51 protein-coding genes are annotated in these 44228 nt (G+C 73.7%); 26 read left to right on the top strand and 25 right to left on the bottom strand.

What is annotated here, in order from left to right; all coding sequences use genetic code 11:
* Positions 1-185: 185 nt before the first annotated feature.
* From ABD086_RS24110 to ABD086_RS24100, 3 genes are all read right to left on the bottom strand, one after another.
* On the bottom strand, positions 186-1520 hold the full coding sequence (locus ABD086_RS24110) for a HAMP domain-containing sensor histidine kinase (protein ID WP_343911028.1): 1335 nt from the start codon (positions 1518-1520) through the stop codon (positions 186-188).
* Positions 1517-2206 (bottom strand): response regulator transcription factor, encoded by a 690-nt coding sequence (locus ABD086_RS24105; protein ID WP_343911027.1) that lies wholly within the window; start codon positions 2204-2206, stop codon positions 1517-1519. Before ABD086_RS24105 ends, ABD086_RS24110 begins: the two co-directional genes overlap by 4 nt.
* Before the next feature lie 84 nt (positions 2207-2290).
* Positions 2291-3196, bottom strand: coding sequence for an alkaline phosphatase family protein (locus ABD086_RS24100; protein WP_343911026.1), 906 nt, complete (start codon positions 3194-3196; stop codon positions 2291-2293).
* A 166-nt stretch (positions 3197-3362) separates the two neighbouring features.
* Between ABD086_RS24100 and ABD086_RS24095 the strand changes: the two genes are divergently transcribed.
* The 4 genes from ABD086_RS24095 (at position 3363) to ABD086_RS24080 (ending at position 6744) form a co-directional block, all read left to right on the top strand.
* A complete protein-coding gene (locus ABD086_RS24095; protein ID WP_343911024.1) occupies positions 3363-4028 on the top strand; it encodes a response regulator transcription factor in 666 nt (221 codons plus the stop codon).
* 71 nt (positions 4029-4099) lie between these two features.
* Entirely contained in the window at positions 4100-5356 is a 1257-nt protein-coding gene (locus ABD086_RS24090; RefSeq protein WP_343911022.1) for a sensor histidine kinase, read from the top strand.
* A gap of 66 nt (positions 5357-5422) precedes the next feature.
* On the top strand, positions 5423-6154 hold the full coding sequence (locus ABD086_RS24085; protein WP_343911020.1) for a hypothetical protein: 732 nt from the start codon (positions 5423-5425) through the stop codon (positions 6152-6154).
* An 8-nt stretch (positions 6155-6162) separates the two neighbouring features.
* On the top strand, positions 6163-6744 hold the full coding sequence (locus tag ABD086_RS24080) for a class I SAM-dependent methyltransferase (protein ID WP_343911018.1): 582 nt from the start codon (positions 6163-6165) through the stop codon (positions 6742-6744).
* On the opposite strand, the gene ABD086_RS24075 is transcribed toward ABD086_RS24080, so the two are convergent.
* On the bottom strand, positions 6734-6973 hold the full coding sequence (locus ABD086_RS24075) for a hypothetical protein (protein WP_343911016.1): 240 nt from the start codon (positions 6971-6973) through the stop codon (positions 6734-6736). The two genes, ABD086_RS24080 and ABD086_RS24075, sit on opposite strands and share 11 nt — an antisense overlap.
* A 12-nt stretch (positions 6974-6985) precedes the next feature.
* Complete coding sequence (gene mca / locus ABD086_RS24070; protein WP_343911030.1) at positions 6986-7837, bottom strand: mycothiol conjugate amidase Mca; 852 nt, start codon at positions 7835-7837, stop codon at positions 6986-6988.
* A 66-nt stretch (positions 7838-7903) separates the two neighbouring features.
* On the opposite strand from mca, the gene ABD086_RS24065 reads away from it, so the two are divergent.
* Positions 7904-8305: a DUF4307 domain-containing protein gene (locus tag ABD086_RS24065; RefSeq protein ID WP_343911015.1), complete on the top strand. Its 402-nt coding sequence runs from the start codon at positions 7904-7906 to the stop codon at positions 8303-8305.
* A gap of 166 nt (positions 8306-8471) precedes the next feature.
* Complete coding sequence (gene greA / locus ABD086_RS24060) at positions 8472-8975, top strand: transcription elongation factor GreA (protein WP_343911013.1); 504 nt, start codon at positions 8472-8474, stop codon at positions 8973-8975.
* 120 nt (positions 8976-9095) lie between these two features.
* On the opposite strand, the gene ilvA is transcribed toward greA, so the two are convergent.
* The 4 genes from ilvA to ABD086_RS24040 are packed head-to-tail and all read right to left on the bottom strand — an operon-like array spanning position 9096 to position 14119.
* Positions 9096-10310 (bottom strand): threonine ammonia-lyase, encoded by a 1215-nt coding sequence (ilvA, locus tag ABD086_RS24055; protein WP_343911011.1) that lies wholly within the window; start codon positions 10308-10310, stop codon positions 9096-9098.
* Positions 10303-11634 (bottom strand): AI-2E family transporter, encoded by a 1332-nt coding sequence (locus tag ABD086_RS24050; RefSeq protein ID WP_343911009.1) that lies wholly within the window; start codon positions 11632-11634, stop codon positions 10303-10305. Before ABD086_RS24050 ends, ilvA begins: the two co-directional genes overlap by 8 nt.
* Before the next feature lie 9 nt (positions 11635-11643).
* Positions 11644-12933, bottom strand: a complete 1290-nt coding sequence (locus ABD086_RS24045; protein WP_343911007.1) for a glutamate mutase L — start codon at positions 12931-12933, stop codon at positions 11644-11646.
* A 22-nt stretch (positions 12934-12955) separates the two neighbouring features.
* The gene (locus ABD086_RS24040; protein ID WP_343911005.1) at positions 12956-14119 is read right to left on the bottom strand and encodes a cystathionine gamma-synthase; all 1164 of its coding nucleotides are present in this window, start codon (positions 14117-14119) and stop codon (positions 12956-12958) included.
* A gap of 120 nt (positions 14120-14239) precedes the next feature.
* Here ABD086_RS24040 and ABD086_RS24035 point away from each other — a divergent pair, with 120 nt between their 5' ends.
* Both ABD086_RS24035 and msrA read left to right on the top strand, forming a co-directional pair.
* On the top strand, positions 14240-14473 hold the full coding sequence (locus ABD086_RS24035; RefSeq protein WP_343911003.1) for a hypothetical protein: 234 nt from the start codon (positions 14240-14242) through the stop codon (positions 14471-14473).
* 67 nt (positions 14474-14540) lie between these two features.
* Positions 14541-15191 (top strand): peptide-methionine (S)-S-oxide reductase MsrA, encoded by a 651-nt coding sequence (gene msrA, locus ABD086_RS24030; RefSeq protein ID WP_343911001.1) that lies wholly within the window; start codon positions 14541-14543, stop codon positions 15189-15191.
* A 102-nt stretch (positions 15192-15293) separates the two neighbouring features.
* Here msrA and ABD086_RS24025 read toward each other — a convergent pair whose 3' ends face one another.
* On the bottom strand, positions 15294-17249 hold the full coding sequence (locus tag ABD086_RS24025; RefSeq protein WP_425571700.1) for an APC family permease: 1956 nt from the start codon (positions 17247-17249) through the stop codon (positions 15294-15296).
* A 123-nt stretch (positions 17250-17372) separates the two neighbouring features.
* Between ABD086_RS24025 and ABD086_RS24020 the strand changes: the two genes are divergently transcribed.
* The 4 genes from ABD086_RS24020 to ABD086_RS24005 all read left to right on the top strand — a co-directional run bounded on the left by ABD086_RS24020 (position 17373) and on the right by ABD086_RS24005 (position 19873).
* Positions 17373-17699 (top strand): hypothetical protein, encoded by a 327-nt coding sequence (locus ABD086_RS24020; protein WP_343910998.1) that lies wholly within the window; start codon positions 17373-17375, stop codon positions 17697-17699.
* Entirely contained in the window at positions 17696-18805 is a 1110-nt protein-coding gene (locus ABD086_RS24015; protein ID WP_343910996.1) for a sensor histidine kinase, read from the top strand. Before ABD086_RS24020 ends, ABD086_RS24015 begins: the two co-directional genes overlap by 4 nt.
* Entirely contained in the window at positions 18802-19482 is a 681-nt protein-coding gene (locus tag ABD086_RS24010; RefSeq protein ID WP_343910994.1) for a response regulator, read from the top strand. Before ABD086_RS24015 ends, ABD086_RS24010 begins: the two co-directional genes overlap by 4 nt.
* 91 nt (positions 19483-19573) lie before the next feature.
* Entirely contained in the window at positions 19574-19873 is a 300-nt protein-coding gene (locus ABD086_RS24005; protein ID WP_343910992.1) for a S49 family peptidase domain-containing protein, read from the top strand.
* 62 nt (positions 19874-19935) lie between these two features.
* Here ABD086_RS24005 and ABD086_RS24000 read toward each other — a convergent pair whose 3' ends face one another.
* A complete protein-coding gene (locus tag ABD086_RS24000) occupies positions 19936-20826 on the bottom strand; it encodes an NmrA family NAD(P)-binding protein (RefSeq protein ID WP_343910990.1) in 891 nt (296 codons plus the stop codon).
* A gap of 192 nt (positions 20827-21018) precedes the next feature.
* On the opposite strand from ABD086_RS24000, the gene ABD086_RS23995 reads away from it, so the two are divergent.
* A complete protein-coding gene (locus ABD086_RS23995; RefSeq protein WP_343910988.1) occupies positions 21019-21378 on the top strand; it encodes a YciI family protein in 360 nt (119 codons plus the stop codon).
* Positions 21379-21381: 3 nt separating this feature from the next.
* Here ABD086_RS23995 and ABD086_RS23990 read toward each other — a convergent pair whose 3' ends face one another.
* Entirely contained in the window at positions 21382-22041 is a 660-nt protein-coding gene (locus tag ABD086_RS23990) for a Type 1 glutamine amidotransferase-like domain-containing protein (protein ID WP_343910986.1), read from the bottom strand.
* A gap of 189 nt (positions 22042-22230) precedes the next feature.
* On the opposite strand from ABD086_RS23990, the gene ABD086_RS23985 reads away from it, so the two are divergent.
* The 4 genes from ABD086_RS23985 (at position 22231) to ABD086_RS23970 (ending at position 25699) form a co-directional block, all read left to right on the top strand.
* Positions 22231-22722: a PT domain-containing protein gene (locus ABD086_RS23985; protein ID WP_343910984.1), complete on the top strand. Its 492-nt coding sequence runs from the start codon at positions 22231-22233 to the stop codon at positions 22720-22722.
* A gap of 33 nt (positions 22723-22755) precedes the next feature.
* On the top strand, positions 22756-24108 hold the full coding sequence (locus ABD086_RS23980; protein WP_343910982.1) for an ABC1 kinase family protein: 1353 nt from the start codon (positions 22756-22758) through the stop codon (positions 24106-24108).
* Positions 24109-24159: 51 nt separating this feature from the next.
* A complete protein-coding gene (locus ABD086_RS23975; protein WP_343910980.1) occupies positions 24160-24546 on the top strand; it encodes a VOC family protein in 387 nt (128 codons plus the stop codon).
* Between the two features lie 82 nt (positions 24547-24628).
* A complete protein-coding gene (locus ABD086_RS23970) occupies positions 24629-25699 on the top strand; it encodes an alkene reductase (RefSeq protein WP_343910978.1) in 1071 nt (356 codons plus the stop codon).
* A 94-nt stretch (positions 25700-25793) separates the two neighbouring features.
* On the opposite strand, the gene ABD086_RS23965 is transcribed toward ABD086_RS23970, so the two are convergent.
* The 5 genes from ABD086_RS23965 to ABD086_RS23945 are packed head-to-tail and all read right to left on the bottom strand — an operon-like array spanning position 25794 to position 28809.
* Positions 25794-26306 carry a DinB family protein gene (locus tag ABD086_RS23965; RefSeq protein ID WP_343910976.1) on the bottom strand — a complete coding sequence of 171 codons (513 nt, stop codon included), beginning with the start codon at positions 26304-26306 and terminating at the stop codon, positions 25794-25796.
* Entirely contained in the window at positions 26303-27040 is a 738-nt protein-coding gene (locus ABD086_RS23960; RefSeq protein WP_343910975.1) for a VOC family protein, read from the bottom strand. Before ABD086_RS23960 ends, ABD086_RS23965 begins: the two co-directional genes overlap by 4 nt.
* Positions 27037-27351, bottom strand: a complete 315-nt coding sequence (locus tag ABD086_RS23955) for a pyridoxamine 5'-phosphate oxidase (protein WP_343910974.1) — start codon at positions 27349-27351, stop codon at positions 27037-27039. The genes ABD086_RS23960 and ABD086_RS23955 overlap by 4 nt, the downstream gene beginning before the upstream one ends.
* A gap of 52 nt (positions 27352-27403) precedes the next feature.
* The gene (locus ABD086_RS23950; RefSeq protein ID WP_343910972.1) at positions 27404-28030 is read right to left on the bottom strand and encodes a YigZ family protein; all 627 of its coding nucleotides are present in this window, start codon (positions 28028-28030) and stop codon (positions 27404-27406) included.
* A complete protein-coding gene (locus ABD086_RS23945) occupies positions 28027-28809 on the bottom strand; it encodes a sulfite exporter TauE/SafE family protein (protein WP_343910970.1) in 783 nt (260 codons plus the stop codon). The genes ABD086_RS23950 and ABD086_RS23945 overlap by 4 nt, the downstream gene beginning before the upstream one ends.
* Positions 28810-28913: 104 nt before the next feature.
* Between ABD086_RS23945 and ABD086_RS23940 the strand changes: the two genes are divergently transcribed.
* The 4 genes from ABD086_RS23940 (at position 28914) to malQ (ending at position 32941) form a co-directional block, all read left to right on the top strand.
* The gene (locus tag ABD086_RS23940) at positions 28914-29582 is read left to right on the top strand and encodes a hypothetical protein (protein ID WP_343910968.1); all 669 of its coding nucleotides are present in this window, start codon (positions 28914-28916) and stop codon (positions 29580-29582) included.
* Positions 29583-29604: 22 nt separating this feature from the next.
* Positions 29605-30453 carry a cobalamin-binding protein gene (locus ABD086_RS23935; RefSeq protein WP_343910966.1) on the top strand — a complete coding sequence of 283 codons (849 nt, stop codon included), beginning with the start codon at positions 29605-29607 and terminating at the stop codon, positions 30451-30453.
* Between the two features lie 86 nt (positions 30454-30539).
* Positions 30540-30935 (top strand): DUF2695 domain-containing protein, encoded by a 396-nt coding sequence (locus tag ABD086_RS23930; RefSeq protein WP_343910964.1) that lies wholly within the window; start codon positions 30540-30542, stop codon positions 30933-30935.
* 140 nt (positions 30936-31075) lie between these two features.
* Positions 31076-32941: a 4-alpha-glucanotransferase gene (gene malQ, locus ABD086_RS23925; protein WP_343910962.1), complete on the top strand. Its 1866-nt coding sequence runs from the start codon at positions 31076-31078 to the stop codon at positions 32939-32941.
* Here malQ and ABD086_RS23920 read toward each other — a convergent pair.
* From ABD086_RS23920 to ABD086_RS23905, 4 genes are read right to left on the bottom strand one after another with little or no spacing between them, the layout of a single operon-like run.
* Positions 32896-34908, bottom strand: a complete 2013-nt coding sequence (locus ABD086_RS23920; protein ID WP_343910959.1) for a vWA domain-containing protein — start codon at positions 34906-34908, stop codon at positions 32896-32898. The two genes, malQ and ABD086_RS23920, sit on opposite strands and share 46 nt — an antisense overlap.
* Positions 34905-35363: a GNAT family N-acetyltransferase gene (locus tag ABD086_RS23915; RefSeq protein WP_343910957.1), complete on the bottom strand. Its 459-nt coding sequence runs from the start codon at positions 35361-35363 to the stop codon at positions 34905-34907. Before ABD086_RS23915 ends, ABD086_RS23920 begins: the two co-directional genes overlap by 4 nt.
* The gene (locus ABD086_RS23910; RefSeq protein WP_343910955.1) at positions 35360-35746 is read right to left on the bottom strand and encodes an OsmC family protein; all 387 of its coding nucleotides are present in this window, start codon (positions 35744-35746) and stop codon (positions 35360-35362) included. The genes ABD086_RS23915 and ABD086_RS23910 overlap by 4 nt, the downstream gene beginning before the upstream one ends.
* Positions 35739-37136, bottom strand: coding sequence for a magnesium chelatase ATPase subunit I (locus tag ABD086_RS23905; RefSeq protein ID WP_425571699.1), 1398 nt, complete (start codon positions 37134-37136; stop codon positions 35739-35741). The genes ABD086_RS23910 and ABD086_RS23905 overlap by 8 nt, the downstream gene beginning before the upstream one ends.
* A gap of 175 nt (positions 37137-37311) precedes the next feature.
* Between ABD086_RS23905 and ABD086_RS23900 the strand changes: the two genes are divergently transcribed.
* Positions 37312-37701: a YchJ family protein gene (locus ABD086_RS23900; RefSeq protein ID WP_343910951.1), complete on the top strand. Its 390-nt coding sequence runs from the start codon at positions 37312-37314 to the stop codon at positions 37699-37701.
* A complete protein-coding gene (locus tag ABD086_RS23895) occupies positions 37698-38840 on the top strand; it encodes an SGNH/GDSL hydrolase family protein (RefSeq protein ID WP_343910949.1) in 1143 nt (380 codons plus the stop codon). Before ABD086_RS23900 ends, ABD086_RS23895 begins: the two co-directional genes overlap by 4 nt.
* On the opposite strand, the gene ABD086_RS23890 is transcribed toward ABD086_RS23895, so the two are convergent.
* Together ABD086_RS23890 and ABD086_RS23885 are read right to left on the bottom strand one after the other, a co-directional pair.
* Positions 38837-39718, bottom strand: a complete 882-nt coding sequence (locus tag ABD086_RS23890; RefSeq protein ID WP_343910947.1) for a universal stress protein — start codon at positions 39716-39718, stop codon at positions 38837-38839. The genes ABD086_RS23895 and ABD086_RS23890 overlap by 4 nt on opposite strands.
* Positions 39715-40443, bottom strand: a complete 729-nt coding sequence (locus ABD086_RS23885; protein WP_343910945.1) for a universal stress protein — start codon at positions 40441-40443, stop codon at positions 39715-39717. Before ABD086_RS23885 ends, ABD086_RS23890 begins: the two co-directional genes overlap by 4 nt.
* 107 nt (positions 40444-40550) lie before the next feature.
* Between ABD086_RS23885 and ABD086_RS23880 the strand changes: the two genes are divergently transcribed.
* Positions 40551-40991, top strand: coding sequence for a pyridoxamine 5'-phosphate oxidase family protein (locus tag ABD086_RS23880; protein WP_343910943.1), 441 nt, complete (start codon positions 40551-40553; stop codon positions 40989-40991).
* A 10-nt stretch (positions 40992-41001) separates the two neighbouring features.
* The gene (locus tag ABD086_RS23875) at positions 41002-42549 is read left to right on the top strand and encodes a GAF domain-containing sensor histidine kinase (protein WP_343910941.1); all 1548 of its coding nucleotides are present in this window, start codon (positions 41002-41004) and stop codon (positions 42547-42549) included.
* A gap of 100 nt (positions 42550-42649) precedes the next feature.
* Here the strand turns inward: ABD086_RS23875 and ABD086_RS23870 are convergent, their stop codons facing one another.
* Positions 42650-43279: a response regulator gene (locus tag ABD086_RS23870; RefSeq protein ID WP_343910939.1), complete on the bottom strand. Its 630-nt coding sequence runs from the start codon at positions 43277-43279 to the stop codon at positions 42650-42652.
* A gap of 50 nt (positions 43280-43329) precedes the next feature.
* On the opposite strand from ABD086_RS23870, the gene ABD086_RS23865 reads away from it, so the two are divergent.
* The gene (locus ABD086_RS23865; RefSeq protein ID WP_343910936.1) at positions 43330-43464 is read left to right on the top strand and encodes a hypothetical protein; all 135 of its coding nucleotides are present in this window, start codon (positions 43330-43332) and stop codon (positions 43462-43464) included.
* On the opposite strand, the gene ABD086_RS23860 is transcribed toward ABD086_RS23865, so the two are convergent.
* Positions 43439-44228: ATP-binding cassette domain-containing protein (locus ABD086_RS23860; RefSeq protein ID WP_343910933.1), on the bottom strand; the 790-nt coding region annotated here is incomplete at its 5' end. The two genes, ABD086_RS23865 and ABD086_RS23860, sit on opposite strands and share 26 nt — an antisense overlap.

Raw genomic sequence — 44228 nt, 5'->3', positions numbered from 1 at the left:
GTCGGGGGGCGGCTCGTCGTTCTTCGGTGGCGGCGGGAGCGGCGGCTTCGGTGGGGGCGGCGGCTTCGGTGGTGGCGGGGGCCGTGGCTTCGGTGGCGGCGGTGGCTCGCGCGGCTTCGGCGGCGGTGGCGGCGGGCGCGGGGGCTCCGGAGGCGGGGGCTCGCGGGGCTTCTGACCCCCTCCGGTCAGCCCGGTCCCGGCGGCAGCACCAGGCGCAGGGTCGCGCCGTGGTCGGCCGGCACCAGGTCGACCCGGCCGCCGTTGCGCTCGGTCAGCGCCCGGGCGATCGAGAGCCCGAGGCCGCTGCCCGGCCGCGACCGGTCCGGCTCGGCTCGGTAGAACCGGTCGAAGATCCGCTCCCGGTGCTCGTCCGGCACCCCGGGGCCGTCGTCGCTGACCAGCAGCTCCGCCCACGCGCCGCTCGGGCCGACGGCGAGCGAGACCCTCGACCGGGCGTGGGCGACGGCGTTGTCGAGCAGGTTGCGCACCGCGCGGCGCACGTCGTCGGCGTTGGCGTACGCCGGGGCGGCGGAGACCGCGGAGGTGTCGATCTCCACGGCGGCGACCGTCCGTGCCCGCGCGGCCTCCTCGAGCACCAGACCGTCGAGGTCGATCAGCGACGGCACGGTCCGGGTGGCGGCGTCCGTCGACGCGAGGACCACGAGGTCGGCGACCAGCCGCTCGAGGGTGGCGGTCGCGCCCAGCACGTCGGCCCGCAGGACCTCCGCGTGGACGGTGGCGGGAGCGGCGAGCGCCACCTCCAGCGCCACCCGCTGCGCGGCCAGCGGGCTCTGCAGGTCGTGGGAGACGTCGGCGACGAAGTCGCGCTGCCGCCGGGCGGCGACGTCGAGCCGCTCGAGCATGGCGTTCATCGTGGCCGCCAGCCGCCCCACCTCGTCGTCGACACCGTCGCCGGCCACCCGGCGGTGCAGGTTCTGCTCCGAGATCCGGTCGACCTCCGCGCGGATCCGGTCGAGGCGGCCGATGGTCCGCCCGAGCAGGAGCCACAGCACCCCGCCGAGCAGGAGCACCACCACCGGGACGCCGACCCACAGCGCGTGCCGCAGCGCGGCCGACGCCTCGGACACGGCCTCGAGGCTGTTCCCCACGTACACGGTGACCGGCCCGTCCGGGCTCGGCCCGGCGGCGTACCAGACGCGGTAGGTCTCGTTCTCGCGGTCGTCGGGCGCGTCGAACGTGCTCGTCGCGGGACGCGCCCCCGCCCGGAGGTCCGCGATCGGCGGGTCGCCGGCGATGTTCGGGGAGGCGGCGACGACCGTGTCGCCGGCGACGACCTGGGCGACCCCGTTGTCGTCGACGTTGCGCAGCGTCGCCGGCAGGTCACCGGTGCGCGCCAGCGCGAGCAGGTCCTCCACGCGCGACCGGGAGAGCCGGTCGGACCCGTCCGTGAGCCGGTTCTCCAGGGTCGAGACGAGCAGCACCGAGCCGACCGTCAGCAGCACCGCGGCGGTGAGGGTGCCCAGCAGCGTCGCGCGGGTGCGCAGGCTCGGCCGCCTCATGCCCCCGGCTCCCCCCGGTCGTCGACGACCCGGTAGCCGACCAGCCGCACGGTCTGCAGCGACGCCCGGCCGAACGGCTCGTCGATGCGCTGCCGCAGCTGGCGCACGTACACCTCGACGATGTTCGGGTGCCCGTCGTAGGCGAAGTCCCAGACGTGCTCGAGGATCGTCGCCTTGGACTGGACCTGGTCGGGGTGCCGCATCAGGAACTCCAGGAGCGAGAACTGCCGCGGCGTCAGGGCGACGGCCGTGTCCCCGCGCCAGACCCGGTGGCCGGCGGGATCGAGCCGGAGGTCCCCGACCTCCAGGACGGTCGGCCGCTCCCGGCTCCCCCGGCGCAGCAGGGCCCGCAGCCGGGCGGTGAGCACCATGAACGAGAACGGCTTGGCCAGGAAGTCGTCGGCGCCGGCGTCGAGGGCGCGCGCCTCCTGCTCGGGACCGCTGCGGGCGGTCAGCATCAGGATCGGCGTCCAGTCGCCGCCGTCGCGGCGCCGGGCGCACAGGACGTCGCCGGCGAGGCCGGGCAGCATCACGTCCACGACCATGGCGTCGTAGGCGTTCTCCGCCGCGAACCACTCGCCGTCGGTCCCGGTCAGGGCGACGTCGACGGCGTACCCCTCGGACTCGAGCCCGCGGCGCAGGGCGGCCGCGAGCTGCTTGTCGTCCTCGACCACCAGAATCCGCACGCCGTCACCCTCGCAGTCCCGCGCTGAGCGTCCGCTGAACGTGACCTGACGGTACGCCGGGGGCAGGCGACCGGCGCCCGGGCCTCAGCGCAGGCCGAACGCCCGGAGCAGGGAGCGCGACGTCGCGGCGTGCCGCAGCGGCGCGGTCCCCGCGACCTCGGCGTAGGCGCGCGACAGCGAGTAGTGCGTCAGGCTGCGCCGGACCACCACGTGGTGCACGCGGGGGTGGGCGACCACCGTGAGGACGCGGTTCCCGTGGTCGCCGTCGTCCTCGTCCGCGGTCACGACGACCGCCAGGTGACCGGACGCGAAGTCGGGCCCGCGGAGCACCCGCCCCACCTGGCGGCGCAGCCAGATGTCCGCGGTCGCGAGGGAGCAGTCGTGGCCGTCGTGGCAGGCGTCGGGCACCACCAGCCCGACCCGGGGCAGGCTCCCCGAGCCGACGTCGCCCCGCAGCCTGCTGAGCGGGACGTCGTGCCGACGGCACAGCCGGCGCTCGGACCGGAAGTAGGTCCACGGGTTGTGCCGGACGAGGTACCGGCCGCCGTTGTCCAGCTGGCACCGCGAGGTCATCCCCTCGGCGTACGTCGTCGCGGTCCGGCCCGCCCGGATCGCGCTCCCGAAGACGCTCGCCGCCCGGATCGGGTGCGCGGACGGCGGATCGTCGTCGGTGACGCCGAACGTGTCCCCGCCGGCGATGCCGAGGTAGTTCGGCAGCGACGGATGGGTCAGCCCGTGGTACCGGCGGGCGTAGCCGTAGCGGCCCGCGAGCCGGTTCAGCCACGGCATCTCGCTCCGCATCTGCTGCAGCGAGTGGTTCTCGACCATGAAGACCAGCAGCTTCGTCACGTGCGGGCGGCCGGCCCGCGCGACGGCCGACGCGTCGGCGCCCGGCAGGGCTGCCGATCCGGAGCCGGCGAGCGCGGCGACCAGGAGGGCCGCGACGACGCCGACGACCGCGGCGCGGAGGGCACGGGATATCGGGATCACCTCTCGGGTTGCTGGAACGGGCTCACCGCCGGTACCCCGACCGCACCCGTTCGTGCAGCGTCATCCGGCACGGTAACAACCGATCCGCCGCCGCGCCGCGGCCGCCGGACGCCGTTCATGTTCCTTGCAGGTTCGTCGGGCATCCTCGAGACGACGGGAGGACACGATGGCGCGCATCGGAGTGTGTGAGGACGACCCGGCGATCCGGCGGGTGGTGCTGGCGGCGCTGGACCACGCCGGCCACGTCGGCGTCGCGGCGCACGACGGTCGCGAGGCGCTGGCGCTGTTCGCCGCGGACGACTCGCTGGCCGCGATCATCCTCGACATCGGGCTGCCCGACGCCGACGGACGCGACGTCTGCATGGCCCTGCGGTCGGCCGGCCAGCCGGCCCCCGTCCTCTTCCTGACCGCCCTCGGCGCGGTGCACGACCGGCTCGCGGGGTTCAGCGCCGGAGCCGACGACTACCTGCCCAAGCCGTTCGACGTGAAGGAGCTGGTCGCCCGCATCGAGGCGCTGGCCAGGCGCGGCCGGGTCGTCACCGCCGACTCACCCGGCGACCTGGTGCTCGACCCGGCCCGGCACGCCCTGGTCTGCGGGGACCGCCAGGTCCTGCTGACCCCGACCGAGTTCCGGATGCTCGCCGCCGTCACCTCCCGTCCCGGCGAGGTCGTCCGGCGCCGCGCGCTCGTCGCCGCGGCCTGGCCGGACGGGGCCGCGGTCAGCGAGAACACCATCGACTCCTACGTACGCCGGCTCCGGGTCAAGCTCGACGAGGTCGGCTCGCCGGTCCGCCTCCACACCGTCCGAGGCGTCGGGCTCACGCTGCGGTGACCCGGCTCCCGCTCCGTCGCCTGCGACCGTCCTCCTTCCGAGGCCGGATCGTCGCCTCGACGGTCGCCCTGATGGCGGCGGTGATGGTCGGCGTCGGTATCGGCATCCAGATGCTCCTCTCCTACACCGCCCAGCGCGACATCGACCGCGTGCTCGCGGAGCGCGCCGACGCCGTCATCGCCGTGGCCGACGCCCGGTCCACGCCGGGTGGCACCGGGCTCGACGTGCCGGCGGACGCGATCGAGCCCGGCGTCCGCGTGTACGACGACCACGGCCATCCGGTCGCGGGCTCCATCGAGCAGGAGGCCCGCGACGCGGCGGACGACCTGGCGACCGCCCCCGCGCCGACCACCGTCGAGGTGGGCGAGCGGATCCGGCTCCTCGCCGAGCCGTTCACGACCGCGCACGGCCAGCGCGGCGTCGTCGTCGTCAGCCAGGACACGTCGCCCTACGAGCGCGCCGAGGCCGACGCCCTGGCCGCCACGATCGCCATCGGGCTGCTGGTCGTCGGCCTCGCCGCGGTCATCGCCCGCCGGGTCACCACGCAGGCGCTCGCCCCGGTCACCCAGATGGCCGAGCGAGCCGCGGAGTGGAGCGAGCACGACCTCGCCCACCGCTTCGACCTCGGCCCGGCGCACGACGAGCTCGGCCAGCTCGGCGAGACGCTCGACCGGCTGCTCGACCGGGTCGCGATGGCGATCCGGTCCGAGCAGCGGCTCACCTCCGAGCTCGCCCACGAGCTCCGCACGCCGCTGACCGCCGTCCAGGGCTCGGCCGACCTCGCGCTCCTGCGCGGCGGCGCCGACGACGCGACCCGCGCCGACCTGGTCGAGATCTCCCGGGCCGCCCGGGCCATGGCCGAGGTGATCACCACCCTCGTCGACGTCGCCCGCGACCCGTCCGCGGCCGCCGCCTCGGCGACCTGCCGGGCCAGGGACGTCGTCGACGCGCTCCGGCAGTCGGTGCCGGCCGGGCTCGACCTCGTCGAGGACATCGGCGGCTCGAGCGCCCGGATCGCCGGACCGCGCACCCTGGTGCTGCGTGCCGTCGCGCCCGTGCTCGACAACGCGATCGCCCACGCGGGTTCGACCATCCGGATCCGCGCCACGGACCTCCCGCACGCCGTCGAGATCAGCATCGACGACGACGGGCCCGGCATCGACGCCCGGATGCGCGAGCGCGTCTTCGACGTCGGCGCGTCCGGCAGCGGCGGCACCGGCCTGGGGCTGGGCATCGCGCAGCGGGTCGCCCGGTCGCTCGGCGGCGAGATCGTCGTCGGGACGCCCGCAGCGGGCGCGAGCTTCGCCGTCCGGCTCCCCCGCGCCTGACCGCAGTCCCGCGCGGCGGCGGCCGCGTTCAGGGCAGGTTCAGCGGGCCCGGCGCAGGCTCGACCCATGAGCACGCACCGAACCGGACAGGCACTCCTCGCCACCACGCTCGTCGCGGGCCTGCTCGCGGCCGTGCCCGCGGCCGCGAGCGGCGGCGGCGCCGGCCCCGACCCGGCGAGCTTCCGCGACCCGCACGCCAACCCGTGGTTCCCCCTCCGCCCCGGCACCGGATGGCGGATCCGGGGCACCGAGGACGGCCACCGCTACACCCAACGCACGACCGTCACCCACCGGCACCGGATGGTCGGCGGGATCCGGGCCACCGTCGTGCTCGACGTGATCCGCCGCGCCGACGGCAGCGTCGCCGAGCGGACCCACGACTGGTACGCCGCCGACCACGCCGGCCGGGTCTGGTACCTCGGCGAGCGGACCGCGACGTACCGCCGCGACGGCAGCGTCATCGACCGCGAGGGCTCCTGGGAGGCCGGCCGGGACGGGGCGGTCCCCGGCATCATCATGCCGGCGCACCCGCACCCCGCCGCGGCGTACCGCCAGGAGTACCGCCGCGGCGACGCCGAGGACCAGGCGTGGGTCGTGCAGCGCGGGGCCCACGTGCGGACGCCGGGCGTGACCTCGCGGCACGCGGTCCGCACCTTCGAGTGGTCCCGGCTGGAGCCGCACGTGCTGTCGACCAAGCTCTACGTCCGCGGCTACGGCCAGGTGCTCGAGCGGGACGTCGCCGGAGGCGACGAGCGGTTCGAGCTGGTGCGGCTGCATCGGCCCGGAACGCGTGGTTGACTCGGCCCGTGGACGCGCAGGCCTGGGACGAGAGGTACGCCGCGAACGACCTGGTGTGGTCGGCGGAGCCGAACGTGTTCGTGGCCGCGGAGCTGGCCGACGCCGAGCCGGGCCGGGCCCTCGACCTGGCCGCCGGCGAGGGCCGCAACGCGATCTGGCTGGCCCGACGGGGCTGGACCGTGACCGCCGCGGACTTCTCGCAGATCGCCCTGGACAAGGGGCGTCAGCTGGCCGGCGACACCGGCGTCCGCTGGGTGTGCGCCGACGCGACCCGGTGGGACGAGCCCGCGGCGTACGACCTCGTGGTGGTGGCCTACCTCCAGCTGGCGGCGCCGGAGCGCCGGGCGGCCCTGCGGGCGGCGTACGCGTCGCTGGTCGAGGGCGGCACGCTGCTCGTCGTCGCCCACGACTCCTCGAACCTCGCCGAGGGCACCGGCGGGCCGCAGGACCCGGCCGTGCTGATGACGGCCGATGACGTGCTCGGCGACCTCGAGGGGTTGGCGTTCGACGTCGTCCGCGCGGAGCGGGTCGCGCGCCGGGTCGGCGACCTGACCGCCTGGGACTGCCTGGTCCGGCTGGTCAGGCGGTAGGAGCGCTCGGCGGCTGCTGGTCGCCGGGCTTCTTCCGGTCGGACGGGTCGTAGAGCCCGGCCTCCTCCGCGGCCTCGGCCTTGCGGAGCTGCTTGACCAGGCTGAACCCGAGGAACGCCACCGCCAGGATCAGGCCGATGAAGATCGCGAACGCGAGCCACCCGGCCTTGACGTCCTCGTCCTTCGGCACGTCGTCGACGAAGGAGATCACGAGCGGGAGGAACTGCATGGGAGCAGTCTCTCAGAGGGGGTCGGTGATGCCCGCGAAGAGGTCGTCCTCCGGGGTGGGGCTGGTGACCTTGCTCTCGACGAGCTCGAAGTCCTCGGTCGGCCAGACCTTCTCCTGGATCTCCCGCGGGACCGCGAACCAGAACCCGTCCGGGTCGATCTGGGTGGCGTGCGCGAGCAGCGCCTGGTCGCGCACGCCGAAGTACTCCGCGCACGGCACCCGGGTGGTGATCCGGGCGTCCCACTCCGGCTCCTCCTTCCACTCCTTGAGCCGCTCGGCCCACGGCGACTCGAGCCCGTGCTCGAGCATCGCGTCGTGGATCGCCTGAATCCGCGGCCGGTTGAAGGAGTGGTGGTAGTAGAGCTTGAGCACCTGCCAGGCCTCGCCGAGCTCGGGGCGCCACGCCGGGTCGGCGGCGGCCTCGAACGCGAACACGCTGATCTCGTGGCACTTGATGTGGTCCGGGTGTGGGTAGCCCCCGCGCTCGTCGTACGTCGTCATCACGTGCGGGCGGAACGAGCGGATCAGCTTCACCAGCGGCGCGGCCGCCTCCTCGAGCGGGACCAGCGCGAAGCAGCCCTCGGGCAGCGGCGGCTTCGGGTCGCCCTCCGGCCAGCCGGAGTCGACCCAGCCCAGCCAGTCCTGCCGGATGCCGAGGATGTCGCGGGCCCGCTCCATCTCCTGGCGCCGGATCTCGGTGATGTTCTCGAGCACGTCGGGGCGGTCCATCTTCGGGTTCAGGATGGAGCCGCGCTCGCCGCCGGTGCAGGTCGCCACGTGCACGTCGACGCCCTGCGCGACGTACATGGCCGTGCTCGCCGCACCCTTGCTGGACTCGTCGTCGGGGTGGGCGTGCACGTGCATCAGCCGGAGTCCGGCGCGGGAGGGGTGCTGCGTCACCCGGCAATCCTAGATGGGACGATTTCACGCGTGAGCGCTCCCACCGACCTGACCGACCGGTACGGCGCGCCGTCCGCCGGCCGGCGGTGGGCGCTGCTGGCGGTCGTGGTCATCGTGGTCGCCGCGTTCCTCGGCTGGCTGGGCTGGACGATCTGGTCGCAGTCCACGCCCCGGGTGACCTCGAGCCTGATCGGCTTCCGGGTGCAGGACGAGCACACCGCCACCGCCGACGTGCAGGTGAAGCTCGCCGACGACGGCGTCGAGGCGACCTGCACGCTGCGGGCGTACGCCGGCGACCACACGGTCGTGGGCGAGCTGGTGTTCACCCCCGGGGAGAGCGGGCGCACCGAGCAGACGGTGCGCACCGAGCGGGAGGCGACGTCGGTCGAGCTGATCGGCTGCACCGCCCCCGGCCAGAATCGCCCCCGCTGACCGCTCTGTTGTTAGACTCGAAGTTCTGACTGTCCCGCAGGGCTGTCGTGGTGGACCGGCCCCGCGCACTCGTCGCACGGCCGTTTCGTCACACGCCGGGCGGGGCACCACCCGACGATCGGCGGAGCCGCTTCCGTCGTACCTCGAAGCAACACAGGAGTACCCGATGACGCAGTCGACCGAGCAGGGCACGATCTGGCTCACCCAGGACGCCTACGACAAGCTCCAGGCGGAGCTGGAGCACCTCAAGGGCCCCGCGCGCCAGGAGGTCATCGCCCGGATCGCCGCTGCCCGGGACGAGGGCGACCTCAAGGAGAACGGCGGCTACCACGCCGCCCGCGAGGAGCAGGGCAAGCTCGAGGGCCGGATCCGCCAGCTCGAGGACATGCTCCGCCGCGCCGAGGTCGGCGAGACCCCGGCCGACGACGGCGTCGTCGAGCCCGGCATGAAGGTGACCTACAAGTTCGTCGGCGACGCCGACGACGAGGCCGAGACCTTCCTGCTCGGCGCCCGCGAGATCGAGCCCGACGGCCTGACGGTCTACTCCCCCGAGTCGCCGCTCGGCTCCGCCATCAACGGCCGCAGCAAGGGCGACACCGTCACCTACCTGGCGCCGAACGGCAAGGAGCTCCAGGTCGTGATCCTCGACGCGGTGCCCTTCACCGGCTGACCCCTGCGCCGCGCCCGCACCGGCTGTAACGCGGTGTTAGGAGCACTGTGATCCCGTTGCAGCGGGCTCCTAGTGCTCCCAACACCGCGTTACATGCGTTTCGCCGCGGCGGCGGGACAGCTATTCGTAGACCCGGTAGCCGCGCTCGCGCAGCCGGGCGAGCACCTGCTGGGTGTGCGGCTCGCCGCGCGTCTCCAGCTGCAGGTGCACCTCGACCTCGTGCAGGTGCAGCGACGGGGAGATCCGCTCGTGCACCACCTCGAGCACGTTCGCGCCGACCGCGGAGATGTCGACGAGCAGCTGGGCGAGCCCGCCCGGGAGGTCCGGGATGCACACCCGCAGGTTGAGGTAGCGCCCGGCCGCGGCCATGCCGTGCTGGATCACCTTGCCGAGCAGCAGCGGGTCGATGTTGCCGCCGGAGAGCACGGCGACCGCCGGCGTCTCGAACGCGTCCGGCCGCTCGAGGATCGCGGCGACGGCGGCCGCGCCCGCGGGCTCGACGACCATCTTGGCGCGCTCGAGCACCGCCAGCACCGCCCGGGAGAGCAACTCCTCGGAGACCGTCACGATCTCGTCGACGTGGTCGCGGACGGCGGCGAACGGGACGGCGCCGGGCAGCCCCACGGCGATGCCGTCGGCCATCGTGTTCATCGTCTCGAGGGCGACCGGGTGGCCCGCGGCGAGGGAGGCCGGGTACGCCGCCGCCTCCGCCGCCTGCACGCCCACCACGCGGACGTCGGGGCGCAGCGACTTCACCGCGATCGCGATGCCGCCGAGCAGCCCACCGCCGCCGAGCGAGACGAGCACGGTCTTCACCTCGGGGGCCTGCTCGAGGATCTCGAGTCCGCAGGTGCCCTGGCCGGCGACGATGTCGGGGTGGTCGAACGGGTGGATCAGCACCGCGCCGGTGCGCTCGGCGAAGTCCCGGGCCGCGGCCAGCGCGTCCTCGAGGTACCGGCCGTGGAAGGTCACGTCGGCGCCGTACCCCCGGGTCGCCTTCTCCTTGGGGATCGGCGCGCCCTCGGGCATGAAGATGGTGGCCTTGATGCCGAGCATCTGGGCCGCCAGCGCGACGCCCTGGGCGTGGTTGCCGGCGGACGCGGCGACGACGCCGTGCGCCCGCTCCTCCGGTGACAGCCGGGAGATGCGGACGTAGGCGCCGCGCGCCTTGAAGGAGCCGGTGCGCTGGAGGTTCTCGCACTTGAGGGAGACCGGGCCGCCGGCCAGCTGGGACAGCCACCGCGACTCCTCCATCGGCGTCTCGATCGCGACGCCGCGCAGCAGCTCGCGGGCGGCGCGGATGTCGTCCAGCCCGACGGTCGGTACCTCACTCATCGGTGCCCTCCTCGGGGGCGTCCACGGTCGCCCCCGTCTCCTCATAGTCCTCCTCCAGCTGCTCGACCGGGTCGTCGCCCGGGTCCGTGTTGGCGGCGAGGTGCTGCACGACGGCGTTCAGCGCCGCGGCGAGGGGGACGGCGACCAGCGCGCCGGCGATCCCGGCGACGATCACGCCGCACCCGATCGCGATGATCACGCCGAGCGGGTGCAGCGACACCCAGCGGCCCATGAGGAACGGCTGGAGGACGTGGCCTTCGAGCTGCTGGACACCGATCACGACCGCCAGCATCAGCAGCGCGGTGAACGGCCCCTGGGCGACCAGCGCCACCAGGATCGCGACGGTGCCGGCGATGGTCGCGCCGACCATCGGCACGAACGCGCCGAGGAAGACCAGCACGCCGATCGCGAGCACGAACGGCACCCCGAGGACCGCGGCGCCGATCATGATGCCGATCGCGTCGACCGCCGCGACGATCACGGTCGCCCGGACGAACTGGGTGAGCGAGATCCACGCGACCCGGCCCGAGCTGTCCACGTGCGGGCGGGCGCCGCGCGGGGCGAGCCGGACCGCCCACGCCCAGATCCGCTCGCCGTCGGCGAGGAAGAAGTAGGTCGAGAACAGCACGATGAAGAACCCGGCGAGGACGTGCCCCAGGGCGGTGCCGACCTCGGTGAGGTTGCCGAGGTCGACGTGCTTGCCGGTGTTCTTCAGGCCGTCCTGGGCGCGCTGGATGTAGTCGTTGATCTGGGAGTCGCTGGCGTGCAGCGGCCCGGTCTTGAGCCAGTCCTTGATCTCCCCGAGGCCGGCGGACGCCTGGTCGGCGAGGTCCTGCGCACCGGTCGCGACCTGCTGGCCGGCGAACGTGAGCAGTGCCCCGATGAACGCGAGCACGACGACCACGACCAGCAGCGCCGAGAGCCCCCGCGGCAGGCCGAGCCGGTGCAGCCCGTCGACGAGCGGGATCACCAGTGCGGAGATCAGCAGCGCGATCGCGACCGGGATCGCGACCACGGCGAAGAACGCGACCAGCCACAGGATGAGGTACGCCGCCGCGGCGATGACGAGGAACCGCCACGCCCAGGACGCCGCGAGGTCGACGCCCCACGGGACGTGCCGCTCCGCGGAGCTGGTGCGGTCGATCACGATCGGCACCGGCGCCGGTCCGCGCTCGTCGCGCCGCGTGGCCCACTGCTGCGCGAGCCGCGCCGCGATGCCCTCGGCGGCGTCGTCCCCGCCGGACCGCTGGCGCAGGTGGATGATCGGGAGCCGGCGCCGGTTCCCCGGGGTGCGCTCGGCGGGGTCGTCAGCGTCGTTGCTCACCGCGACAGGCTATCCGGCGGTGGGGGCGGCGAGCGTCATCGCCAGGCGGTAGGCCGCCTCGGGGTGCTCGTCGGCGAGCAGCCCGGCCGCCGCCAGCACGTAGTCGGCGTCCACGACCACCCGCGGGCTGCGCGGCAGCTGCCAGCCGCCGGCGACCTCGCCGGTGCTGCCGGCGAGCACCCGGTCGGCGACGCCGGGGCGGCCGTTGCGCAGCACGCCCCCGGAGCCGACCAGCAGGTCGACCTCGCGCAGGTCCTTCCCGGTGCGCTCGACCACCCGGCCGTCCGGGCCGACCACGACCTTGGCGCGGCCGGCGTGCCGGCGCAGCGCCGTACCGACGGCGGCGCGGGCGATCGCCTCGTCGGCGTCCCGCTCCTCGTCGGTGTCGGGGAGGAAGCCCGGGTCGTCGTGCCGCCGCTGCGCGGCGCCGGCGAGCTCGGGCAGGTCGGCGACCGTGGTGACCGCGGACCAGCGCATGCCGAGGTCGCCCTCCACCGTCCGGGTGACCCGGGTGGTGGCGACCACCTCGCGGCCCACCGAGTCGGGGTCGAGGTCGACGACGGAGTGCACGTCGGTCGTCGCGCCGCCGACGTCCACCACGACGACGTCGCCGGCGCCGCGGGCCAGCAGCTCGACGCCGGTGAGCACCACGTCGGGGGTGGCGCCGCGGACCATCGCGGTGAAATCGGCCCGCGTGCTCAGGTGCTTGCCGCCGATCACGTGCGCGAGGAACATCTCGCGGATCGCCGCCCGCGCCGACTCGGGGGCGAGCACGCCGATCCGTGGCACGACGTTGTCGGCGAGCACGTGCGGGTTGTCCGCCAGGATCGCGGCCACGTCGGCCTGCGCCTCGACGTTGCCGGCCACCACCACCGGTCCGGTCCAGGCGTGGGCGAGCTGCTCCGCGGCCTCGAGGAGCACCTCGCGGTTGCCGCCGTCGGTGCCGCCGGTCAGGAGGACGACGTCCGGGTCGTTCAGGTCGGCGAGACCGCCGTCGGCCATCGCGACGACGCGCACGACCTTGCCGCCGCTGGACAGCGCCACCCGGCGGCCGGCCTCGGCGGTCACGAGCTCCTCGTTGCCGACCACGGCGATCCGCAGCCCCCCACCGGCGCTGGAGCAGGCCAGCACCTCGGCGGTCGCCGCCCGGGGGTTCTGCGCGACGAGGGCGGCGAGGCACGCGTCGTACCCGTCGAGGACGTCGCTCTCGATCGTGGTGCGGTGCGAGGCGGAGGCCACGATGCAGCCCTCCGCGAGGTCGACCAGGACCGCCTTGGTGAACGTGGAGCCGAAGTCCACGCACACCGCCGCTCCCGCGCGGTCAGTCAAGCGCGCGCTCGAGGTCGGCGACCAGGTCGTCGGCGGTCTCGATGCCCACGCTGAGGCGGACCAGGTCGGCCGGCACCTCGAGGTCGGTGCCGGCGACGCTCGCGTGGGTCATCCGGCCCGGGTGCTCGATGAGCGACTCGACGCCGCCGAGGGACTCCCCGAGCGTGAACACCTCGGTCCGTTCGCAGACCTGCAGCGCGTGGGACTCGCCGCCGGTGACGCGGAACGACACCATGCCGCCGAACCGCTTCATCTGCCGCTGTGCGATCTCGTGGCCGGGGTGGGTCTCCAGCCCCGGGTAGATCACGTCGCCGACCTTTGGGTGGCTGGTGAGGAAGTCGACGACCCGCTCGGCGTTGTCGCAGTGCCGGTCCATGCGGACCGCGAGCGTCTTCAGGCCGCGCAGCGTCAGCCACGAGTCGAACGGCCCCGCGACCGCGCCGATCGCGTTCTGGTGGAAGGCGACCTGCTCGGCGAGGTCGAGGTCGCGCACGACGAGGGCGCCGCCGACGACGTCGGAGTGGCCACCGCAGTACTTGGTGGTGCTGTGCACGACCACGTCCGCGCCGAGGGCCAGCGGCTGCTGGAGGTACGGCGAGGCGAAGGTGTTGTCGACGACCAGCAGGGCGCCCGCGTCGTGGGCCACCGTGGCCAGGGCGGCGATGTCGCCGATGTTCAGCAGCGGGTTGGTGGGCGTCTCGACCCAGACCAGCTTGGTCTGCCCGGGACGGATCGCGGCCGCCACCGCCTCCACGTCCGAGACCGGCGCCGGGCTGTGCTCCAGGCCCCAGGCCTGCTCCACCTTGTCGAACAGCCGGAACGTGCCGCCGTACGCGTCGTCGGGGATCACCACGTGGTCGCCGGGCCGGCAGGTGCTGCGCACCAGCGTGTCCTCGGCGGCCAGCCCGGACGCGAACGCGAAGCCCCGCTCCCCCTCCTCCAGCGCCGCGATGTTGCCCTCCAGCGCGGTGCGGGTCGGGTTGGCGCTCCGGCTGTACTCGTAGCCGCCGCGCAGCCCGCCCACGCCGTCCTGCTTGTAGGTGCTGGTCGCGTAGATCGGCGGGATGACCGCCCCCGTCGCCGCGTCCGGCTCGTACCCCGCGTGGATCGCACGCGTCTCGAAGCCGGACTTGTGGCGGTGCTGCTGCTCGCTCATGTCGTCGAGGCTAGCGGGGGGCGGGTTTCACCGGTCAGCCGGTGAAACCCGACCGACACGCCGGGGCACAGCGGCGTGTCGGTCGGGTTTCGGCGGACAAGTCTGGGGAACGCCCCTGGTATGGCCGACCGCTCGTGCACCGCCTGCCGCTCCGTCGCGGTCGAGCCCGGGTTCTTCGAGGACCGGGGCGAGGGGTCGCTGGGGTACGTCCGCTGGATCGCGGGACCCCTCCAGCGCGGCATCTTCGGCGGCGCCAAGCGGACGGGCAAGCAGCGGCACGCGGTCGGCGCGTACCGCTGCACGGTGTGCGGGCACCTCGAGCTGTACGTCGAGGACGCCGACGCCCAGACCTGAGCGGGAACGCCACGGGCACGACCGTTGTTACACACTGTGCCTGATCACTCCGACCGAAGGAGAGCCCGTGTTCCTCACCCGCAAGGCCCAGATGGTCGCCCCGGAGCAGACCCTGCCCGGCCGCACCGAGCCGCAGTTCGCGCTCGCCGAGAAGCACCTCGTGCTCGGCACGCCGCTCGTGACCGACGAGGTGCCGGAGGGCTACGAGGTCGCGCTGTTCGGCCTGGGCTGCTTCTGGGGTGCCGAGGAGATCTACTGGCAGGTGCCGGGCGTCTGGTCGACCTCGGTCGGGTACGCCGGCGGCACCACGCCGAACCCGACGTACGAGGAGGTCTGCAGCGGCGCCACGAACCACACCGAGGCGGTGCGGATCGTGTTCGACCCGAAGCAGGTCGCGTACGCCGACCTCGTCAAGACGTTCTTCGAGGTCCACGACCCGACCCAGGGCTACCGGCAGGGCAACGACGTCGGCACCCAGTACCGCTCGGCGATCTACTTCACGACGCCCGAGCAGGAGCGGGTCGCCCGCGAGCTGACGAAGGTCTACGGCGACGAACTGAAGCGGCGCCGGCTCGGCGACATCACCACCGAGATCCGGCCGGCGAGCGACACGCCGTACTACTACGCCGAGGACCACCACCAGCAGTACCTGGCGAAGAACCCCTTCGGCTACCGCTGCCACGCGAACACCGGCGTGAGGTTCCCCGAGACCGCCTGACCTGCACCGATGGGCCCTGCGTCGCCGACGCAGGGCCCGTCGCCGCTTCCGGGGCCCGACGGTCGACGGTCGCCTGCTCAGCGGACAGCTGGGTTCGGTTGCTCACCCGGCGTGGACGTGGGGGCGACGGGTACGGTCGGGCTCGGCCCGGCGGACGACCTCCCGCGTGACGGGGGCGACCTCGCCGACGCCGAACAGCAGGAACCTCAGGAGGTGGACGGCCGGGTTGCCCTCGGTCCACTCGAAGTAGATGTGCGGGCGCACGCCGGTGCGGTCTCGGATGTCGAGCAGGAGCGATGCGAGGGTGTTGGGCACCGACGAGCCGGTCGCCGTGAGCACGCGGTACGTGTCCTGCATGACCTCGCCGTGGACCTCGATCCGGCTCTCGAAGTCGGAGTAGTCGCCGATCTCGACCTCGACGAGGATGATGTCGCCGGCGTTGGGCAGGTCGTGGTCCTCGACGATCTGGCGGACCTTGTCTCGGTACTCGGCCACGTCGCGGGCGTCGGGCTCGTTGGCCACCAAGCGGATGGATCGGCGGGCACAGTCGCGCAGGAAGGACTCCGCGCGCGGGTCGTACGTGATCTCGGTGGCGCGGAGCTCGAAGGCTCGCAGGGCGCGCGACACCAGCGACACGGCGATGATGGCGGCGATGAAGCAGGCGCCGATCTTGACGCCGTCCGGACGCTCGCGGACGTTGTCCAGGGTCGTGTAGGTGAGGACGGCCCCGATCGCGGCGTAGGCCACGGTCAGCTTCCGCTGCCCCGCCCGCCGGGCCGCGAGCGTCACGGCGACGGCGGCGGACGTCATCAGGACCAGAACGCCGGTGGCGTACGCGCCACCTTGCGCGTCGACGTCGGCATCGAAGATCCAGGTGATGAGGAATGCCGTGCCGGTGAGTACCAGGACCAGCGGGCGCACCGCCCCGGCCCACTCCGGTGACATCCCGTAGCGCGGCAGGTACCGCGGGATCAGGTTCAGCATCCCCGCCATGGCGGACGCGCCGGCGAACCAGAGGATCAAGATGGTGGAGGTGTCGTAGACGGTGCCGAATCCGTTGCCGAGGTAGAGGTGCGCCAGGTAGGCCAGGGCGCGGCCGTTCGCGGAGCCACCGGGCTCGAACTGTTCCTGGGGAATGAGGAGCGTGGTGACCAAGCTGGAGCCGATGAGATAGACGCTCATCACGCAGGCGGCCGTGGTGAGGAGCCGCTTGGTGTTGCGGATCCGGCCGGCGGGGCGTCGCGCGTCGTCGTCGGGGTCGCCCTCGACGTGGCTCATCACCGCCACGCCGGTCTCGAACCCGGACATGCCCAGGGCGAGCTTGGGGAAGAGGGTCAGCGATACCGCGACCATCAGTGCGACGTTGCCGTGCTCCGCGGTGAGGGCCGTCGTCCAGTCGGTGATCCGGTGCGCGTCCTGTGCGACATGAGCGGCCGCGACGGCGATGACCACGACGTTCAGGCCCAGGTAGGCCACGACGAGGGCGACGGCGACGCCGATCGCCTCGGTGAAGCCCTTGAGGAAGACCACTCCGAGCAGCCCGACGAGCCCCATCGTGATCCACAGCTGCTGCCCGTGCAGGACGTCGGGGACGTGCGGGTTCTCGACGACGTGGGCGCTGGCGTCGGCCGCCGACAGGGTGATCGTGATGATGAAGTCGGTCAGGGCGAACCCGAGGAGCACGAGCACGAAGAGCTTGCCGCGCCAGAACGGCAGCAGTCGCTCGAGCATGGCGATCGACCCCTGCCCGTGGGGACTCTCCGCGGCCACGCGGCGATAGACGGGCAGCGCCCCGAACAGCGTGAGGAGGACCAGCACCACCGTCGCGATCGGGCTCAGCAGACCGGCGGCCAGGAACGCGATGCCGGGCTGGTAACCCAGGGTCGAGAAGTAGTCGACGCCGGTCAGGCACATCACCTTCCACCACGGGTGCGGCCGCTCGCCCTGGTGCTGGGCGGCGTGCGGGCCGGCGTGCCGTGCGGTGTCCTCGGGACGGTGGAAGAACCACTCCCGGAACCGCCCCGGGGCCGTCTCACGCGACTGGAGTTCGACGCTCACTCCTCCCATCCAACCGGCGGCGGGCGCGGATCGGCCCGGGCCTAACAGCCCCCTAACGGGGGCCGGTGTCAGGGTCCTGTCAGGACCCGGCGCCGGGCGGGTGCGGCGCGGTTGGCTGGAGACATGGCCCAGCACGTCATGACCGACCAGGTCGGCGTCCGCTTCGGCATCGCGTGCGGCGCGCTCTTCCTGCTCACCGCCGGGGTGGTCTCCGCGCCGCTGTCCGGCGGGTACGGCGTCGCCGCGCTGCTCCTCGTGACCGGGCTGCTCGCGACCACGCTCGACCGGTCGCACGCGCTCGGTCTCGGGCTCGCGGGCTGGGCGTTCGCCACCGGCTTCGCCGTGCACGCGCTCGGCGTCCTCACCTTCGCCCCGTCCGACCTGGCCCGGCTCGGAGCCTTCGTGCTCCTCGCCGTGCTCACCAGCCGGGGGCGGGCAGGAGCAGAATGAGCGCCGTCCCCGCCGCCGTCGACAGCGCAGGAGCAGCACCGATGGTTCCCGGCAACCTGAGCGTCCGTCGCCGCGCCCTGGGCTACGCGATGGCGGTGGTCGGGGTCGTCGTTCTCGCGGCCGTCCTCGAGCCGCTGCGCGGCCGGTTGGACCTGGCCAGCGACGCCATGCTGTTCCTGCTGCTGGTCGTGACCACGGCCATCGTGGGCGGCCTCGGGCCTGCGCTGGTGGCCGGCGCGCTCGGCGCGCTGACCTTGAACTTCCTCTTCACCCAGCCGTACCACACGCTGCGCATCCACGAGCCCAGCGATGTCGTCGCCGTGGCTGTGTTCGGCATCGTCGCCCTGATGGTCAGCTGGGTCGTGGACCTGGCCGCGCGACGGGCCGCGGCGGTCCGCGAGGCCGCCGAGCTCGAAGCCGCGAACCGGCTCCGCACCGCGCTCCTGGCCGCCGTCGGTCACGACCTGCGCACCCCCTTGGCGGTGGCGAAGGCCGCGGTCTCCGGGTTGCGCAGCAGCGACGTGGTCCTGGCCGAGAAGGACCGCCGCGAGCTCCTCGCATCCGCCGACCAGGCCCTCGACCGACTGTCCTCGTTGGTCGAGAACCTCCTGGACCTCAGTCGGCTGCAGGCCGGCGCCCTGCCCGTCCGGACCCGCCCGGTCGCGCTCGGCGACGTCATCGCCCGAGCCCTCGACGACCCCGGCGTCGAACCCCGCGCCGTCGTCCTGGACCTCCCCGACGAGCTGCCGGACGTGGTCGTCGACCCGGGCCTGCTCGAGCGGGTCGTCGTCAACGTGGTCGCCAACGCCCAGCGGTACGCCACCGACCCACCGCTGCTCACGGCGTCCGCCGTCGACGGCCGTGTCGAGATGCGAGTCGTCGACACCGGGCCCGGCCTGCCGGGCGCGAGCCGCGACCGGGTCTTCGTGCCGTTCCAACGACTCGACGACTCCGGCTCCGGTCTCGGACTCGGGCTCGCGCTCTCGCGCGGACTGGTGGAGGCGATGGCCGGGACGCTGACCCTCGAGGACACACCCGGTGGCGGGCTGACACTCGTGGTGTCGGTGCCGGCCACGCCCGCTCCGCAGACCCGGGTGCCGTCGTGAGCCGGGTCCTCGTCGTCGACGACGAGCCACCGATCGTCCGGGCCCTGGCGATCAACCTGCGCGCGCGTGGCTACGAGGTGGTCACCGCCGGCGACGGCGCCGGAGCCCTCCAGCAGGCCGCCGCCCAGCCACCCGACGTCGTCGTCCTCGACCTCGGCCTGCCCGACCTCGACGGCGTCGACGTCATCACCGGGCTCCGGACCTGGACCTCCGTCCCGATCCTCGTCCTCTCCGGACGGAGCGACAGCGCCGACAAGGTCGACGCCCTGGACGCAGGTGCCGACGACTACGTCACCAAGCCGTTCGGGATGGACGAGCTGACGGCACGACTGCGCGCCATGCTCCGACGCAACACCACGGCCGAGTCGTCCGCGACCGTCGAGTTCGGAGATGTCGTCGTCGACCTGGCAGCGACCCGGGTGACCCGCGCCGGACAAGAGGTCCGGCTCACGCCGACCGAATGGCACCTCCTGGAGGTGCTCGTCCGCCATCCCGGAAGGCTCCTCAGCCAGCGTCAGCTGCTCACCGACGTCTGGGGCCCCGGGTACGAGACCGCCCAGGGCAACCTCCGGCTCTACATCGCCCAGCTCCGCCGCAAGCTGGAGCCCGACCCGTCCAGGCCTCGGTACTTCCGAACCGAGCCGGGCATGGGCTACCGGTTCGAGGCGGGGCCTTGATGCAACAGAGCCTTCGTCGTGCTTCCGGACATCCCGGCTGAGCGTTGGCATCTCGACTCGCGGCAGCCGGCTGCGTCGCTAGGGTCGGGTCGTGACCGATCGTCCTGAGATCGTCTGCATCTGTGGGTCGGCGAGGTTCATGAGCGAGATGCACGAGGCGAACCGCGAACTGACCCTCACCGGAGTCATCGTCGTCGCCCCCAGCGAAGCGGACGAGTCGCCCACCGCTGATCAGAAGGCCGTCCTGGACGCCCTCCACCTGCGCAAGATCGACCTGGCCGACCGCGTCCTGATCGTCAACCCAGGAGGGTACGTCGGCGAGTCGACGCGAAGGGAGATCGCGTACGCCCGAGCGGCGGGCAAGCCGATCACCTTCACCGACCCCCTCTGAGGACGAGCACCGCGCTCATCGGAGGGTCCGGTCGAGCGATGGGTGCACCGGATGCCCGGCGGTCAGAATCGCGGCGGCGAGGTGCCCGCGGGCCGGAGGAAGGCGGCCCGCGCCTCGCCGAGCCAGTCCTCCAGCGGCCGCGGCTCACGGCCGGTCGACTTCCGGACGTCGTCGGTGACCCCGTCCATGGCGTCGTTGCTGATCCACTCGTACAGCTCCAGGCGCCCGCTCACCTGCCACGACGAGAGGCCTCCCTCGCGCAGGGTCGAGCGGGCGTCGTCCGGCGTGACGGGGTCGTAGTCCACGGTCCGCGCGAACACGGTCGAGATCCGGGCGGCGACGTCGGCGAAGCTCAGCGCCTCCGGACCGGTGAGAACCAGCAGGTCGCCGTCGTCGACCTCCGCCGCACCGGTGAGGACCGCGGCCGCGACGTCGGCGACGTCGCGGGCGGCCACGATGGCGACCCGGGCCGCACCCGCCGGAACGGGCAGCAGCCCCTCGTCCCGGATGGCGTCGGCGGATCCCAGCAGCTCGTCCATGAACAAGGTGGGCGCCAGGTAGACGACCGGCAGACCGGTGCGGTCCAGGTGCGTGGCGATCAGGCGATGGTTCTGCATGTACCGCACGGCGCAGTCGGGGTCCTGGAACCCGTCGTACGCCATCTTCACGATGCGTGGCCGATGGCCCGCCGCGACCAGGGCGTCGATGAAGATGATCTCCAGCTCCGCCTGCCCCTCGATGTCCGGGCTGAGCAGGAAGACCTGGTCGAACTGCCCCAGCACGTCCGGCGGGGGCGGGTCGTCCAGGGAGCCGACGACGTGGTCCACGCCGGGCGGCAGGTCCACGGCACCCGCCTCCGTCCGGACCAGGGCCGCGGCGGGCGCGGCCGCGTCGTCGAGGTTCTCCAGCAGCGGGTACGCCACGTTGCCGGTAGCACCGGTCACGAGGATCACGGCCTGGCCTTGTCCACGCGCACGAGGCTAGGCGCGTGCCCGACCCCTGGGCGTCCCGTATCTGGGGGATGGCCCGGATCCGCCCGTACGGGCGCGGCGGTCCCGGTCCGGGGCTGTCGTATCGGGCACTGTCCGTTCGTGGAGTGGTCAGGGCGGGCACCGGCCCGCCACCGGAACACGTCAGGAGCAGGCATGACCCAGTACCTCATCTACTTCAACCAGCAGTGGGTCGGCGACCACCCGGAGGAGTGGTACTGCGAGCGGGGCCCGCTCTCCCGGGCGGTCGTGGACGAGATCCGGGCGGCCGGCCAGCTGGTGTTCGCCGGCGGGCTCGAGGAGGAGCTGGAGCTGGCCTTCAGCGCCGACGCCACGAGCGGCGAGACGCTGCTGACCGACGGCCCGTTCGCCGAGACCAAGGAGTGGCTCGGCGGGCTGACGATCGTGGACGTCCCCGACCTGCAGACCGCGCGGACGTGGGCGGGCCGGATCGCGGAGGCCTGCGGCTGGCCGCAGGAGACCCGCCCGTTCAAGCGGGGCACGCTCATGGGCTGACGCTCAGGAGAGCAGCCGCCACTGCCCCTCGGAGACGACGTCGGTGACGCCGTCGACGACCCGGATCGCGGTCTGGTCGTCGACGGCGTACGCCGGCCCGCCGATGGCCGCGGCCCAGCGCTCGGCCGCCGCCATCGTGTTGTCGGGGAACACGTCCAGGTGCGGGAAGATCGAGAACTCGACGACGCCGAGCGTGCGGTCGTCGGCCGCGCCCGGCCACTCGACGAACTCGGCCCCGATCCGCGGCGTCATCACCATGCTGCCGGCGCTCACCCCGACCCACACCGTGTCCTCGAGCGACGGGAGGAGGTCGGCCAGGCCGGACTCCCGCATCCAGTGGCACAGGTACGTCGCGTCGCCGCCGTCCACCAGCAGCACGTCCGCCTCGCGGACCCACGGCACCCAGCGGTCCCGGCCGATCGTCGGCAGGGCGGTCAGCTCGAGCAGGCCGATCGACGCCCACTCCAGCGCGGTCATGCCGCCCCACGGCAGCAGGCCGCTGACGAACCCCCGAGCGCCGACCGGCCCGCACATCGGGTGGCCCCACTGCGCCGTCGGGACGCAGAGGGCGGACGCGTCGGCGATCGGCTTGCCGAGCATCTCGACGAGTGCGTCGCCGATGGTGGGGTTGGTGACGCCGCCGGAGGTCAGCAACAGCTTCACGAGGGCTCCTCGAGGTAGGTGTGGGCGACATCATGACCGGGCGGGCGGCCCGAACCCGTCGGTCGCTGTCGGCGCGGCGTCGTGGTCGAGGACCTCGACGAAGCCGAGGCGCCGAGGCCTCAAGTCGGCAGGCCCGCCCGCCGATCTCCCTCCCGTGTCGGGCATCGCACCGGAAGGGACCACCACCACATGAACACCATCACGCGGGCGCTCTCCGCGTCCGCCGCGGGCCTCGTGCTCGTCGCCGGCCTGACCGCGGTCGCAACCGCCCAGGGCCAGCCTCACGGACCGGCCGCGTCCTGCGCTCGCCAGGAGGCGCAGGTCGCCAAGGCGGAGGACGCCCTGGCCCGCCTCACCGCCGTCTTCGAGCGCAAGCAGCAGGCGACCGACGAGGCCGAGGAGGCGCTCGCCGAGGCCACCGGCAGCGAGAAGGCCGCGGCCCGCAAGGCGGTCGCCCGCGCTAAGGCGGCGGAGGCCTTCGCGAAGAAGGCCAGGAAGGCGCAGCTCCAGCGCTTGGCGAAGGCCCAGGAGCGCCTCGACGAGTGCCAGGGCGCGCAGCAGCCCACCGACGAACCGACGGACGAGCCGACGGACGAGCCGACGGACGAGCCGACGGACGTGCCGACCGACACTCCGACCGACGTGCCGACCGAGACTCCCACGGAGACTCCGGCCGCCTGACCTCGGGCTGGGGCGCTCGGTCACAATGGTCGGGTGACCGACGAGCCCCGGAAGGCCCTGCCCCGCAAGGCCGCGGCGCGGACGGCCAAGCTGGCCGCGCTGCCTCTGGGGTACGCCGGGCGCAGCGCGATCGGGCTCGGCAAGCGGATCGGCGGCAAGCCCGCCGACGCGGTGATGACCGAGATCCAGCAGCGGACGGCGGAGCAGCTGTTCCGCACCCTCGGCGAGCTCAAGGGCGGGGCGATGAAGGTCGGGCAGATGCTGTCCGTGCTGGAGTCGGCGTTCCCCGAGGACATGGCCGGCCCCTACCGGGAGCACCTCACCAAGCTCCAGGACGCCGCTCCCCCGATGCCGACCCAGACCGTGCGCGAGATCCTCGCCCGCGACCTGGGCCCGGACTGGAAGGACCGGCTGGTGTGGCTGGACGGCGGCCCGACCGCCGCCGCGTCGATCGGCCAGGTGCACCGCGGCCGCTGGTTCGATGGCCGCGAGGTCGCGGTCAAGGTGCAGTACCCGGAGGCCGGCGACGCGCTGCGCTCCGACCTGCGCCAGCTGGCCCGGCTCGCGCGCACCGCGGCGCCGCTCATGCCGGGCATGGACCTCAAGCCCCTGGTCGCCGAGCTCCAGGAGCGGGCCGCCGACGAGCTCGACTACCAGCTCGAGGCCGAGGCGCAGCGCACCTTCGCCGCGGCGTTCCGGGACGACCCCGACATCGTGGTGCCCGACGTGGTCGCGGTCGGTGACACCGTGCTCGTGACCGAGTGGCTGGAGAGCCCCGCCTCGATGGCGAGCATCATCGCCGGCGGCACCCAGGAGGAGCGGGACCACTACGGCGAGCTGTTCGTCCGCTTCCTGTTCTCCGGGCCGGCCCGCACCGGGATGCTGCACGCGGACCCGCACCCCGGCAACTACCGCATCATCCCCGGCCCGGACGGCGAGCCCGGCCGCCTCGGCGTCCTCGACTTCGGCGCGGTCGCCCGCCTTCCCGAACGCAACCTGCCCGAGGCCATGGGGCGGCTGCTCCGGGTCGCCGCCGACGAGGACGTCGACGACCTCGTCGACGGCCTGCGCCGCGAGGGGTTCATCAAGGAGCGGATCAGCGTCGACCCGCACCAACTGCTCGACTACCTCGCGCCCTTCGTGGAGCCCACCAAGGTCGAGCGGTTCCGCTTCAGCCGCGCGTGGATGCGCACCCAGTTCGCCCGCATCAACGACCCCCGCAACCCGGCGTACACGGTCGGGCTCAAGCTGAACCTGCCGCCGTCGTACCTCCTCATCCACCGCACCTGGCTGGCCGGCGTCGGCGTGCTCTGCCAGCTGGAGTGCGAGGCGCCGTTCCGCCAGATCCTCACCGAGTCGCTGCCGGGGTTCGCGGCGCAGAGCTGAGGCCCGATCGGGCCATTGCCGGGCCGGCTGGGGCGGGAGCACCCTGGGCGCATGGCACTGTCCGACAGCGCGGTCACGGTGATGCTGCCGACCGCCGACGCCTCGCGCGCCCAGGAGTTCTACGAAGGCAGGCTCGGGCTGCCCCACACCGGCACGAACGACGCCACCGGCGAGACGACGTTCCGCCTCGCCTCCGGCCACCGCCTGGTGCTCCGGCTGCTGCCCGACGCCACGCCGTCGCCCAACACCGCGATGAGCTTCGAGGTGGGCGACATCGCCGCCGAGATCGCCGCCCTGAAGGGCCGCGGCGTGACGTTCGAGGACTACGACCTGCCCGGGTTCACCACCGTCGACCACGTCTTCGACGACGGCGCGGTGAAGGCGGCGTGGTTCCTCGACCCGGACGGCAACATCCTCTGCCTGCACCAGCCGGGCTAGGGGCTCCGCCGACGGCAAACCGTGAGACTCCTCACCGCTGCGGCCCGGAACAGACCCGGGTGGCGTCGGCGCTGTACCCGGTATGGCTGATCTCTTCGAACCCCTGATCGTCGGCGCGTGGACGCTGCCGAACCGGCTCGTGATGGCGCCGCTGACCCGCAACCGTGCCGAGGGCACCGTGCCCGGCGACCTCGCGGTGGAGTACTACTCCCAGCGCGCCTCGGCCGGCCTGATCATCACCGAGGGCAGCCAGCCCACCCCCGAGGGCCAGGGCTACCTCAACACCCCCGGCTTCCACTCCGAGGAGCAGCTCGCCGGGTGGCGCCGGGTGGCCGACGGCGTGCACGCGAACGGCGGCCGGATCGTCGCGCAGCTGATGCACGTCGGTCGCATCTCCCACCCCGACAACACCGGCGGCCAGGAGATCATCGCGCCGAGCCCGGTGGCGGCCCCGGACGCGATGTTCACCGCCGACGGGATGAAGCCGTACCCGACCCCGCGCGAGATCACCCTCGAGGAGATCCCCGCGATCGTCGAGGGCTACGTGCAGGCCGCCCGCAACGCGGTCGAGGCCGGACTCGACGGCGTCGAGGTGCACGCCGCCAACGGCTACCTCATCCACCAGTTCCTGGCGCCCGGCTCCAACCACCGCACCGACGAGTACGGCGGCTCGCCCGAGAACCGGGTCCGCTTCGCCCTCGAGGTCACCCGTGCGGTGGCCGACGCGATCGGCGCCGACCGGGTCGGCATCCGCATCTCGCCCGCCCACAACATCCAGGGCGCCACCGAGGAGGACCCGGCCGACGTCGCCGCGACCTACGGGCTCCTGGTCGAGGGCCTCGCGCCGCTCGGCCTGGCCTACCTGAGCGTCCTCGCCGACCCGAAGCAGGACCTGGTCCAGGACCTGCGCCGCTCCTTCGGCGGCGTGCTCATCGCCAACGACGGCTTCGGCGAGGTCACCACCCGCGAGTCGGCGCAGGAGATCCTCGACAAGGACCTCGCGGACGCGGTCGCCGTCGGTCGGCTCTTCCTGGCCAACCCCGACCTGCCCACGCGGTGGCAGACTGGCGCCGAGCTCAACGAGCCGGACTCCGACACCTTCTACGGCGGCGGCGCCGAGGGCTACACGGACTACCCGTTCCTCGACGACTGACCGAGTAGGACCAGGTCGTGCTGCCCAGGGAGCGCTGAGACGCTCTCCGGGCAGCACGACTGTGCGTGGGCCGGTCGGCCGCCTCCGCGGGTGTTCACTCCCCGGTGGCCCCGTCGATCGACTCGCGGATCAGGTCTGCGTGACCGTTGTGCCGGGCGTACTCCTCGACCAGGTGCAGCAGGATGTAGCGCAGGCTGAACGTCTCGCCGGTGCGCCGCGACGGCTTCACGGACAGGTCGTCCAGCCCGGCGCCGGCGATGATCGCATCGGCCTCGGCGACCATCGCGTCGTACAGCGCCCAGATCTCCTCCGGGCTGTCGTCCCGCGCGCTGTGCCAGTCCCAGTCCCAGTCGGCGTCCCAGTCGACCGAGCGCCACGGCTCGCTCATCGGCTCGCCGAGGAACACCTCGCGGAGCCAGCTGTTCTCGACCAGCGCGAGGTGCTTGACCATGCCGCCGAGCGTCATGCCGGACGGCGGCAGCGCGGTGGCGAGCTGGTCCGCGTCGAGGCCGCCGGCCTTCTGCCGCAGGGTCTCGCGGTGGTAGTCCAGGAAGGCCAGCAGCAGCGTCCGCTCGTCGCCCTGGACCGGCGGGTCGACACGAGTCATCTGGGGTTCCTCCGGGTGATGCAGTACGCCGTGCCGACCGGGTCGGTGAGCACGGTCCAGTCGTCGTACGCCGGCCCGGCGGTCGCGCCCAGCGCCACGTGCCGGGCGGTCTCGGCGGCGCGGTCGGTGCAGCTGAGGTCCAGGTGCGCGCGGACGGCGGGCTCGTCGTCGTCGAGGCGCTGGAGCAGCCAGCGCAGCGGCTGCTCGTCCGGCGGCGCCAGCCGCGCGAACTCCTCGGACACGTCCGGGTCGAGGTCCCAGCCGGTGAGCGCCTGCCAGAACGGCACCTCCGCGTCGTACGCCGAGGGCGGGATGTCCAGGCAGACCTGGTCGACCTGCGAGGCGGTGCCGTCGGGCCAGGTCGCGGGCGGTGGCCGCCGGGCGCGGTGCGCGTGCACGAAGCAGAAGACGAAGCCGCCCGGCGAGCGCAGCACGACGTACCCGAGCTCGTGCCGCACCAGCACCTGGGCGCCGAGCTCGACGGCGGCCTCGGCGGCGACGGTCGGGTTCTCGACGTGCAGGTCGAGGTGGATCCGCGCGGCGCCGTCGGCGAGCGCCTGCACGCGCAGGTAGTCGTCGCCCTCGGGTGGCACGAGCGTCGCGAACTCGCCGTCCGCGCCGCGCCGAGCGGACAGCGTGTAGCCGGTGACGCCCTGCCAGAACTCCACGCCGCGCTCGAAGTCCCCCGGCGCGAAGTCGAGGAAGGCGCTGACCCAGAACGGCGAGGTGCTCATGCGACCGGCTTGTGGAGGACGGCGCTGGTGGGCGTCACGCGGACGTCGTTGCCCTCGGCGGCTGCGGTGCCGTCGACGAGGAGCGTCATGCCGGCAGCGGCGAGCGGCGGGAACAGCAGCGTCACGCTCGGGTTGGCGCCGACGTTCGCGACCGAGCCGCGGCCGGGCGCCGCGACGAGGAGCGTGCCGTCCTCCGGCACCGCGCGCACCGACACCGCCTTGACCAGGCCGTCGCGCGACGTCAGCAGGTAGCCGCGGTCGAACTCCGCCAGCCGCTGCGCGAGGTCCGCGACCTCCACCGGGATGCTCATGTCGGGGTCCCCGCGGAGGCGCGAGCGCAGCGAGCGGCTTCGTGGGGTGAGTTCATGTCCCGAGGCTATCGACCCAGCGCTCGCCCGCCACCCGGGTTTCGCCCGCGCCCGAGGTCAGCTCGGCGACCAGCGCGGCGAGCCGCTCCTCCTGGTCGGGAGGTACGCCGAGGCGCAGGGTGACGTGCCCCGCGTAGGCCGTGTCGAGCACCGCGATCCCGCGGGACCGCAGCTCGCTCTCGACCCGGCCGGCGTCGGCGTGCTCGAGCTCCAGCAGGTGCTCGCGGACCAGGCTCCGCCGCAGCGTCCCCGCGGGCTCGAGCGCGGCGCGGACCACGTCGCCGTACGCGCGGACCAGGCCGCCGGCGCCGAGCAGGGTGCCGCCGAACCAGCGGGTGACGACCGCGACGACGTCGGCCACGCCGGCGCCGCGGAGCACCTCGAGCATCGGCGCCCCCGCCGTACCGGCCGGCTCGCCGTCGTCCGAGGACCGCTCGACGTCGGGGTGGATCCGGAACGCCGAGCAGTGGTGCCGCGCGTCCCAGTGCTGCCGACGCAGACGCTCGACGACGGCGCGGGCGGCGGCCTCGTCCTCGACCCGTTCGAGCGTGCAGAGGAACCGCGAGCGCTTGACCTCGATCGCGGCCTCGGCGCCGCGGGCGATCGTCAGGTAGCTGCTCATGACCAGAGGCCGAGGACCTCGCCGCCGATCCGCACGATGAACGCGGAGACGACGACGATGAAGAAGACGCGGACGAACCTGGTGCCGCGGTCGACGGCGGTGCGGGCGCCGACGTACCCGCCGACGACGTTGCAGATGCCCATCACGATCGCGACCTGCCAGACGATCGCGCCCTGCGGGGCGAAGACGAGGATCGCCGCGAGGTTGGTGGCCCAGTTCGCGAGCCGGGCCTTCGCGGACGCCTCGAGGAAGCTGTAGCCCATCAGCCCGACGAGCGTGAACACGAAGAAGCTGCCGGTGCCGGGGCCGAGCGCCCCGTCGTAGAAGCCGATCGCGAGGCCGGTGGCCATCGCGGCGAGCAGGTGCCGGTGGCCCTGGAACCGCAGCGCCGTGCGCTCGCCGAGCTCCGGCTTGAGCACGACGTACCCGCCCACGAGGACCAGCGCGACGAGCACGATCGGCTCGAACGCCTCGCGCGGGATCCGGCTGGCGACCGCGGCCCCGCACGCGGAGCCGACGAACGCCAGCGCCATGAGCGGCAGGAAGGTGCGCGGGTCGGGCCGGATCCGGCGGTAGTACGTCGCCGAGCTGACGGTCGTGCCGCAGATCGAGGCCACCTTGTTGGTGGCCAGGACCTGCACCGGCGCGGCGCTCGGCATGCCCAGGAGCAGGGCGGGGAGCTGGATCAGCCCGCCGCCGCCGACGACGGCGTCGACGAAGCCTGCCGCGAGCGCTGCGAGACCGAGCAGGGCGAGCACGGTCGTGGTCGGGTCGTCCATCGCGCGCCATTCTCCAAGCCGGCTCCCAGCGGACCTCAAGTGGGCGGCGGTTCAGTCCTCCCACCGAACGCACGACACCGCAACGAACCGAGAGAGAGAACACCATGCACCGCCGTTGGCTGACCCGGGCGCTGATCGCGCTCGCCGTCCCCGCCCTCACCGTCCCGGCCGCCGCGTCGTCCGCCACCGCGGCGGCGTACCCGGACGTCCCGTCCGTCGACGCCGTCGCGAAGATCTACGACCACCTCGACGGTGGCACCGCGAGCGAGAGCACCAGCAAGGTCTACGGGCCCGGCAAGAACTGCAAGCCCGGCAAGGCCATCAAGGGCGCCGGCGCCCGCTCCGCGTCGTACTCCCCGGACTACACGTCCGGCGACCCCGACGTGTACGTGATCGACGGCGAGCACCCGATGGTGTCGGTGACCGCGATGCGGTTCCCGAACGCCAAGGCCGCGATCACGTACCTGCACGGCTCCGACAAGTCCGCCAAGGACTGCGGTGGCGGCGGCACCGGTGGTGGCGGCGGCGGTGGCGGCAGCCACTGCGACAGCAAGATGACGAAGATCAAGTTCGCGCTCGGCGATGAGCGCTGGGGCTACCAGTTCCGGTCCACCTGCCGCAGCGGCGGCCAGACCAGCTCGTCGGTCTTCAACACGCTGTTCGTCCGCAAGGGCCAGTTCGTCGTCTACGCGACGGCGATGTCGATGGACGAGACCGCGCCGTCGATCCCGAAGTCGATCGACCTCACCGAGCTGGCGCTGAAGAGCGTCTGATCCCGGACCCTAGGGTGGAGGGGTGCGGATCGTCTCCCTGCTCCCCTCCACCACGGAGATCCTGTTCGCGATCGGCGCCGGCGACGACGTCGTCGGCGTCACCTTCGAGTGCGACTTCCCGCCCGAGGCGCGCGAGCGACGGATCGTCTCCACGTCGGCGATGCCGCACGGGCTGACCCCCGCGGAGATCGACGCGTACGTCGTGGGCGCGATGTCCCGCGGCGAGGACCTCTACCACCTCGCCGCCGACGCGCTCGTCGAGCTCGACGCCGACCTGGTCGTCACCCAGGACCTCTGCGCGGTCTGCGCGGTCGACGTCTCGGTCGTCGACGACGCGCTCTCCTACCTCGGCTGCCGGGCCGAGGTGCTCACCATCGACCCGCACACGATGGACGAGGTCTTCGCCTCGATCGAGACGCTCGGCGCGGCCACCGGCCACGCCCCCGAGGCGGCAGCGCTGGTCGCGTCGCTGCGGTCCCGGCTCGACGCCGTCCGCGCCCGCGTCGCCGGCCGCCCCCGGCCCCGGGTGATGCTGCTGGAGTGGACCGACCCGCCGTACGCTCCGGGCCATTGGGTGCCCGAGATGATCGAGGCCGCCGGCGGCGAGTGCCTGCTGGGCAAGTCCGGCGCGAAGTCCGAGCGGGTGCTGTGGGAGTCCGTCCACGAGGCCGCACCGGACGTCGTCGTGGTGGCGCCGTGCGGCTTCGACCTGCCCGGCGCCCGGCGGCTCGCCGACGAGCTGGTCGCCTCGGGCGTGCTGCCCGCCGGCGTCCCGGTCCACGCCGTCGACGCCAACGCCGCCTGGGCCCGGCCCGGCACCCGGCTGGTCGACGGCGTCGAGGACCTCGCGGGGATCCTGCACCCCGCCTGACGATCGGGTCGTGTGCCTGAGAACGCGCCATGGCGCGTTCTCAGGCACACGACCCCACTGTCGGTGGCCGCGGCTAGACAGGACCCATGAGCAGCACGACGGGAGCCGACGAGGTCGAGCACTACCTGCGGGCGGTCGTGGAGCGGGAGCCCCAGGTCGGCGAGTGCCTCGCCTGCTTCGTGGACCGGATGGTGGCCGAGTTCGGCTGCGACTCCTCGCTGCTCTGGGCGACCCGCTTCCGCGACCTGCGCTCGCCCACGGCCACCGCGCTCGAGAAGCGGTTCCGCGCGCAGGCGGTGCGCTGCGACTGCCTCGTCGTCCAGAAGGCCTACACGCCGGTGCGCGAGGTGCTGGTGCGCGACCTCCACACCGACGAGCTCGAGCGCCCCGAGCGGATGCCGCCGTGCGCGGGGGTGCGCCGCACCAACACCCGCCCCTGTGCCCACTGGCGCCGCAGCCCGATGGCCGGCTACCCCGACTGACTCGGACGCTGCGCCAGTCCCGCGCCAGGTCGCGGCCGTGCGCGGCCATCAGCATCAGCCCGCCGTCGGGTGCGTCGACGCAGCGCTGACCGTGACCGGCCCGGCGGTTCCATGCCCGCGACACTGGGCACTGGGGCGCCATGGCAGCCGACGGCCCCGACGCGTGGGGCATCCAGGAGCACTGGCTGGACAGCGACGACCAGCCGCAGCGGGTCGCGCCGGCGACGATCGAGCGGCTGCGGGCGGTGATCGGCACACCGCCCGCGGACCTCGACCGCACCGGTCCGGTCGTGACCCGTCCCGGCCGCGACCCCGGCCTCGGACGGCTGCGGGTGACCTGCGAGGACGGCAGCGAGCGAGAGGTCGAGGGCGCGTTGCCCGACGACTTCCCGCTCGGCTACCACCGGGCCCGCACCGAGGACGGCACCGAGCGGCGGCTGATCGTGTCGCCCGGCCGCTGCTGGTTGCCCGACCGGCAGACCTGGGGCTGGACCGTGCAACTGTACGCCGCGCGCTCGTCCGCGAGCTGGGGCATCGGCGACCTCGGCGACCTGCGCACGCTGCGGGAGTGGACCGAGGAGCACGGCGGCGGGTTCCTGCTCGTGAACCCGCTGCACGCGGTGGCGCCGACGACCCCGATGGAGCCGAGCCCGTACCTCCCGGCGACCCGGCGGTTCCGCAATCCGGTCTACCTCCGGGTCGACGAAGTGCCCGGGTACGACGAGGCCGATCTGCCGGCCGAGGCGCTCGCCCGGCTGGTCACCGCCCCGCTCGTCGACCGCGACGCCGCCTGGGAGCTCAAGCGGCCGGTGCTGCTCGCGGCGTACCGCCGCAGCGCCGACGACCCGGAGCTCGCGACCTGGCGCGCGCAGCGGGGCGGCGCGCTGGAGGAGTTCGCCACCTGGTGCGCGCTGGCCGAGGAGCACGGGCCCGACTGGCGCACCTGGCCCACCGAGCTGTCCGACCCCGGGGCCGGCGCCGTCGCGGCGTTCCGGGAGCGGCACGCGGAGCGGGTCGGCTTCCACGCCTGGCTGCAGTGGCAGCTCGACGTCCAGCTCGAGCGCGCGTCCGACGGGCTCACCGTGATCCAGGACCTCCCCATCGGCGTCTCCGGCGGCGGCGCGGATGCCTGGGTGTGGCAGGACGTGCTCGCAGCGGGCGTGACCGTCGGCGCCCCGCCGGACGCCCTCAACACCCTCGGCCAGGACTGGGGTTCGCCGCCGCTGGTGCCCTGGCGGCTGCGCGCCGCCGACTACGAGCCGTTCGTGCAGTCGGTCCGTGGCACGATCGCCGGGGCCGGCGGCCTGCGCATCGACCACGTGATGGGGCTGTTCCGTCTCTGGTGGATCCCGGCGGAGGGCGAGGCCACCGACGGCGCCTACGTCCGCTACCCCAGCGACGACCTGCTCGACATCGTGGCGCTCGAGTCGCACCGGGCCCGGGCCGTCGTCGTCGGCGAGGACCTCGGCACCGTCGAGCCCGGCGTGCCGGAAGCGCTCGCCGAGCGCGGGATCCTGTCCTACCAGGTGCTCTGGTTCGAGGAGGACGACCCGGCCGACTGGCCGGAGGCGGCGCTTGCCACCGTCACCACCCACGACCTGCCGACCGTGGTCGGGCTGTGGAACGGCTCGGACGCCGAGGACCAGCTGGCCTCGACCGGCATGCCGGAGGAGGACGTCGCCAGCGGACGCCAGGAGCTGCTGGCCAAGCTGACCCGCGACGGCCTCGCGGCGGACGCGGTCCCGGCCGAGGCGGTCGAAGCCGCCTACCGGCAGCTGGTGCGCGCGCCGTCGCTGCTGATCGCGCTGTCGCTCGAGGACGCGGTGCTCGAGGAGCGGCGCCCGAACGTGCCGGGCACCGTCGACCGCGACAACTGGCGGATCCCCCTGCCCGTACCGGTCGACGAGCTCACCCGCTCGGCCGAGGCGGCCCGGCTGCTCCGGCTGGTGGCCGGCATCGGTCAGTCGCCGACCCAGAACCCCCGGCCGCCGAACCAGTCGCCGTAGCCGCCGTAGCCACCGGCGCTCGGTCCGCGGGAGCCGAGGTACGAGCCGACGACGGCGGCGCCGAGGTCGTCGAGCTCGGGCGCGACCACCCGGCCGTCGACGCGGCGGGCCATCTGGTCGATGAACCGGGCCAGGCCGGGATCCTCGCCGAGCCGGAAGAAGGTCGTCTGCGCGCCGAGCCGGCCGGCGTTGTCGAGCTCGCGCACGGCGTACGCGACGGTCAGCGGGTGCGGCGGGTAGGAGAAGTACACCTCGCCGTCCGGCTCGAGGTGGGAGGTCGGCTCGCCGTCGGTGACGATCAGCAGCACCGGCTGGGCGTTGGGGTGCTTGCGGAAGTGCCGGTTGGCGAGCAGCAGCGCGTGGTGGAGGTTCGTGCCCTTGTCCCACATCGCGTCGAGCGCGGTGAGCTGCTCGATCTCCATCACCTCGGCGTGCCGGCCGAAGCCGATCAGCTGCAGGTGGTCGCCGCGGAAGCGGGACCGGATCAGCGTGTGCAGCGCGAGCGCGGTGCGCTTCATCGGCACCCAGCGGCCGTCCATCGCCATCGAGAACGACGTGTCGACCAGCAGCGCGACGGCCGCCTGCGTGCGGGCCTCGGTCTCCTGCACCTCGACGTCGTCGATGGAGAGCCGCGGGCCGGTGGGGTCGCCGGCGCGGCGCAGCACGCCGTTGAGCATCGTGCGCGGGACGTGCCACGGCTCGGTGTCGCCGAACGCCCACTCCCGGGTCGCGCCCGAGAGGTCGCCGGCGGCGCCCGCGCGCTGGAGCTCGCGCTGGCCCTGCCGGCCCGACATCCGCTGCGCGACGTCGCGCAGCAGCGCCTTGCCGAGCTGGCGCATCGCCTTCGGCGAGAGCCGGTACTGACCGTCCGTGCCGCGCTTCATGTAGCCGGAGTCGCGCAGTGCCTGCTCCAGCCGCTGCAGGGTGCGGGCGTCCACGGCCGCCTCGTCGCCCAGCTGGCGCGCGAGCGCGTCGAGGTCGACGTCGTCCATGCGCGCGCCGCCGTACGACTGCGAGAGCTGCTCGGCGAGGGTGTCGAGGTCGGCGAGGTCCTGGAAGACCCCGGTGCCGTCGCCGAGGCCGAGGCCCTCCTCGCCGGACATCTGCTCGGACCCGCCCCAGTCCTCGCCGGGCCGCAGCGCCTGCAGGTTGGCGTCCATCCGGGCCAGCTGCTCCATCAGCTGCGGCGACCCGAAGGCCTGCTGGGAGAGCTCCATCAGCTCCTGCCGCTGCTCCGGCGACATCGAGTTCAGCATCCGCTGGGCGGCTGCGGCCCGCTGCGCCAGCGAGTCGAGCAGCTCGTCGATGTTCGACGGGTTCTCGGGGAAGAAGTCCCCGTGCTTCTGCATGAAGTCCGCGAAGTCCTCGTCGGTGTCCTCGCCGCGCTGGTGCTTCTCCAGCAGCTCGTTGAGGTCGCCGAGCATCTCGTTGACGGCGGCCCGGTCCGCTTCGGTGGCGTTCTCCAGCGCCTGCTTCATGCCGGCGAACCGCTGGTCGAGCAGCTCGCGGCCGAGCAGGTCCTTGATCTTCTCGTAGTCCTCGCGGGCCTCGCGGCTCTGCCAGTCGTACGACGACAGCTCGCTCACGGCCGCGGCCGTGTTGGGCGGGAGGTTGTCCAGCTGCATCTCGCGGAACGCCCGGTCGCCGTCGTCCATCATCGCGTCGCGCGCCAGCTGCTTGCGCTCCTCGAGCAGCGCGTGGTCGAGGAGCTCGCGCACCTCCTGCAGCGTGCCGTCCAGGTTGTGCCGCTGGAGCAGGTCGCGGCGGCGCTCCGCCACCCGGCGGGCCAGGTCGTCGAGCCCGGCCTGGTCCCGGCCGCCGCGACGCAGGAACTCGCGCATCGCGCGCTCGGGCGAGTAGCCCGCCATCACGTCCTCGCCGATCGCGTCGAGCGCCTCGGCGATGTCCACCGGCGGGGCGAGCGGGTCGCCGCCGTCGTACCGCTTGAAGCGGGTGCGGTCCTTCATCGGTCCCTCCGCATCCAGACCTGGTCGGGGTACGGCGGGGCCGGCTCGCGGTGCTGCTCCACGAACCCGTGGGCGGCGTAGAACCCGGCGGCCCGCTCGTTGCCGTCGACGTAGGAGAGCCAGAGCGGCTGGTCGCCGTTGGCCTCGACCACCCGCTCGAGCAGGGCCCGGCCCAGGCCGGTCCCCTGCTGGTCCGGGTGCACGTAGAGCTTCCACATGACCTGCCGGCCGTCGTGGCTGCCGAGGTTGCTCACACCGACCAGGCGTCCGTCGTCGTCCTCGGCCACCCAGTGCGGGAGCCGCGCCAGCGAGTCCGCGAGCGCCTCCTCCGACCACCAGGTCGCGAGGGTGCGGGTGACCTCCGCCTCCGAGATGTGCGCGTAGGTGGCCGGCACGACCACGCGACCGAGCTCGGCCAAGGCGCCGGCGTCCGCGGTGCTGCCCGGGCGGATCATCGCCGGCTCACCGTGACCTCGCCGCGGACGACCCGCGGGATCTCGGCGACGGCATCGACCTGCTCGATCACGCGCGCCACGACGTCGGGCGCCTCGGGCGAGTCGACCGAGACGTCGTACGCGATGTGGGTGGTGGCCCAGGTCTCGCCGTCGAAGTCGCCGCCGGCCTCGACGAGGACGCCGTCGACCGGGACGTCCGCCTCCCTGTAGACGTCGTTGAGCACGCAGGAGGCGACGGCGGTGAGCAGCAGGTGGGCGCCGGAGCCGCCGCCCTCGACCGCGATCCCGCCGTCGGTCCACTGGTGCGGCACGACGTAGGTGGGGGTGAGGTCGGCGGCTCGGGAGCCGGCCGCGACCCGGACGTCGACGTGGAGCTCAGCCATAGACGGTCTCCGAGCCGTCGGTGTCCTTCCCGATCTTCCGGGCCAGGTAGAGGCCCTCGAGGGCGAGCTCGATCGCGCCGGCGCGCTGCCCGTCGTTGGTGGCGTTCAGCCGGTCGCAGATGTCGTCGTACAGCTCGGACTCGCCCAGCACCGGAAGCCCGGTGAGGAAGTCCCGGGCGGTGACCTGCTCGCCGGTCGTCACCATCGCGCCGTTCTCGATCGCCTCGACGAGCAGCGCGAAGTCGAGGCCGCGGAAGTGACCGCGGACGGTCTCGGCCGTGGCGGTGCGGAGCAGGTGGGTGAGGATCTCGGTCTCGCGGCCCTCCTCGCCGCTCTCGAACTCGACCTTGCCGCCGAGCACGTCGACCGCGGTCTCGAGGTCGACCGGCCGGGCCACCGCCACGTCCTCGCCCTGGGTGGTCGCGCGGTGCAGCGCGGCCGCGGCGATCGTCTCGGCGCCGGCGATCGCGAACCGCGCCGAGACGCCGGAGCGCTGGTCGACCGCGGACGACTCGCGGAGCTGGCGAGTGAAGCGGGCCAGGATCTCGACCAGGTGGTCGGGCACGTCGGCGACCAGGTGCGCCTCCTGCCGGATCACCGCGACCTCGTCGTCGAGCTCGGTCGGGTAGTGGGTGCGGATCTCCGCGCCGAACCGGTCCTTGAGCGGCGTGATGATCCGGCCGCGGTTGGTGTAGTCCTCCGGGTTGGCGCTGGCCACGACCAGCACGTCGAGCGGGAGCCGCAGCACGTAGCCGCGGATCTGGATGTCGCGCTCCTCCATCACGTTGAGCATCGCGACCTGGATCCGCTCGGCGAGGTCGGGCAGCTCGTTGATCGCGACGATGCCGCGGTGGCTGCGCGGGATCAGCCCGAAGTGGATCGTCTCCGGGTCCCCCAGCGACCGGCCCTCGGCGACCTTCATCGGGTCGACGTCACCGATCAGGTCGGCGACGCTGGTGTCCGGGGTGGCCAGCTTCTCGGCGTACCGCTCGCTGCGGTGCCGCCAGGAGACCCGCAGGTCGTCGCCGTACTGGGCGGCGGCCGCCTGGGAGGTGTGGGTGATCGGCTCGTAGGGGTGCTCGCCGAGCTCGGAGCCGGAGATCACCGGGCTCCACTCGTCGAGCAGGCCGACCAGCGTGCGCAGCAGCCGGGTCTTGCCCTGGCCGCGCTCGCCGAGGAGCACCACGTCGTGGCCCGCGATCAGCGCCCGCTCCAGCTGCGGGATGACGGTGTCCTCGAAGCCGTGCAGCCCCGGCCACGGGTCGCGGCCCTCGCGCAGCGCGGCGAGGAGGTTGTCGCGGAGCTCCTCGCGCAGGTGCTTGTGGACGTGGCCGGAGGCGCGCAGCTCTCCGACCGTGCTGATCTGCGGCTGGGGGGAGGGTGCAGTCACGGCGTTCACGCTACGCCGGGCACGCAAGAAGCGGGTCCGGTCTCCGGTTCGGGGGGCCGGGCGGCGGTTTCCCCGGCCCCCCGGGGAAACCTGACGTTCTCGGGCGAAGTTTCGGCCCAGAACGTCAGGGGTTGCCCGAGAAGTCCGCGCCCCGCGCCCGCCTAGGCTGTCGCCCGTGGCTCTCCAGCAACCCTGCCCGTGCGGGTCGGGCGGGACGTACGACGCCTGCTGCGGCCGGTTGCACCGCGGGGCGGCGCAGGCGGAGACGGCCGAGGAGTTGATGCGGTCGCGGTACGCCGCGTACGCCGTGGGCGACCTCGACCACGTCTTCCGCACCTGGCACCCGCGGACCCGGCCCGACGACCTGGCCCCGGACCCCGCGCTGACCTGGACCGGGCTGACGGTCGTCGCCGCCGGCGAGGACTGGGTGGAGTTCGTGGCGGCGTACGAGCGCGACGGGCGGCCCGGGGAGATGCGGGAGCGCAGCGTGTTCGAGCGGCGCGGCGGGCGCTGGGTGTACGTCGGGCCGGCCGATGACCCCGGCGCTCCTAGGGTCGTGACATGACGCTGACCGCCGTCCCGGACATCGCCGCCCTGGTCCGCGGCGCGCTCGAGCTGGAGACGACCGAGCACGGGCTGCTCCCCCACCGGCTGCCGGCACGGGCCCGCGCCCAGTGCGCCGACCCCCAGCTGTGGATGGCCGAGGCGCAGCCGTCCGGGGTGCGCCTGGCGCTGCGCACCCGCGCGACGGTCGTCGAGCTCGACGTCCTCGTGACCCGCCGCGACTACGCCGGGGCGCCCCGGCGGCCCGACGGCATCTACGACGTCCTCGTCGACGGCGAGCTCGTGGCCCAGGCCAGCGCCGACGGCGGCAACACGATGCTGGTCGACCTGATGACCGGGGCCGGCGAGCTGCAGCCGGGACCGGTCTCGACGCTCCGCTTCGAGGGGCTGCCGGCGGTCGAGAAGACCGTCGAGGTCTGGCTCCCGTACGACGAGCAGGCCGAGCTGGTCGCGCTCCGCACCGACGCACCGGTGGCACCGGCGCCCGCGGCCGGGCGCACCTGGCTGCACCACGGCAGCTCGATCAGCCACGGCTCGGTCGCCGCCAGCCCGACCACCACCTGGCCGGCGTACGCCGCACGCGCCGCCGGCGTGGACCTGGTCAACCTGGGCTTCGCCGGGAGCGCGCTCGTGGACCCGTTCACCGCCCGCGCGATCCGGGACACCCCGGCCGACCTGATCAGCCTCAAGCTCGGCATCAACGTCGCGAACCACGACCTGATGCGCCGACGGGCGTTCGGCCCGGCCGTGCACGGGTTCCTCGACACGATCCGCGACGGCCACCCGACCACGCCGATCGTGGTGGTCTCGCCGATCTACTGCCCCATGCACGAGGACACCCCGGGACCGGCCGCCCCCGACTTCGCGGAGATGGCGCACGGCCGGATCCGGTTCGTGGCCGTCGGCGACCCGGCCGAGGTGGCCGCCGGCAAGCTGACGCTCACCGTGATCCGCGAGGAGCTCGCGCGGATCGTCGCCGACCGCAGCGCCGACGACCCGCACCTGTCCTACCTCGACGGCCGGGAGCTGTACGGCGCGGCCGACCACGACGAGCTGCCGCTGCCGGACGGGCTGCACCCGGTCGCCGCCACGCACGTCCGGATGGGCGAGCGGTTCGCGGCCCTCGCTCTCCGGGGCTAGGGCTCGGGGACCACCGCGACGGTGCCCGACGACTGCTCGGTGACGATCGCGGCGGTCCGCCCGCGCACCAGGCCGGCGAGGGCGCCGCGCCGGTGCACGCCGACCACGACGAGCCCGGCGTCCTCGGCCAGCCGCACCAGCACCCGGTCGACGAGGCCCCGGGTGAGGACCGGCACCGCCGCGACGTCGGGGTACCGCTCACCCATCCCGGCCAGCGTCTCCGCGAGCACCCGGCGCTCCGCGTCGTACCCCTCCTCGTCCGGGCCGACCTCGCCACTGCTCTGCGCGGCGTCCCAGATCACGTGCACGACGCGCAGCGGCTGCTGGCGCAGGGACGCGAGCCGGTAGGCGAAGTCGAGCGCCGCGGTCGAGGTGCCGGACGCGTCCACGCCCACCACGATCCCGCGCCGTACGACGGACTCGGCGAGCGGGCGCAGGACCACGACCGGGCAGACCGGCTGGCGGCTGAGCGCGTGGGCGACCGACCCGAGCAGCAGGCTCCGCACCGGACCGCGGCCGCGCGAGCCGACCACGACCAGGGCCGCGTCCTCCGCGAGCTCGAGGAGGGCGTCGCGCGCGTCGAGGTCGGCCACCACGCCGCGGACCTCGACGTCCGGCGCGACCTGAGCGACGCGCTCGGCGGCCGCGGCGAGCAACTGCTCGGCGCACCGGCGTGCGCCGTCCATCGCCAGGTCGCTGTCGACGCCCGCCTGGTCGAGCCAGAGCAGCGCGGCCGCCCCGACGGCACCGGTGGCGTGCACCAGGGTCAGGTCGCGGCCCTCGAGCCGCGCCTGCTCGGCGGCCCAGTCGACCGCCCGGTCCGACGTCTGCGACCCGTCGACGCCGACGACGATGCTCCTCGGCGGGACCCCGGTCATGCCGGGGACGCTGCCACGCCGAGCGGCACGACCGCCACGGGGCACTGCGCGTGACCGACGACGCCGGCGTCGTCGGACCCGACGACGACCAGGTCCATGCGCGCCGACTCGTGGGCGACGTCGCCGGAGACCGTGCGGGTCCGCACCTCGGGGAACTTCTCGCTCAGCCCCGCGACCGCCTCGGCGACGCCGAGCGCGTCGTCGGGGCTGCGCAGGATCGTCAGCGGGAGGTCGCGCAGGGCGGCCTGCCGGTAGGCGTACTCCACCACCGGGCGGGAGCGCTCGCCGGCGTGCACCAGCACGCCGTTGCGGACGACGCCGGGGTGGTACGGGCGCACCACCACGACCGGGCACGGTGCGTGCCGGGTCACCGAGAGCCCCACCGAGCCGAGCAGGAGGCTGCGCACCGGTCCCCGCCCGTGCGAGCCGACGACCACGGTCGCCGCCCCCGTGCCGAGCTGGTGCAGCACCGCGCGCGGGTCCGCCGTCCAGAGCGCCTCGTGGACGGCCAGCCCGGGCGCGACGCCGTGGCAGTGCTCGCGGGCGTGCCGGAGGATCTCGCGTGCCTCGCTGTGCTCGTGCATCGGCTCGAGGCCGTGCACCAGGGTCAGCTGCCGGTGCTCGCGCACCGCGTGGTCGATCGCCCAGTCCAGGGCGCGCTCGGAGGACGCCGAGCCGTCCAGGCCGACGAGGACCGTGCCCGCAGGAATCAGTGTGGTCTCCATGCCCTTACGGTGCTCCCGGGTCCGGGGCCGGGAGTACCGCCGAACTGCCCGACGTTCGGGACCATCGGCCCTGCCCTCCGGACCACGCCACCCGGACCATGGGGTGCATGAACGAGGCGATCGACCTGACGCGCGAGGAGTGCGAGCGGCTGTTGCGTTCCGGCGTCGGCGGCCGGGTCGCCCTGTGCTCGCCCAACGGCCCCTACATCGTGCCGGTGAACCACTCCGTCGTCGACGACGCGATCATCATCCGCACCTCGCCGTACAGCGTGCTCGGGACCTACGGCCGGGACACGATGCTGGCCTTCGAGGTCGACCAGTTCGACCACGAGCGGCAGCGCGGCTGGAGCGTGGTCGCGCGCGGACGCGCGGAGGTCGTCGTGAAGCCGGCGGAGCTCGACCACATCCGCGAGACGTGGGAGCCGCGGCCCTGGGCGGCGGGCGCCCGGAGCCTGCACCTGCGGGTGCGCTGGACCGAGCTCTCGGGCCGCAAGATCGGGTCCGGCTGGGACCTCGCGGCGGCCCTGCCGGTGCACCGCAGCATGTGACACTGGCGCCGTGCTGCCCGCCTCCACCCGCTCCCTCCTCGATGCGGTCACCGCGATCTCGTCCGACCTCGACCTCCGGGCGGTGCTCACCCGGATCGTCGAGGCGGCCACCCAGCTCACCGGTGCGCAGTACGGCGCGCTCGGGGTGATCGGCAACGACCAGTTCCTGGTCGAGTTCGTCACCACCGGCATCGACGACGACGCGCGGGCCCGGATCGGTGACCCGCCGCACGGTCGCGGCATCCTCGGCCTGCTCATCCACCACCCGCAGGCGATCCGCCTCGACGACCTGACCCGGCACCCGCACTCGACCGGGTTCCCGCCGAACCACCCGCCGATGTCGTCGTTCCTCGGGGTGCCCGTGCGGATCCGCGGCACCGTCTTCGGCAACCTCTACCTCACCGAGAAGGCCGGCGGCGAGTCCTTCACGCTGGAGGACCAGGAGCTCGTCGAGGCGCTGGCCAGCACCGCCGGCTTCGTGATCGACAACGCCCGCGCGTACGGGCTCAGCGAGCGCCGGCGGCAGTGGCTCGAGGCGTCCGCCCTGCTCTCGGAGGCGCTGCAGCCGCCGATCGACCTGGAGCGCGGCCTCGCCGAGGTCACCCGGGTGGCGCGCACCGCCACCGGCGCGACCGCGACCGCGGTCCTGCACCTCGAGGAGGGCAACCCGGTCCACACCGTCGAGGCGGCCGACCCCGACGCGGTGGGCCGGGCGTTGGCGGTGATGGAGGACCAGCCGTGGCCGCGCGCCGACTCCCAGCCCGTCGACGTCGTCCTCGGCGACTTCGCCGCGACCGTGGTGCCGCTGAGCACGCATCTGGTCAGCGCCGCGCTGCTGGTCGTCCTCTTCGAGCCGGACGCGTCGCCGCTGCCGTACGACGAGCGCGTGCTGCTCGCCTCCTTCGCCGACCAGGCCGGGCTCGCCCTGGACCGCGCGCAGGCGATCGAGGACCGCGCCGAGCTCGCGGTCACCTCCGACCGGGAGCGGATCGCCCGCGACCTGCACGACGTCGTGATCCAGCGCCTGTTCGCCACCGGGCTGCAGCTCCAGGGCGCGAGCACGATGGCGCACGCCCCGGAGGTCGTGGCGCGGATCGAGGAGGCCGTCGAGGCGCTGGACGTGACCATCAAGGACATCCGCAGCACGATCTTCGAGCTCCAGCACGTCGGGCGCGGCCCGTCGCTGCGGTCCGACCTGCGCAAGCTGGCCCGGGAGTACGCCCCGCTGCTGAAGTTCGACCCGGTCGTGCACACCGTCGGCCCGGTCGACACCGCCGTCCCGCCCGAGGCCCGCGAGCAGCTGCTGCCGGTGCTGCGCGAGGCGCTGTCCAACCTGGCCCGGCACGCGGCCGCCGACCACGGCGAGGTCACCGTCGAGGTCGACGACCGCGAGGTGCGGCTGACGGTCCTCGACAACGGCGTCGGGATCGCCCCGGACGTCGCCGAGAGCGGGCTGCGCAACGCCCGCCGCCGCGCGCGGTCCCTCGGCGGGTCACTGGAGCTGACGCCGCGCAGTCCGCGCGGGACGTCGTTCGTGTGGCGGGTCCCGCTCCGCTAGCGCGGGTCTCGATACGCCGGTCGCGACCTCCTTCGTCGGTCGCGCGGCTACTCGACCTTTGTGCCAGGATCTCGGCCCGAGCGAGCTCGGACCGAGGGCACTAACGCAGCAGCTTGCTGGCGAGCACCGCCGCCTGGGTGCGCCGCTCCAGCCCGAGCTTGGCGAGGATGCTGGAGACGTAGTTCTTCACGGTCTTCTCGGCGAGGAACATCTGCTCGCCGATCTGCCGGTTCGTCATCCCCTCGGCGATGTAGCCGAGCAGCTTGATCTCCTGCTCGGTGAGCTGGGCCAGCTCCGGCGCGGTGGCCGGTGGGTTGCGCACCCGCTCGAGCACCTTGGCCGTGAGCGTCGGGTCGATGAGCGAGTTGCCGGCGGCGACCTGCCGGATCGCCTCGACCAGGTCGTTGCCGCGGATCTCCTTGAGCACGTAGCCCGCGGCGCCGGCCATGATCGCGGCGAACAGCGCCTCGTCGTCGTCGTACGACGTGAGGATCAGCGCCCCGATCGTCGGGTCGACGGCCCGGACCGAACGGCACACCTCGATGCCGGAGCCGTCCGGGAGGCGGGCGTCGAGCACGGCGACGTCCGGGTGCAGGGCGGGGATGCGGCTGGTGGCCTCGACGGCCGAGCCGGACTCGCCGACCACCTCGATGTCGCCGGTGCTCTCCAGCAGGGCGCGGAGCCCCTGGCGCACCACCTCGTGGTCGTCGAGCAGGAAGACGCGGATCATGGGGCCATTCTTACCGAACCGACGGGCTGATCCGCAGGTACCGTGGCGCCATGGCCTCTCCGCTGGAGTCGGACTTCCTGTTCCCGGGCCCGTCGCTGCTCCTGCCCGTCCTCGCGATCGTCGTCGGGCTGCTCGTGCTCATCGGCGTCGGCGTCTACCTCACCGTGCGGGCGTACCGGCGCTAGGAGCCCGCTGAAGGGACACCACCCGGTCGACGCGGTCCAGCCCCGCCTCGGCGTGGGTGATCCAGACGACCGTGCGGCCGTCGGCGCCGTCGAGCACCTCGGCCGCGAGGTCCTCGGCCGTCGCGCCGTCCAGGTGGGCGGCGGGCTCGTCGAGCACCAGCACCGGCTGGTCCGCGAGCAGCGACCGGGCGATCGCGATCCGCGCCCGCTCGCCACCGGAGACCTGCGCGTGCCCGTCGCCGAGCCAGCTGTCGAGGCCGTCGGGCAGCGCGTCCACCCAGTCGCCGAGACGGGCCTGGCGCAGCGCCCCGTCGACGTCCGCGTCGGTGGCGCCCGGCCGCGCGAGCCGCACGTTCTCGGCCAACGTGGTCGCGAAGACGTGCGGGTCGTCGTCGACCAGGCCCACGGTCCGGCGTACGTCGTCGAGGGCCAGCTCCGGCAGCGTCCGGCCACCGAGCCGTACGGCGCCGCGCGCAGGGTCGACGAAGCGCAGCAGCAGGGCGGCCAGCGTGCTCTTGCCGGACCCGGTCGGCCCGACCACCGCGACCCGGTCGCCCGGCGCGAGGTCGAGCTCGAGGTCGCGCAGCACCACCCGGTCGCCCCAGGCGGCGTCGACACCGTCCACCGCCACGGCCGCACCGCCCAGCGGCGCGGGCTCCGTCGGGCCGGCCACGGCCGGCGCCCGCGACGCCAGCTCGGCGAGCCGGTCCTCGGCGGCGCGGGTGCGGGCGGCGACCGCGCCGGCGTCGGCGAGCCACGCGGCC

The organism is Nocardioides aquiterrae (assembly GCF_039526625.1).
In the GTDB taxonomy this organism is placed as follows: Bacteria; Actinomycetota; Actinomycetes; order Propionibacteriales; family Nocardioidaceae; genus Nocardioides; species Nocardioides aquiterrae.
This window is presented reverse-complemented; position numbering and strand designations above follow the sequence as displayed.

Coding starts and splice junctions, on each gene's coding strand:
- ABD086_RS23865 (WP_343910936.1), top strand. CDS start 43,330: ATGGCCTCTCCGCTGGAGTCGGACTTCCTGTTCCCGGGCCCGTCGCTG.
- ABD086_RS23965 (WP_343910976.1), bottom strand. CDS start 26,306: ATGACTCGTGTCGACCCGCCGGTCCAGGGCGACGAGCGGACGCTGCTG.
- ABD086_RS24040 (WP_343911005.1), bottom strand. CDS start 14,119: ATGAGCGAGCAGCAGCACCGCCACAAGTCCGGCTTCGAGACGCGTGCG.
- ABD086_RS24075 (WP_343911016.1), bottom strand. CDS start 6,973: ATGCAGTTCCTCCCGCTCGTGATCTCCTTCGTCGACGACGTGCCGAAG.
- ABD086_RS24090 (WP_343911022.1), top strand. CDS start 4,100: ATGGCGGCGGTGATGGTCGGCGTCGGTATCGGCATCCAGATGCTCCTC.
- ABD086_RS23940 (WP_343910968.1), top strand. CDS start 28,914: ATGCACCGCCGTTGGCTGACCCGGGCGCTGATCGCGCTCGCCGTCCCC.
- ABD086_RS23970 (WP_343910978.1), top strand. CDS start 24,629: ATGGCTGATCTCTTCGAACCCCTGATCGTCGGCGCGTGGACGCTGCCG.
- ilvA (WP_343911011.1), bottom strand. CDS start 10,310: ATGAGTGAGGTACCGACCGTCGGGCTGGACGACATCCGCGCCGCCCGC.
- mca (WP_343911030.1), bottom strand. CDS start 7,837: ATGCACGTGCACGCCCACCCCGACGACGAGTCCAGCAAGGGTGCGGCG.
- ABD086_RS23955 (WP_343910974.1), bottom strand. CDS start 27,351: ATGAGCATCCCGGTGGAGGTCGCGGACCTCGCGCAGCGGCTGGCGGAG.
- ABD086_RS24095 (WP_343911024.1), top strand. CDS start 3,363: ATGGCGCGCATCGGAGTGTGTGAGGACGACCCGGCGATCCGGCGGGTG.
- ABD086_RS23950 (WP_343910972.1), bottom strand. CDS start 28,030: ATGAGCAGCTACCTGACGATCGCCCGCGGCGCCGAGGCCGCGATCGAG.
- greA (WP_343911013.1), top strand. CDS start 8,472: ATGACGCAGTCGACCGAGCAGGGCACGATCTGGCTCACCCAGGACGCC.
- ABD086_RS23960 (WP_343910975.1), bottom strand. CDS start 27,040: ATGAGCACCTCGCCGTTCTGGGTCAGCGCCTTCCTCGACTTCGCGCCG.
- ABD086_RS23910 (WP_343910955.1), bottom strand. CDS start 35,746: ATGGCTGAGCTCCACGTCGACGTCCGGGTCGCGGCCGGCTCCCGAGCC.
- ABD086_RS23915 (WP_343910957.1), bottom strand. CDS start 35,363: ATGATCCGCCCGGGCAGCACCGCGGACGCCGGCGCCTTGGCCGAGCTC.
- ABD086_RS23870 (WP_343910939.1), bottom strand. CDS start 43,279: ATGATCCGCGTCTTCCTGCTCGACGACCACGAGGTGGTGCGCCAGGGG.
- ABD086_RS24015 (WP_343910996.1), top strand. CDS start 17,696: ATGAGCGCCGTCCCCGCCGCCGTCGACAGCGCAGGAGCAGCACCGATG.
- ABD086_RS23895 (WP_343910949.1), top strand. CDS start 37,698: ATGACGCTGACCGCCGTCCCGGACATCGCCGCCCTGGTCCGCGGCGCG.
- ABD086_RS23985 (WP_343910984.1), top strand. CDS start 22,231: ATGAACACCATCACGCGGGCGCTCTCCGCGTCCGCCGCGGGCCTCGTG.
- ABD086_RS23945 (WP_343910970.1), bottom strand. CDS start 28,809: ATGGACGACCCGACCACGACCGTGCTCGCCCTGCTCGGTCTCGCAGCG.
- ABD086_RS23920 (WP_343910959.1), bottom strand. CDS start 34,908: ATGAAGGACCGCACCCGCTTCAAGCGGTACGACGGCGGCGACCCGCTC.
- ABD086_RS24035 (WP_343911003.1), top strand. CDS start 14,240: ATGGCCGACCGCTCGTGCACCGCCTGCCGCTCCGTCGCGGTCGAGCCC.
- ABD086_RS23930 (WP_343910964.1), top strand. CDS start 30,540: ATGAGCAGCACGACGGGAGCCGACGAGGTCGAGCACTACCTGCGGGCG.
- ABD086_RS23975 (WP_343910980.1), top strand. CDS start 24,160: ATGGCACTGTCCGACAGCGCGGTCACGGTGATGCTGCCGACCGCCGAC.
- ABD086_RS24020 (WP_343910998.1), top strand. CDS start 17,373: ATGGCCCAGCACGTCATGACCGACCAGGTCGGCGTCCGCTTCGGCATC.
- malQ (WP_343910962.1), top strand. CDS start 31,076: ATGGCAGCCGACGGCCCCGACGCGTGGGGCATCCAGGAGCACTGGCTG.
- ABD086_RS23880 (WP_343910943.1), top strand. CDS start 40,551: ATGAACGAGGCGATCGACCTGACGCGCGAGGAGTGCGAGCGGCTGTTG.
- ABD086_RS24085 (WP_343911020.1), top strand. CDS start 5,423: ATGAGCACGCACCGAACCGGACAGGCACTCCTCGCCACCACGCTCGTC.
- ABD086_RS24110 (WP_343911028.1), bottom strand. CDS start 1,520: ATGAGGCGGCCGAGCCTGCGCACCCGCGCGACGCTGCTGGGCACCCTC.
- ABD086_RS23890 (WP_343910947.1), bottom strand. CDS start 39,718: ATGACCGGGGTCCCGCCGAGGAGCATCGTCGTCGGCGTCGACGGGTCG.
- ABD086_RS23995 (WP_343910988.1), top strand. CDS start 21,019: ATGACCCAGTACCTCATCTACTTCAACCAGCAGTGGGTCGGCGACCAC.
- ABD086_RS23885 (WP_343910945.1), bottom strand. CDS start 40,443: ATGGAGACCACACTGATTCCTGCGGGCACGGTCCTCGTCGGCCTGGAC.